At 72.7% G+C, this 56,633-nt stretch carries 51 protein-coding genes and 1 pseudogene (1 of these 52 running past the window's edge); 26 read left to right on the forward strand and 26 right to left on the reverse strand.

The genetic code is table 11. The annotated features are described in order from the left end of the window. Nucleotides 1–371: 371 nt before the first annotated feature. Both AB0K80_RS04840 and AB0K80_RS04845 read right to left on the reverse strand, forming a co-directional pair. A complete protein-coding gene (locus AB0K80_RS04840; protein ID WP_365665873.1) occupies nt 372–2,093 on the reverse strand; it encodes a SpoIIE family protein phosphatase in 1,722 nt (573 codons plus the stop codon). Between the two features lie 106 nt (nt 2,094–2,199). Beyond that, on the reverse strand, nt 2,200–3,294 hold the full coding sequence (locus tag AB0K80_RS04845) for a glutamate--cysteine ligase (protein ID WP_365665875.1): 1,095 nt from the start codon (nt 3,292–3,294) through the stop codon (nt 2,200–2,202). Nucleotides 3,295–3,469: 175 nt separating this feature from the next. Here AB0K80_RS04845 and AB0K80_RS04850 point away from each other — a divergent pair, with 175 nt between their 5' ends. Further along, a complete protein-coding gene (locus tag AB0K80_RS04850; RefSeq protein ID WP_365665877.1) occupies nt 3,470–4,249 on the forward strand; it encodes a phosphodiesterase in 780 nt (259 codons plus the stop codon). A gap of 284 nt (nt 4,250–4,533) precedes the next feature. Here AB0K80_RS04850 and AB0K80_RS04855 read toward each other — a convergent pair whose 3' ends face one another. The 6 genes from AB0K80_RS04855 to AB0K80_RS04880 form a co-directional block, all read right to left on the reverse strand. Next, the gene (locus AB0K80_RS04855) at nt 4,534–5,082 is read right to left on the reverse strand and encodes a DUF1360 domain-containing protein (RefSeq protein ID WP_365665878.1); all 549 of its coding nucleotides are present in this window, start codon (nt 5,080–5,082) and stop codon (nt 4,534–4,536) included. Beyond that, nucleotides 5,060–6,040: a Rieske 2Fe-2S domain-containing protein gene (locus AB0K80_RS04860; protein WP_365665879.1), complete on the reverse strand. Its 981-nt coding sequence runs from the start codon at nt 6,038–6,040 to the stop codon at nt 5,060–5,062. The genes AB0K80_RS04855 and AB0K80_RS04860 overlap by 23 nt, the downstream gene beginning before the upstream one ends. A 350-nt stretch (nt 6,041–6,390) precedes the next feature. Further along, nucleotides 6,391–7,566, reverse strand: coding sequence for a zinc-dependent alcohol dehydrogenase (locus AB0K80_RS04865; protein ID WP_365665880.1), 1,176 nt, complete (start codon nt 7,564–7,566; stop codon nt 6,391–6,393). Continuing rightward, the gene (locus AB0K80_RS04870) at nt 7,563–8,033 is read right to left on the reverse strand and encodes a hypothetical protein (RefSeq protein ID WP_365665882.1); all 471 of its coding nucleotides are present in this window, start codon (nt 8,031–8,033) and stop codon (nt 7,563–7,565) included. The genes AB0K80_RS04865 and AB0K80_RS04870 overlap by 4 nt, the downstream gene beginning before the upstream one ends. Nucleotides 8,034–8,040: 7 nt before the next feature. Beyond that, complete coding sequence (locus tag AB0K80_RS04875) at nt 8,041–8,499, reverse strand: DUF4383 domain-containing protein (RefSeq protein ID WP_365665884.1); 459 nt, start codon at nt 8,497–8,499, stop codon at nt 8,041–8,043. A 264-nt stretch (nt 8,500–8,763) separates the two neighbouring features. Beyond that, complete coding sequence (locus AB0K80_RS04880; RefSeq protein WP_365665885.1) at nt 8,764–8,937, reverse strand: hypothetical protein; 174 nt, start codon at nt 8,935–8,937, stop codon at nt 8,764–8,766. Nucleotides 8,938–9,133: 196 nt separating this feature from the next. Here AB0K80_RS04880 and AB0K80_RS04885 point away from each other — a divergent pair, with 196 nt between their 5' ends. Further along, a complete protein-coding gene (locus AB0K80_RS04885) occupies nt 9,134–9,847 on the forward strand; it encodes a GAF domain-containing protein (protein ID WP_365665887.1) in 714 nt (237 codons plus the stop codon). 30 nt (nt 9,848–9,877) lie between these two features. On the opposite strand, the gene AB0K80_RS04890 is transcribed toward AB0K80_RS04885, so the two are convergent. The 3 genes from AB0K80_RS04890 to AB0K80_RS04900 all read right to left on the reverse strand — a co-directional run bounded on the left by AB0K80_RS04890 (nt 9,878) and on the right by AB0K80_RS04900 (nt 13,039). Beyond that, complete coding sequence (locus tag AB0K80_RS04890) at nt 9,878–10,735, reverse strand: MBL fold metallo-hydrolase (RefSeq protein WP_365665889.1); 858 nt, start codon at nt 10,733–10,735, stop codon at nt 9,878–9,880. 431 nt (nt 10,736–11,166) lie between these two features. After that, nucleotides 11,167–11,898, reverse strand: coding sequence for a hypothetical protein (locus AB0K80_RS04895; RefSeq protein WP_365665890.1), 732 nt, complete (start codon nt 11,896–11,898; stop codon nt 11,167–11,169). A gap of 82 nt (nt 11,899–11,980) precedes the next feature. Next, nucleotides 11,981–13,039 carry a Ku protein gene (locus AB0K80_RS04900; protein WP_365665892.1) on the reverse strand — a complete coding sequence of 353 codons (1,059 nt, stop codon included), beginning with the start codon at nt 13,037–13,039 and terminating at the stop codon, nt 11,981–11,983. A gap of 73 nt (nt 13,040–13,112) precedes the next feature. On the opposite strand from AB0K80_RS04900, the gene ligD reads away from it, so the two are divergent. After that, a complete protein-coding gene (ligD, locus tag AB0K80_RS04905; protein WP_365665894.1) occupies nt 13,113–13,994 on the forward strand; it encodes a non-homologous end-joining DNA ligase in 882 nt (293 codons plus the stop codon). 838 nt (nt 13,995–14,832) lie between these two features. On the opposite strand, the gene AB0K80_RS04910 is transcribed toward ligD, so the two are convergent. Continuing rightward, complete coding sequence (locus AB0K80_RS04910) at nt 14,833–15,639, reverse strand: nuclease-related domain-containing protein (protein WP_365665896.1); 807 nt, start codon at nt 15,637–15,639, stop codon at nt 14,833–14,835. Between the two features lie 124 nt (nt 15,640–15,763). Between AB0K80_RS04910 and AB0K80_RS04915 the strand changes: the two genes are divergently transcribed. The 6 genes from AB0K80_RS04915 to AB0K80_RS04940 all read left to right on the forward strand — a co-directional run bounded on the left by AB0K80_RS04915 (nt 15,764) and on the right by AB0K80_RS04940 (nt 22,001). Next, nucleotides 15,764–16,270, forward strand: coding sequence for a dual specificity protein phosphatase family protein (locus AB0K80_RS04915; protein ID WP_365665898.1), 507 nt, complete (start codon nt 15,764–15,766; stop codon nt 16,268–16,270). A 169-nt stretch (nt 16,271–16,439) separates the two neighbouring features. Further along, entirely contained in the window at nt 16,440–17,192 is a 753-nt protein-coding gene (locus AB0K80_RS04920; RefSeq protein ID WP_365665900.1) for a hypothetical protein, read from the forward strand. Next, complete coding sequence (locus tag AB0K80_RS04925) at nt 17,189–18,529, forward strand: ATP-binding protein (protein WP_365665902.1); 1,341 nt, start codon at nt 17,189–17,191, stop codon at nt 18,527–18,529. The genes AB0K80_RS04920 and AB0K80_RS04925 overlap by 4 nt, the downstream gene beginning before the upstream one ends. A 73-nt stretch (nt 18,530–18,602) precedes the next feature. Further along, a complete protein-coding gene (locus AB0K80_RS04930; RefSeq protein WP_365665903.1) occupies nt 18,603–19,964 on the forward strand; it encodes an FtsW/RodA/SpoVE family cell cycle protein in 1,362 nt (453 codons plus the stop codon). Between the two features lie 25 nt (nt 19,965–19,989). Further along, nucleotides 19,990–21,447 carry a penicillin-binding transpeptidase domain-containing protein gene (locus AB0K80_RS04935; RefSeq protein ID WP_365665904.1) on the forward strand — a complete coding sequence of 486 codons (1,458 nt, stop codon included), beginning with the start codon at nt 19,990–19,992 and terminating at the stop codon, nt 21,445–21,447. A 44-nt stretch (nt 21,448–21,491) separates the two neighbouring features. Continuing rightward, a complete protein-coding gene (locus tag AB0K80_RS04940) occupies nt 21,492–22,001 on the forward strand; it encodes a DUF3291 domain-containing protein (RefSeq protein WP_365665906.1) in 510 nt (169 codons plus the stop codon). A 79-nt stretch (nt 22,002–22,080) separates the two neighbouring features. Here AB0K80_RS04940 and AB0K80_RS04945 read toward each other — a convergent pair whose 3' ends face one another. Continuing rightward, the gene (locus tag AB0K80_RS04945) at nt 22,081–23,193 is read right to left on the reverse strand and encodes a ferritin-like domain-containing protein (RefSeq protein WP_365665908.1); all 1,113 of its coding nucleotides are present in this window, start codon (nt 23,191–23,193) and stop codon (nt 22,081–22,083) included. A 110-nt stretch (nt 23,194–23,303) separates the two neighbouring features. On the opposite strand from AB0K80_RS04945, the gene AB0K80_RS04950 reads away from it, so the two are divergent. The 4 genes from AB0K80_RS04950 to AB0K80_RS04965 all read left to right on the forward strand — a co-directional run bounded on the left by AB0K80_RS04950 (nt 23,304) and on the right by AB0K80_RS04965 (nt 26,603). Continuing rightward, on the forward strand, nt 23,304–24,242 hold the full coding sequence (locus AB0K80_RS04950) for a diiron oxygenase (RefSeq protein ID WP_365665910.1): 939 nt from the start codon (nt 23,304–23,306) through the stop codon (nt 24,240–24,242). A 107-nt stretch (nt 24,243–24,349) separates the two neighbouring features. Beyond that, a complete protein-coding gene (locus AB0K80_RS04955) occupies nt 24,350–25,000 on the forward strand; it encodes a TetR/AcrR family transcriptional regulator (RefSeq protein ID WP_365665911.1) in 651 nt (216 codons plus the stop codon). A gap of 10 nt (nt 25,001–25,010) precedes the next feature. Beyond that, the gene (locus AB0K80_RS04960) at nt 25,011–25,322 is read left to right on the forward strand and encodes a hypothetical protein (protein WP_365665912.1); all 312 of its coding nucleotides are present in this window, start codon (nt 25,011–25,013) and stop codon (nt 25,320–25,322) included. Nucleotides 25,323–25,421: 99 nt separating this feature from the next. Continuing rightward, complete coding sequence (locus AB0K80_RS04965; RefSeq protein WP_365665914.1) at nt 25,422–26,603, forward strand: C40 family peptidase; 1,182 nt, start codon at nt 25,422–25,424, stop codon at nt 26,601–26,603. On the opposite strand, the gene AB0K80_RS04970 is transcribed toward AB0K80_RS04965, so the two are convergent. From AB0K80_RS04970 to AB0K80_RS04990, 5 genes are all read right to left on the reverse strand, one after another. Further along, entirely contained in the window at nt 26,567–27,829 is a 1,263-nt protein-coding gene (locus AB0K80_RS04970) for a styrene monooxygenase/indole monooxygenase family protein (RefSeq protein ID WP_365665916.1), read from the reverse strand. The two genes, AB0K80_RS04965 and AB0K80_RS04970, sit on opposite strands and share 37 nt — an antisense overlap. A 30-nt stretch (nt 27,830–27,859) precedes the next feature. After that, nucleotides 27,860–28,486 (reverse strand): ATP/GTP-binding protein, encoded by a 627-nt coding sequence (locus tag AB0K80_RS04975; RefSeq protein WP_365666583.1) that lies wholly within the window; start codon nt 28,484–28,486, stop codon nt 27,860–27,862. Nucleotides 28,487–28,889: 403 nt separating this feature from the next. Continuing rightward, nucleotides 28,890–29,306, reverse strand: a complete 417-nt coding sequence (locus AB0K80_RS04980) for a DUF742 domain-containing protein (protein WP_365665918.1) — start codon at nt 29,304–29,306, stop codon at nt 28,890–28,892. Then, on the reverse strand, nt 29,303–29,803 hold the full coding sequence (locus AB0K80_RS04985) for a roadblock/LC7 domain-containing protein (RefSeq protein ID WP_365665920.1): 501 nt from the start codon (nt 29,801–29,803) through the stop codon (nt 29,303–29,305). The genes AB0K80_RS04980 and AB0K80_RS04985 overlap by 4 nt, the downstream gene beginning before the upstream one ends. Beyond that, the gene (locus AB0K80_RS04990) at nt 29,800–32,625 is read right to left on the reverse strand and encodes a nitrate- and nitrite sensing domain-containing protein (RefSeq protein ID WP_365665922.1); all 2,826 of its coding nucleotides are present in this window, start codon (nt 32,623–32,625) and stop codon (nt 29,800–29,802) included. Before AB0K80_RS04990 ends, AB0K80_RS04985 begins: the two co-directional genes overlap by 4 nt. 368 nt (nt 32,626–32,993) lie before the next feature. Here AB0K80_RS04990 and AB0K80_RS04995 point away from each other — a divergent pair, with 368 nt between their 5' ends. Then, complete coding sequence (locus AB0K80_RS04995) at nt 32,994–33,779, forward strand: protein phosphatase 2C domain-containing protein (RefSeq protein ID WP_365665924.1); 786 nt, start codon at nt 32,994–32,996, stop codon at nt 33,777–33,779. A gap of 35 nt (nt 33,780–33,814) precedes the next feature. Here the strand turns inward: AB0K80_RS04995 and AB0K80_RS05000 are convergent, their stop codons facing one another. Both AB0K80_RS05000 and lon read right to left on the reverse strand, forming a co-directional pair. Next, entirely contained in the window at nt 33,815–34,309 is a 495-nt protein-coding gene (locus AB0K80_RS05000; protein ID WP_365665926.1) for a MarR family transcriptional regulator, read from the reverse strand. 175 nt (nt 34,310–34,484) lie between these two features. Then, nucleotides 34,485–36,908, reverse strand: a complete 2,424-nt coding sequence (gene lon, locus AB0K80_RS05005; protein WP_365665928.1) for an endopeptidase La — start codon at nt 36,906–36,908, stop codon at nt 34,485–34,487. Between the two features lie 186 nt (nt 36,909–37,094). On the opposite strand from lon, the gene AB0K80_RS05010 reads away from it, so the two are divergent. Then, nucleotides 37,095–37,769, forward strand: a complete 675-nt coding sequence (locus AB0K80_RS05010; protein WP_365665930.1) for a GNAT family N-acetyltransferase — start codon at nt 37,095–37,097, stop codon at nt 37,767–37,769. Here AB0K80_RS05010 and AB0K80_RS05015 read toward each other — a convergent pair. Beyond that, the gene (locus AB0K80_RS05015) at nt 37,726–38,430 is read right to left on the reverse strand and encodes a rhomboid-like protein (RefSeq protein WP_365666586.1); all 705 of its coding nucleotides are present in this window, start codon (nt 38,428–38,430) and stop codon (nt 37,726–37,728) included. The genes AB0K80_RS05010 and AB0K80_RS05015 overlap by 44 nt on opposite strands. A gap of 953 nt (nt 38,431–39,383) precedes the next feature. Between AB0K80_RS05015 and AB0K80_RS05020 the strand changes: the two genes are divergently transcribed. The 8 genes and pseudogenes from AB0K80_RS05020 to AB0K80_RS05055 all read left to right on the forward strand — a co-directional run bounded on the left by AB0K80_RS05020 (nt 39,384) and on the right by AB0K80_RS05055 (nt 49,123). Further along, the gene (locus AB0K80_RS05020; protein ID WP_365665932.1) at nt 39,384–40,061 is read left to right on the forward strand and encodes a spermidine synthase; all 678 of its coding nucleotides are present in this window, start codon (nt 39,384–39,386) and stop codon (nt 40,059–40,061) included. 124 nt (nt 40,062–40,185) lie between these two features. Further along, nucleotides 40,186–40,926, forward strand: coding sequence for a response regulator transcription factor (locus AB0K80_RS05025; RefSeq protein ID WP_365665933.1), 741 nt, complete (start codon nt 40,186–40,188; stop codon nt 40,924–40,926). Beyond that, a complete protein-coding gene (locus AB0K80_RS05030) occupies nt 40,923–42,035 on the forward strand; it encodes a HAMP domain-containing sensor histidine kinase (RefSeq protein WP_365665935.1) in 1,113 nt (370 codons plus the stop codon). Before AB0K80_RS05025 ends, AB0K80_RS05030 begins: the two co-directional genes overlap by 4 nt. Nucleotides 42,036–42,316: 281 nt before the next feature. Beyond that, nucleotides 42,317–46,150, forward strand: coding sequence for a multifunctional oxoglutarate decarboxylase/oxoglutarate dehydrogenase thiamine pyrophosphate-binding subunit/dihydrolipoyllysine-residue succinyltransferase subunit (locus AB0K80_RS05035; RefSeq protein WP_365665937.1), 3,834 nt, complete (start codon nt 42,317–42,319; stop codon nt 46,148–46,150). Nucleotides 46,151–46,236: 86 nt separating this feature from the next. Then, entirely contained in the window at nt 46,237–46,413 is a 177-nt protein-coding gene (locus AB0K80_RS05040; RefSeq protein WP_168131569.1) for a DUF6104 family protein, read from the forward strand. A 239-nt stretch (nt 46,414–46,652) separates the two neighbouring features. Beyond that, a pseudogene (locus tag AB0K80_RS05045) lies at nt 46,653–46,834 on the forward strand (hypothetical protein); the annotation flags it as partial. Nucleotides 46,835–47,100: 266 nt separating this feature from the next. Next, nucleotides 47,101–48,066: a DUF4097 family beta strand repeat-containing protein gene (locus AB0K80_RS05050; RefSeq protein ID WP_365665939.1), complete on the forward strand. Its 966-nt coding sequence runs from the start codon at nt 47,101–47,103 to the stop codon at nt 48,064–48,066. A 1-nt stretch (nt 48,067) separates the two neighbouring features. Continuing rightward, entirely contained in the window at nt 48,068–49,123 is a 1,056-nt protein-coding gene (locus AB0K80_RS05055; protein ID WP_365665941.1) for a helix-turn-helix transcriptional regulator, read from the forward strand. A gap of 206 nt (nt 49,124–49,329) precedes the next feature. Here the strand turns inward: AB0K80_RS05055 and AB0K80_RS05060 are convergent, their stop codons facing one another. The 4 genes from AB0K80_RS05060 to AB0K80_RS05075 all read right to left on the reverse strand — a co-directional run bounded on the left by AB0K80_RS05060 (nt 49,330) and on the right by AB0K80_RS05075 (nt 52,653). Next, the gene (locus tag AB0K80_RS05060) at nt 49,330–49,896 is read right to left on the reverse strand and encodes a Clp protease N-terminal domain-containing protein (protein WP_365665943.1); all 567 of its coding nucleotides are present in this window, start codon (nt 49,894–49,896) and stop codon (nt 49,330–49,332) included. Continuing rightward, on the reverse strand, nt 49,896–50,105 hold the full coding sequence (locus AB0K80_RS05065; protein WP_055417899.1) for an HTH domain-containing protein: 210 nt from the start codon (nt 50,103–50,105) through the stop codon (nt 49,896–49,898). The genes AB0K80_RS05060 and AB0K80_RS05065 overlap by 1 nt, the downstream gene beginning before the upstream one ends. A gap of 168 nt (nt 50,106–50,273) precedes the next feature. Continuing rightward, a complete protein-coding gene (locus AB0K80_RS05070; RefSeq protein WP_365665945.1) occupies nt 50,274–51,239 on the reverse strand; it encodes a zinc-binding dehydrogenase in 966 nt (321 codons plus the stop codon). 184 nt (nt 51,240–51,423) lie between these two features. Beyond that, nucleotides 51,424–52,653 (reverse strand): NADP-dependent malic enzyme, encoded by a 1,230-nt coding sequence (locus AB0K80_RS05075; RefSeq protein ID WP_365665947.1) that lies wholly within the window; start codon nt 52,651–52,653, stop codon nt 51,424–51,426. Nucleotides 52,654–53,428: 775 nt separating this feature from the next. Here AB0K80_RS05075 and AB0K80_RS05080 point away from each other — a divergent pair. Genes AB0K80_RS05080 through AB0K80_RS05090 form a run of 3 tightly spaced genes read left to right on the forward strand, consistent with a single transcriptional unit; the run spans nt 53,429 to nt 56,162 of the window. Continuing rightward, nucleotides 53,429–54,388, forward strand: coding sequence for an ABC transporter substrate-binding protein (locus AB0K80_RS05080; protein ID WP_365665949.1), 960 nt, complete (start codon nt 53,429–53,431; stop codon nt 54,386–54,388). Between the two features lie 32 nt (nt 54,389–54,420). Further along, complete coding sequence (locus tag AB0K80_RS05085; RefSeq protein WP_365665951.1) at nt 54,421–55,359, forward strand: amino acid ABC transporter permease; 939 nt, start codon at nt 54,421–54,423, stop codon at nt 55,357–55,359. Beyond that, complete coding sequence (locus AB0K80_RS05090) at nt 55,356–56,162, forward strand: amino acid ABC transporter ATP-binding protein (protein WP_365665953.1); 807 nt, start codon at nt 55,356–55,358, stop codon at nt 56,160–56,162. Before AB0K80_RS05085 ends, AB0K80_RS05090 begins: the two co-directional genes overlap by 4 nt. A gap of 55 nt (nt 56,163–56,217) precedes the next feature. Here the strand turns inward: AB0K80_RS05090 and AB0K80_RS05095 are convergent, their stop codons facing one another. Then, a protein-coding gene (locus AB0K80_RS05095) for a class I SAM-dependent methyltransferase (protein ID WP_365665955.1) crosses the window boundary here: on the reverse strand, nt 56,218–56,633 show its 3' portion. Its footprint extends 355 nt past the window's final position; only the last 416 of its 771 coding nucleotides appear in the window; its start codon lies off the right edge, out of view — the gene reads right to left on this strand; the stop codon is at nt 56,218–56,220.

Consider the following 56,633-nt stretch of genomic DNA (forward strand, 5'->3'; position numbering starts at 1 on the left):
GCGGCACGGGAGGCGGCACGGTCACCCGGCGGGCGCGCCCGGTGGGCGTCGGCCGTACGCCGGTCGGGCGCCTGGGCCGTGCGGCTGCGCGTGGCCTGGCTGCCCGGGCTGTCCCACGGGTCGCTCATCTCCACTCCCACCAACGGTCGGGCCCATCAGACCGGGCCGTCGGGGATACGGCCGGGCGTGCACGGCGGTGTCCAGCGGGCGAGGCCCGGCCTCACTCGGTTGCGTAGTTGCGCAATCTAACAAACCCGCGGCCTGCGCAGCACGGATCCGGCGGCGATTTCACGGGTGAGAGATCTCATGGAACCGACCGCGCCCGACCGGCATCACGCCTGCTGGTGACGGGGGCCCAGGCCCGGGGCGCGTCAGTCGCCGGCCGGGGTGCGCAGGGCCAGGACGGCGACGTCGTCGTCGTTGCCGGGCGGGCGGACACGGCGCAGGAGCTGGTCCGTGAAGGCCGCGAGGGGACGGTGGACCAGGGCCGCGGCGTGGCGGCGCAGGCGGTCCAGGCCCGTGTCGAGGCTCTGGCCGGGCTGCTCGATGAGGCCGTCGGTGTACAGCACGAGGGTGGAGCCGGGCGGGAGGATGGCGGTGGCGTCGGGGCGGGGCGTGCCGACGCCGGTGCCCAGCAGGATGCCGTGGCCGTCGGTGAGGTAGTCGGCCACGCCGTCGTGGCTGATCAGCAACGGCGGGGGGTGGCCCGCGTTGGTCCAGGACAGCCGTGAGTGACCGTCGCCGGCCGGCTCGATCCGGGCGAAGATCATGGTGGCCATGGTGACGTCGGTGATGTGCTGGATCGCCTGGTCGAGCCGTTCGACGATCCGGCTGGGCGGTTCCTCCTGGGCCCAGGCGTAGGCGCGCAGCATGTTGCGTACCTGCGCCATGCCGGCCGCGGCCTCCAGGTCGTGGCCGACGACGTCCCCGATGGCCAGGGCGGTGGAGCCGTCGGACAGCGGGAAGGCGTCGTACCAGTCGCCGCCGACCTGGGAGGCGTGGGGCGCGGGCAGGTAGCGGACGGTCATCCGCAGGCCCGGCACGCCGGGCATCTGGGGCAGCAGATGGTTCTGCATGGTCTCGGCGACCTTGCGCTGCCGCTGGTAGAGGCGGGCGTTGTCCAGGGCCAGGCCGGCGCGGCGCGCGATGTCCTCGATCAGGGGCAGGTCGGCGGGGGTGAAGGCCACCGGGTTCTCGGCGCGGCCCAGGGTCAGGGCGCCCAGGACCTCGCGGGTGCTGCGGATGGGGGCGATGGCGGCGGAGTGCATGCCGGTGGCGTCGAACAGGCGGCGCTGTTCCACGGCGATGCCGGAGTCGGGTGTCCCCTGGTAGGTCTGCGGCCCGGCCAGCGTGGAGGCGACCCCGCGCAGGGCCTTGGACAGCGGCATCGTGGAGTGCTCGGGGACCGGCGGCATCGGGCCCTGGAGGTCGTCGTGGTGGGTCAGGGTGTCGCCCTCGGCGTGCACCACGACACTGCGCCACACCTCGTCGCGCTCGGAGAGCAGGTCGACGACCACCCAGTCCGCCAGCCGGGGCACGACCAGGGCCACCAGGCGGTTCAGTGCCTCGTCGACGTCCAGGGTGGAGGTCAGCTGCGCGGTGGTCTCGGCCAGCAGGGCGAGCCGTTCCAGCTCCGGCAGCGGCTTGGCGGCCGGTTCCGGGCCGGAGCCGGTTCTTCGCGCGTGGTCGGCGGGATGGAAGACCACGAGTGTGCCGGTGTGGCCGCCGCCGAGGTCGTACGGGGTGATCAGCCAGGAGATGCGCAGCACGGAGCCGTCCGCGCGGCCGAAGTAGTCCTCCGCGACCTGGGCGGGCTGCCCGGCGTGGAACGCCTGCCGCATGGCGCAGCGCGTCCTCGGCAGCGGCTGGCCGGTGGGTCCGCGGTGCAGCAGGTCGTGGGCGTCGTGGCCGAGGAGGTCCTCGGCGGACCGGGCCAGCAGCTGTGCGGCCCGGGCGTTGACGGCGACGATGCGGCCCTGCTCGTCCACGATGTACGCCCCCGCGCCGATCGCGTCCAGCGCCGCGGCCAGCTCGGCGGAGGTCGTGGGCCCGGGTCGCGTCGGGACGGTCTCCGTATGCTCAGGCCCCGCCATCTTGCGACCTCCTTGGGGTCCTGCCCCGCTCGCTGCCGACCTGTCCCCCCGTGTGCCCCGCGGGCTGTTGTTCCCGCATACCCCCGTGTCGGGGAAGTCCACGTCGTCACGGTGCGGTGCTCTGCACGCCGACCAGGTCGGTGACCGCCCGCAGGCCGCCTTCGGCGAGGGCCGCCCGCTGCCGGTCGGCGCCGGTGCCGTTCTGCAGGAGCCGGTGGACCAGGGCCGTCACCTGCCGGGTGTCGCCGGAGGCGTCCAGGGCGGGAGCGACGTACCGCAGGAGCTCGTACAGCACGTCGCCGGCGCGCTGCGAGGTGCCGCCGGGGTCGACGAGGGTGTCGCCGAGGCCGTGGCGGGCGGCGTGCCACATGGCGGCCTGGAGCAGTTCGGGGGCGCACTCGATCGCGGGCGCCCCGGCGGTCGTCTCTGCGAGGGCGGTGTCCACCAGGGCCCGGATGATCCCGGCGAGCATGACGGCCTCGTCCGCGCCGAGCTGGACGTCCGGGCACCGCACCTCGACGGTGGGGTAGCGCGGCGACAGGCGGGCCTGCCAGTACAGCTGGCCGGTGTCGGCGATCATCCCGGCGTCCAGCAGGCGCCGCACCCGCCGGTCGTAGTCGGCGACGTCCTGGAAGGACGGGGGCATGCCGCTGACCGGCCAGCGGCTGAAGATGACCGTGCGCCAGCTCGCGAAGCCGGTGTCGTGGCCGTCCCACAGCGGGGAGTTCGCCGCCATCGCGGTCAGTGTGGGCAGCCAGGCCCGGATGCGGTTCAGGACCTGTACGCCCGCCTCGCGGCTGGGTACGGCGACATGTACGTGCATGCCGTTGACCAGCTGTTCCGCGACCAGCTGCGGGGCCTGCGCCACCATGGCCCGGTACCGGGCCTGGTCGGTGACGGCCACCGGACGGCCGTGCCGCAGCGGCGGTGTCCCGCAGGCCGCGATCCGGCACCCGAACTCCTCCGCGGCCACGCCGACGGCGTGCCGCAGCCGCAGCAGATGTCCCCCGACCTCCTCCAGCGTGGCGCACACCGGGGTGGCCACCTCGACCTGTGCCTGGAGCAGCTCGTACTGCACCTCCTGGTCGGCCACCAGACGTCCCAGGCCCGCCGCCGCCCGCACCTTGGGCGCGTGCGGCACGGGCAGGCCCGTGACCTGGTCGAGCAGCAGGTACTCCTCTTCCACGCCGATCGTCGTCATCGACCGCCCTTTGTTCCGCCCGACGGACGTCACCTCGGAAAGGGGGCACGCTCGCGGTCCCCCGAGTGCCGCAGCCACTTATGGACAAACCATGACACAGCCGAGCGGTATCGGGGAGCCGAGTGGCGGCATCCGGCCGGGGGGTACCCGGGCGTTGTCCGAAAGGGAGACGCCCATGACGTTCACAGCGCGCAGACAGCCGACGGCCCGGCACCCCGCCGTCGAGGCCGGCTTCCGGCTGCTGGCCCGGCTCCGCAGGGCGCCGGCGCTGCATCCCCGGGGGCTGACGTGCAGGGCCGAGCTGGAGGTCGTGGCCGACGGGGGCGGCCCGTGGGGGGTCGCCTGGCTGGACACACCAGGACGGTACGACGCCGTGGTCCGTCTGTCCCGCGCGGCCGGGCTGCCCCGGCGGCTGCCCGACGGGCTGGGCCTGGCGGTGCGGGTGGCGCACGCCGACGGCCCGGACGGCGCCCTCGACCTGCTCCTGACCAGCAGCGGCCGGGGCCGGGTCACCCGGCATCTGCCGCTTCCCCGTGTCCATGCGACGGGTGGCCCGTACTCGAGCCTGCTTCCCTACCGGGTGGCCGGCCACAAAGGGGTCCTGGCCGCCTTTCCGCGCCGGGCTGGGCAGGGTCGCCGGGCTGGGCAGGGTGCGGTGCTCGGCGACCCGGAGAGCCTGGCGGGCGCCCTCGGGGCCGGGCCGCTGGTGTTCGACCTGTGCGCCGAGAGGGCCGACCGGTCCTGGCGCCGGTTCGCCGTGCTCTCGGTGTGGGCCGTGCTGCCCGTGGGGCGGGAGGAGAGCCTCGACTTCGACATCTACGGCCACCGGCTGCCCGGCTTCGGTCCGGGCAGCGCGCTGGCCGCGCTGCGCCGCGCCGCCTACCGCGGCTCACGGGCGGGCCGCAAGGAGGAGCGACCGGGCGCCCTGACGGGGAGGTCCCGGGGCAGCGCCTGACGGCAGGCCACGCGGCAGCGCCTCACCGGGAGGTCAGCGGCGCCCGACGGCAGGCCACGCGGCAGCGTCTCGCCGGAAGGTCACGGCAGCGCCTCGCGGACAGGTCGGCCGACTGCCCCTGCCCCCGCAGGTGCCCCGGCGGCGCGCATCACGAGCAGGCCCGGCAGCACCTCGCCCGCAGGCCGGCCGACTGCACCTGCCCAGCGGCGCATCACGAGCAGGCCCGGCAGCACCTCGCCACCAGGGTCCGGCTGTCTCTCACCCCAGGGCAGGAACCCCGACCCTCACTCGCCGGTCGTTTTTCCTACCAGCGCGCCGTACGCCAACTGCAGCGTGTCCGCCCCGGCCAGGGCGGTCAGCGCGCCCATGGCGGTGCGGGTCGCGCGGGGCCACAGCAGCTGGCCCGCGGTCAGTGTGGAGGCCACCCAGACGCTCATGCAGAACGGGCAGGTCGCCAGTTCGCCGACGGTGTGCCTGGCGCTGTCGGGCTGGGCCTCCTCGTGCAGTTCGGCCGGGCCCTGCGGGCCGACGTACCGCGTGAAGGGGGCCCGCAGCGGGCTGGTCACGGAGGCCTTGCTGAGCAGGCGGCTGAGCCGGAACGTGGCGACCGCCGTCAGCGCCACGTCCCACGGCTCGGGCCGCTCCGGCAGCGGGCGGCCGCGCAGCCGTACGGCCGTGGCCCACGCCGTGGTGTACGTGGCGAAGCCCGCCAGGGCCGCGAGGTAGCCGCCGAGCGGCCGGTCGTGCCCGGCCGAGTAGCCGCGTCCGGTGCGCTGGAGGAACCCGTGCAGACGCCCTGCGCGGCGGCTGTCAGGTGCTGGTGCTGTGCCCATGCGGCGCACCCGCTCCCGTGCCGGTGGTCTGCCGGTCGGCGTCCTGGCCGTCCGCCGGGTGCCCGTCGTGGTCGTACCGGCGCAGGCGGATCTCGACATGGCCGTCGGTGATCCGGGTGTCGAAGGCGGGCTGGGGCGCGGTGGCGGGGCCGCGTACGTTCCAGCCGTCCGAGAGGCGGAAGACGCTGCCGTGCCAGGGGCACTGGACGCAGCCGTCGGCGACGGTGCCCTCGGAGAGCGGTCCGGCCAGGTGGCTGCACCGTTCGGCCAGCGCGTGGATCTGCCCGCCGGTCTCCCGGACGACGAGGACCGGTACGTCGTCCACGGTGCGGCGCACCGGACGGCCGGCCGGGAACTCGGCCACGCCGCCGACCCGGTGCCAGCCCTCCGTGATCACGTGCGGGACCTCTTCGGCGTGGTTGGCGCCGGAAGCCTGCCGGTAGGCGAGGTGGCCGCCCAGCATGCCGCCGAGGCCGACCGCCGTCAGGCCTGCGAAGCCGTAGGCCCGGCCCGCCCGCTCCCGTCCCTTGAGGCGGCAGGCGAGCGAGGCTGCGTACAGGCCGACGGCGGTCACGTTGCTCAGGGCGTGCACGAGTCCGACCCGCTGCTGCTGGCGGTGCAGCTCCGCCCAGTCGGTCCAGCCCGCCAGCGCCGAGGGACCGGCGGCGGCCAGCCCGACGCCGACCAGCAGGCCAGCCTCCCGGGAACGCCCGGGCCGCAGGTCCAGCACGGCGGCCGACAGCCAGCTCCCGATGGGCACCTGCACCATCAACGGGTGCACCGGGTGCCCCAGCCACCTGCCGTGCAGCAGGTCCCGGCCGCGCCCCAGCGGCAGGGCGCGTACGCCCTTGCGCACCGCGTCGATCACCGGGTCGAGGCGGGATTCCCGCTCCAGGCGGTCCAGCAGCTCCAGAACCCGGTTCTGCCGCGCCCGGCGGCGAGGGGTTGTGCGTTTCATGGGCAGCCGGGTCCCCACCTGGCCGGACGGCAAACGGCACGGCCCGCCGGACCGGGGGGCAATCACCCGACCGGACGAACCCGCAACAAGCCACCCGCCGGACGGACCGGAATCAGCCGCCCGCCGGACGAACCGCAACGAGCCACCCGGCCGGACGGACCGGAACCACCCGCCCGGCCGGGCGACCCGCAACAAGCCACCCGCCGGACGAACCGGAACCAGCCGTCCGGCCGGGCTTCAGGCGTCAGCCACCCAGCCGGACGGACCGCAACAAGCCACCCGGCTGGACGGACCGCAACAAACCGCCTGCCGGACGAACCGGAACCAGCCGTCCCGCCGATCTTCCGGTGTCAGCCGCCCGGCCGGATGACCGCGCGGACGCAGCCGTCCGTCTTCTCCTTGAACATCTCGTACGCCCGCGGCGCCTCCTCCAGCGGCACGGTGTGGGTGGCCAGGTGGGCGGTGCTCAGATCTCCGGCCGCCAGGCGGTCCAGCAGCATCGGGATGTAGCGCTGGCCGTGCTGCTGGGCGCCCCGTACGGTCAGGCCCTTGTTGATGACCGCGCCGAGGGGGAACTTGTCGACGGCCCCGGCGAAGACCCCGAGGATGAACACCGTGCCGCCCTTGCGGCAGGCGTGGATGGCCTGGCGTACGGCGGTGGGGCGGTCCGTCTGGAGCCGCAGCTGCTGTTTGACCTGGTCGTACAGGTGGACGGGGCTGTCGCTGTGCGCCTCCATGCCGACGGCCTCGATGCACACGTCGGGACCCCGGCCGCCGGTGCGTTCGCGCAGTTCCGCGCCGACGTCGGTGGCCGTGTAGTCGATGACCTCGCTGCCGATGTACCGCTCGGTCATCTCGAGCCGTTCCGGGATGCGGTCGATGGAGATGACGCGCTCGGCGCCCAGCAGGATCGCGGCCCGGGCCGCCATCTGCCCGACCGCACCGCAGCCCCACACGGTGACCACGTCCCCGGGCTTGACCCCGGCCAGGTCGGCGCCCATCCAGCCGGTCGGCACCGAGTCGGACACGAACAGGGCGCTGGTGTCGTCGACGCCCTCGGGGACGCGGAAGGCGCCGTGGTCGGCGAAGGGCACGCGCACGTACTCGGCGTGGCTGCCGCGCAGTCCGCCCATCGCGTGCGAGTAGCCGAAGATCCCGCCGGTGTCGGCGCCGAACAGGGCCTGCCCGATGCCGGGGTTGGTGTTGGTGTTGTCGCACAGGGACCACAGGTCGTGGGTGCAGTACCAGCAGCGGCCGCAGCCGACGAACGAGCAGACCACCACCCGGTCGCCCACCCGGTGCCGGCGCACCGCCGGGCCCGTCTCGACGACCTCGCCGAGGAACTCGTGGCCGATGACGTCCCCGGACCGCATGAAGGGGATGTAGCCGCCGATCAGATGCAGGTCGGAGCCGCAGGTGGTGCCGGCGACGAGGCGGACGATGATGTCCTGGTCGTTGCGCAGGACAGGGTCGGGCACCTCCTCGACGGCGAGGTCGTTGACGCCTTCCCAGCACAGGGCCTTCACAGCACTCCCTCCTCGCCGGCGCGGCGGCTGAGCAGCCCGATGAGCCTGCCGCCCGGGGTGTCGTGGGTGGTGGGCGGTGTGTCGGGTTCGAGTACCTCTCCGGCCTCCAGCAGTGCCTTGGCGTCGCGCAGGGCACGGCGCAGGTCCTGCCGGGGGTCGGCACCGGCGAGCCGCGCCGGCAGGGAGTGGGCGGCCTGCGGCGGCGGTGGTGTCAGCCGGACGGCGAGTTCGGTGCCCCGGTCGCCGGGCGCGGGGCGGATCCGCGTCTCGATGCGGTCGCCGTACTCCGCCAGGGGCGCCGGCAGCTTGCCGGGCTCGATCTCCCCGGGCTGCACGTTGACCGTCACGGTCAGCCACCTCTCGGCGGCGGCCGGGGCGGCCGGGCGGGCCAGAGCGCGCCGCCCGGCGAGCAGCGCACCGGCGGCGACGCCCGCGGCGGCCACCCACAGCGTCTTTCCGTAGGCCATCAGGCAGTCACATCCTCCGGGAGGCGGTGGCCGGACGGCGGGTCAGCAGCGTGCCGAGGGCGATCATGGCGATGCCGAGCACGAAGTGCAGCCAGTCGTCGGCCGTGTCGAGGGGGACGAAGTTGGCGTCGCTGTCGTGGCCGACGATCAGGCCGTACAGCCACAGCACGAGGTAGATCGCGCCGCCGGCCAGCAGGAACGTACGGGCGCCGGAGGCGGTGCGGGACATGCTCAGGCCCGCGATGCCGAAGAGCAGGTGGACGAGGTTGTGCAGGATGGAGACCTGGAAGATCCCCAGCAGCTGGGCCCCGGAGTCGTGGGTGGCGAACTCCATGGTGTCGTAGTCCGTGGTGATCCCCGGGATGAACCCCAGGATCCCCACCAGCAGAAACACCGCTCCGACCAGCAACGCGGCCTGCTGGACCGGGGTGCGGGCGCCTCTTGTCGCGTGCGTACGTGTGGTCATGGCGGTGGCCTTCCCGCTCGGGGCACTCGTGGTGAGCGCCCGGTGCGCGGCGAGTACCCCACTTGCGTGGCCTTTGTCCGGTGGCGGGTGTCCGTTCTGAATGGGAATGCAAGGAACCGGACGAAACGTACACAGGTGAACACATCAGGTTTGCCGGACGGGCATGGCGCCCAGACTGCTGGTCGAGGCGGCGTCACCGCCCAGCCGGGGACGGACGGGCCGGTACGCACCACCTCTGTGGCGCTACCGGCCCGCCGCACGGCCTCAGGGAGCCTCCCCCGCCTCCTCGGACGCGGGAGTGCCGGCCTCAGGTGCGTCGCCGCCGTGCGCTGTCTCCTGGTTCTCCGGCCTGCCGCTGTCCTCCTCCGGGGGGACGTCGCGCTCACCGGTGGTCTGTTCCAGCGGGTGGCTCATGTCCTGGTCGTTCTGGTCAGACATGTCGGGCTCCTCAACACGAGGGAACCGTCGCCGAGTACCCGCCGCCCAGGCTGCCTACCGGTGCCCGGGCCGGGTACTCCGCCGGCATGGCCCCACATCAGCCCACGACGCGCCACCCCTCGGTGCACCACCCCCCGGCGCACCCGCCTGCGGCCCGGTCACCGCACCGGCCCGTCCCCGGGCGGCGGAGGCCCGGATGACCACCGACGTCACGAAGGCGGCGCGGCTGGTCGCGGAGGCCGCGGAGCACGCACCCCTCGAGGAGGTGCCGCGGCGGGTGTGCGAGGCGGTGTGCGAGGGGCTGGGCATGGACGGCGCCACCCTGGCGCTGCTCACCGACACCCCGTCCCGGCAGCTGCTGGCCGCGTCGAACGACGCCGCGCTGCTGCTGGAGGAGATCCAGTTCACGGTGCTGGAGGGGCCCTGCATCACCGCCGCGCACACCGGGGAACCGGTGGCGGTGGACGACCTGCGCGGAGCGCTGACGCCCTGGCCCCTGTTCGGGGCGACCCTGCGCGAGCGACTGCCGCAGGCCGGGTCGGTGTACGCGCTTCCCGTCTACTTCGGCGACTACGTCCTCGGCACGATCGACCTGCTGGCGTGGCGCTCCCACGCGCTGAGCGAGGAGGCTCTGGAACAGGCGTCCCAGGTGGCCGACGCGGTGGCGGCGGCCCTGCTGCCGGCCCGGGCGATGCTGCTGACCGGGGCGGAGCCACCGGCGTGGGAGCCGGAGGAGGTCGTGCGGGCCCACTGGTTCGACACCGCCCGTGCCGTCGGGGCCCTGGTGGCCCGCCGGGGACTGGTCCCACAGGACGCGCTGGCCGTGATGCGCGCCGAGGCGTTCCGCACCGGCCGGTCGCTGGCGGACATCACCGCGGACGTCCTGCGCGACCCGCCGGCCCTGCCGTAGGACTCGCCGCGCCCGGGTCGGGCGCGGCGCTCAGGAGACGACCGGGACCGCCCCGGGCTCGCCGGTCAGCCGCGCCCGCCGGCCGAGGGCGCAGTGCACCACCCGCTCGCCGAGCCCGATCCGGTCGGCCTCGGCGAGGAACGCCGACAGCGGCGACCGCATGACGGTGTAGTCGCCGTAGTGCACCGGCAGCACCAGCCGGGGCTGGAGACGCCGGGCCAGTTCCGCGCCCTGCTTGCCGTCCATGGTGACCACGAACCCTCCGGGGAGCCGGGTGCCACCCAGGTGCAGGACGGCCAGATCGGCCGCCGGGAAGCGCCGGGTGATCTCGTCGAGGCCGTCGTACACCAGCGTGTCGCCCGACAGGTACAGCCGCAGCCGTACCGGCCCCGCAACGGGGCCGAACTCCAGCATGCCGCCCATCACCGGCGGCAGCAGTCCGCGCAGCACCGGGTGTCCGGCGTGCCGGCCGGGCAGGGCCGTGACCGTGACCTGCGCCCCGCCGCGCCGGAGCGTGAGCCCGTGCCAGGTGCGCAGTCCGGCGGTGCGGGGGAAGCGGTGCACCACTCTGAGCCGGCGGGCCGCGTGCGGAGTGGTCAGGACCGGCACCGCCCGGTCCAGGTGCCGGCGGGTCCTGCGGTCCCAGTGGTCCCCGTGCAGATGCGACAGCACCACCGCGTCGAGGCGGGGCAACTCGATCACGTCCAGCGCGGGTTCGGTCAGGCGCCGGCTCAGCAGCCCGTACCCGAGGTAGGCGTACTGCCCGCGGTGCAGGAAGTTGGGGTCGGTGAGCAGGGTGAGCGGCCCGTAGGACAGCAGGACGGTCGCGTTGCCGATGAAACGGACGTCCAGCGCGTCGTCGGCGAGGTGGTCGGTGGTCCGCGACATGGCGCCTCCTCGGATCCTTGAGTACCCGGATCCGGGGCAGCCATCGGCGGGGCCCGGGAGTCGTATCCAGCTCCCGGGCCCCTGGGGATGCCACCCACTTGCGCACGCCGGCGGCGTTTAAGAGGACGGATCAGTCGTCAGGCCGTCGCGCTCTTCCTTTGAGCTACCGCACCAGGTGAGAGGTGCAGGCGAGAGTCGAACTCGCATCCGGCGGCGCCCGTCCGTCCTCGGTCGGGCCGGCGAGGGCGGCGATGCTGAAGCTGGAGCGAGAGTCTGAGATTGAGCGCGGCCGTTTCGTACCGCTTCATCAGGCTGACCTTCAGTTTCAGCTTGCGCTCCGCGCGCGGGCCGGTCCTCGTCCCGGTCCGCGCCCCTCGCGCACCCCCGCGCTCGCACGCGGGGGCGATCGGGGATGCCACCCGTGCCCGGCGTCAGCCGAACAGGTAGCCGAACACGGCGTCGCCGACGCGCTGGTCGGTGACCTCGGTGCCGTTGGCCTCCTCGCGGGCGAACTTCACCGCCTGCTGGAGTTTCTCGACCCGCTCCACGAGCTCGTTCACCCGCCGGGCGGGCAGCGCGCCGGAGAACCTCACGGTCGTCCAGTACCCGATGGGCACGTCCTCGTAGTACACCTCGACCTGGGCCGGGTGCTTGTCGGTCGCCTCCGCCTTGACGTGGTTGCGCGGGACCTTCTTGGTACGGATCGTGCGGACCGGGTCCGTCTTCCACCAGTCGGTCGACGGGTCGAGGGTCCAGGACTCGGCGGCGTCGAGCACCGGCAGCTTCTTCACGAAGGTGTGCAGCTCGGTGAGCTGCTTCTCCAGGAACAGCAGGTAGCTGACCGGGACCTCGGCGAGGAGGGTCCGGCCGTCCACGGTCACGTCCGCGCGGGCCGTGCAGTTGGCCCAGTCCTTGGTGGCGGTCACGTCGAACAGACGGGTCAGCGACGCCGCCGTCTCGCGCAGCACGTCCTCGGCCTTGACCTGCACGCGGGTGGACTCGGGCGGCAGCTGCTCGCCCTCCTCGTCCTTCGGCTGGTACGTGCGCGAGATCCCGGACAGCAGGGCCGGCTTCTGCACCCTGGTGCCGGCCGCGGTGATGTCCTGGATCGACTTGCTCTTGACGCCCTTTTCGACAGCGATGATCTGGTTGAGCTTCGCCACTGCGTCCCCCCTTCGAACACCGGGACGGTAGCGTGCGAGAGCGCCGGGGCGCGCCTGGTTTTCCGCGCGGGGCCCGGGGTGCTCAGGCGCTGCGCTTGCGGGACGCCGTCTTCTTCGCCGTGGTCTTCTTCGCCGCGGTCTTCGCGGTGCTCTTGGACGCGGTCTTCTTGGTGCCCTCCCCCGACTTCGCCGTCGACTTCCGCGCCGAGGGCGAGGCCGCGGTCTTCTTGGCCGCCGTCTTCTTGGCGGTCGACTTCTTGCCCCCGGCCTGCTTCGGCGCCGCCCGGGCCGTCTCGCGCGGCGGAAGCGGCTTGACCTCGGCCGGCTCCTCGGCGGGCGCCTCGGCGGGCGCCTCGCCCCGCGACTCCCTGGCCGCCCGTACGCTCTTCTCCAGGGCCGCCATCAGGTCCAGGACCTTGCCGCCACGGGCCGGCTCGGGGGCCTCCGGGGGTGCCTCGCCGGCGGCCTTCGCGGCGATGACCTCCTCCAGGGCCTCGCGGTACTCGTCGTGGAGGTCCTCCAGGTCGACCTCGCCGAGGGTGTCCATCAGGGCGTCCGCCAGGTCCAGTTCCTTGTCGCGGACCGTGACGTCGGCGTCGGGGGCGACGCCCTCCGGGGCGCGGACCTCGTCGGGCCACAGCAGGGCGTGCATGGCGATCGCGTCACCGACCACGCGGAGCATGCCCAGGCGTTCCCGGCCGCGCAGGGCGAACTTGGCGATGGCCACCTTGTGGCTGCGCTTGAGCGCCTCCCGCAGCAGGGTGTACGGCTTGGCCGCCGGGGCGCCGCTGGCCGCCAGGTAGTACGCCGCGTCCATCTGCAGCGGGTCGATCCGGTCCGCCGGGACGAAGGCCACGATCTCGATCGTCCTGGCCGTGGGGATCGGCAGGTGGGACAGGTCCTCGTCCGTGATCGGGATGATCGAGCCGTCCGCGTCCTCGTACCCCTTGCCGATCTCCGCGCTGGTGACCTCGCGGTCCTCCAGTTCGCAGACCTTGCGGTAGCGGATGCGGCCGCCGTCCTCCGTGTGGATCTGGCGGAAGGAGATCGAGTGGCTCTCGGTGGCGTTCACCAGCTTGATCGGGATGCTGACCAGGCCGAACGAGATGGCGCCGTTCCAGATGGATCGCACGTGCAGCACCCTTCCGGTCGTCTCGCTGCCCCTTTTGTCAGGGTTGCCATAGTTTGCGTGGTTTGCGTGAGATTCTCATCGTATGGCTCCCATCACAGAGGTGGAGGGGCGGCGGGTCGCGCTCAGCAATCTGGACAAGGTGCTGTATCCCGCCACCGGCTTCACCAAGGGCGAGGTGCTGCACTACTACGCGACTGTCGCCGAGGTGCTGCTGCCCCACCTGCGCGACCGGGCGGTGTCCTTCCTGCGGTATCCGGACGGGCCGGGCGGGCAGCTGTTCTTCACCAAGAACGTGCCGCCGGGTACGCCCGAGTGGGTCACCACCGCCGAGGTGCCGAGGGTGGAGGGGCCGTCGCGGATGGTGGTGGTGCAGGACCTGCCGAGTCTGATGTGGGCGGCCAACCTCGTCACCGAGTTCCACACCCACCAGTGGCTGGTGGACACGCCCGAGCAGGCCGACCGGATCGTGTTCGACCTCGACCCCGGGGCGCCCGCGAGCATCGTGCACTGCTGCGAGGTCGCGCTGTGGCTGCGGGAGCGGCTGGCCGAGGACGGGCTGGAGGCGTACGCCAAGACGTCCGGGTCGAAGGGGCTGCACCTGCTGGCCGCCGTGCGCGGGGCCTCGTCCGAGCAGACCTCCGAGTACGCCAAGGGGCTGGCGGTGGAGGCCGAGAAGGCCATGCCGCGCCTGGTGGTGCACCGGATGACCCGCAGCCTGCGGCCCGGCAAGGTGTTCGTCGACTGGAGCCAGAACGCCGCCCGCAAGACCACGGCCACGCCCTACACCCTGCGGGCCCGGCCGGAGCCGACGGTGTCGGCGCCGGTGACCTGGGGGGAGGTCGAGGACTGCCGCTCGCCGGGCCGCCTGGCCTTCCACGCCCCGGACCTCGCACCCCGAGTCCAGGACTACGGCGACCTGCTCGCCCCTCTCCTGGACCCCGACCGGGCGGCACCCCTGCCGTGAGACGGGCGCGGCCCACCCGGAGCACTACGCGGTCGGCGAAGCCGCTGCCTGACACCGGCCGCGGCGCACCAGCCCCTCGTGCACGCGGAACCCCCGGCAAGCCGCGCACCGGGTCGGCCCCCGCGCTGGAGCCCACGCACCCCCGTGGAGCCGCTGCCTGAGACCGCCCGCCGCGCGCCCCGCGCCACAGAAGCGCGGGGAACCACCGGCGCCGGCCCCGCACCGTGCGGGCCGGTGCCGTACGACCGCCGCGGAGCGCGGAACAGGACTACGGCGACCCGCTCGCCCCTCTCCTGGACCCCGACCGGGCGGCACCCCTGCCGTGAGACGGGCGCGGCCCGCCCGGAGCACTACGGGGTCGGCGAAGCCGCTGCCTGAGACCGGCCGCGGCGCACCAGCCCCTCGGGCACGCGGAACCGCCGGCAAGCCGCGCACCGGGTCGGCCCCCGCGCTGGAGCACACACCCCGTGGAGCCGCTGCCTGAGACCGGCCGCCACACGCCCCGCGCCACAGAAGCGCGGGGAAACCACCGGCGCCGGCCCCGCACCGTGCGGAGCCGGTGCCGTACGACCGCCGCGGAGCGCGGAACAGGACTACGGCGACCCGCTCGCCCCTCTGGGCACGCGGAACCGCAGACAACCCGCGCACCGGGCCGGCCCCCGCGCTGGAGCACACACCCCGTGGAGCCGCTGCCTGAGACCGCCCGCCGCGCGCCCAGCGCCACAGAAGCGCGCGGAACCACCGGCGCCGGCCCCGCACCGCGGGAGCCAGTGCCGTAAGACCGCCGCGGCGGGGACCGCGCACCGGGTCGGCCCCGCCCGCCCCGCCGCGAAGTCCCTCACACCCGCGACCAGGTGTTCCGGTCCCGGGCCATCGCGTGCAGTGCCTCCACGTCCGCCGGCTTGAGGACGCCGCCCAGGCGGGCCAGGCCCGGCAGGTCGGTGTCCGTCAGGACGCGGACCTCGCGCGGCGGGACGGTGACCGTCACCTCGGCCGCGCCGGCCAGGACCAGGACGGGGCGCACCTCTGCGGTCAGGGCGTAGGACGCGCGGTCGGCGTCGGCGCGGACGCGGCGCAGCAGGGGGTGCGGTTCGCGGCGGCCGAGGGTGACCAGCGGGTCGGCGACGGCCACCCGCTGCCTGCGGGCGTACAGCGTGTGCACGGCGAACAGGCCGCCGGGGCCGATCACCAGGTGGTGGACGCGGTCGCCGCCGGGCAGCGGAACGGAGTGCAGGGTGTGCCAGCCGGCGCCGTCCAGCGCGTCCAGCGCGTCACCGACCGTCTGTTCCGCCGCCAGGGCCCGGCGGCGCGGGTCGGGCGGCCACAGGCGGTGGGCGGGGCCGGGGTCGCGGTCGAGGGCGACGAGCAGGGCCTCGCCGGGGCGGTTGGGGGCGAGGTCGTCGTCCGGGTGCAGGGTCAGGCGGGCCAGTTCGGCCGGGGTGGGCACGGGGGGCGGGCCGACGGTCACCTCGCCGGTGAGGAAGGGCCGCAGGGCCGTCAGGACCTCGTCCTCGCGGTCCTCGCGGATCAGGCTCACCCGGGCCGCCTCACGGTCGTACCAGGCGATGTTGCGGCCGTCCGGGAGGCAGACGTAGAGCCGTTCCTGGCCGTGCCGCCAGGTCGGTATGACGCGCAGTCCACTCATGCACCATCACCCCATGACCATGGGAACAGGCGGGGTGCTGCGCGGGCAAGAACCCGGTTACCTTTGGAGGAGTCGGGCCTGGTCCACCGGGCAGGCCCTCAGGGGGTGAGGGTGGGAGGCGCCGTTGCGGACCCGCGGTGGGCGACCCGACGTACCGGCCCCGGACAGCCCGTGGAACGAGATCGTGCCGGGGCTGTGGATGGGCGGGCACGAGTACCGGGGTGAGGCGGGGCGGCTGGAGTTCGCCGTGGTGCGGGACGAGTTCGACCTGGTGCAGACGCTGCTGCGGCTGCCGGGGCACGGGCCGGACCCGGGCGTCGCGCACCAGGTGTGGCCCATCCCGGACGGGCCGCTGGACGGCACCCAGCTCGCGGGCGTGATCCGGCTGGCGGAGGCCGCGTGCGAGGCGCTGGACGCGGGCCGCCGGGTCCTCGTCCGCTGCTACCACGGGTACAACCGCTCGGGCCTGGTCGTCGCGCACACGCTGGTGCGGCAGGGCTGCTCCGCCGACGCGGCGATCCGGCTGATCCGGGCCCGCCGCTCGCCCTGGGCGCTGCACAACGCGCTGTTCGTCGAGTACCTGCAGGCGGGTCTGAGCACGGCCCGGCTGCTGGAGGAGCTCACCGAGTAACCGTTTCGCCCGTGGGCCGGACCCCTGGATGCCTCCGCATGACCCACCCGGCACGCAAATAGGACTTCCGCGCGAATAAGGTGTACGGGCCCGGCCCACCCCACGCGCCCCGGCCTCCCGGCCGGCCACGCACCCCGGCCTCCCGGCCGCACCGAACCGCAGGAGAGCAGTGTCCGCCAGCCGCCGTAGCCGCCGTACGCGCGCGGCCCGCCGTGCCGCCGTCGCCGCCCTGTTGCTGACGGCCGCCGCCGGCTGCGGTGACGCGGGCGGGCTCCAGGGCGCCGGGGCGACGCCGACCGCGGTGGGCCCGGCCCGGCTGTGGCCGGAGCTGACGCCGGCGTCGAGCCCGGCGTTCGTCATCGGCGAGGTGGACACCCAGGCCGTCAAGGGCGTGCGGGTCCCCGGGGACGACATCCGCGAGGTGGACCCGGTCGCGGTCGTGCGGGCCGAGATCGCCGCGGCCCCCGGCGACTACGCCCTGGCCAAGGGCCCGTACCGGGAGACCGCCCGCCGTATGGCCGACTGCGGCAAGGGCGCCGGGCAGGGCCGCTGCCCGGTGCTCCGGCCGTACTACCGGGACCTGACCGGCGACGGACGCGACGATCTGACGCTGGGCTTCCGGCTGCTGCCCGGCTCCACCACCGCCGTGCGCGTCTACACCGTCGACAAGCACCGGCTCGTCCAGGTGATGGCCTGGGAGGACGCCCTCAGCGGTGTCGAGCTGGCCCGGCGGTCGCTGATCATCCGCTCGCCGTCCGAGGTGGCGGGCTACGAGTACCGGCTCACCTGGACCTGGGACCCGCAGCAGCGCGCGATGCTGCTCACCCACGACGAGATGCTGCGCACCGGGAACCGGCACCACCCCTCCCGCCGCCCGTCCCCGGGGGCCTCCTCCCCCTCCCCGTCGGCGGGCACCCGGTGAGAGCCCCGCTGCCCAGGCCCGCCCTGCCGTCGTGGGCGGCGACGCTCACCACGAAGGCCGCGGTGTTCATCACCGTGATGTGCTGCGCCCTGGCCGCGCTGCTCGGCGTCCTCGTGCACGTCCAGGTGACGAACCAGACCGTCGGCCAGGCCCGCGCGCTCGCGCTGCAGCGGCTGACGGAGGCGGCGAAGGCGTACGAGGCCGGCGACTCGCTGCGGTGGGACGCGCGCCTGGACCCGCCGGGGCTGCCCGCCCCGCTGCGGGCACTGGCCGTGGCCGGGGACCGGGGCACGATGGTCGCCGAGTACCGCGGGCGCCCGGCCATGTGGGCGGCGGGACCCGCGGACGGCGGCCGTGCGCTGGCCGTGGAGGTCGACTACTCGCAGCAGGCCCGCACGATCAGCGCACTGGACCGGGCGATCCTGTGGTCGTCGGGGCTGGCCATCGGCGCGACGCTGCTGGTGGGGGCGTTCGCGGTGACCCGGGTGACCCGGCGGCTGCACGCCACGGCCCGGGTGGCCCGCCGGATCAGCGCGGGCGACTTGGACGCGCGCGTGAACGACCCCCGCGCCGCCCCGCGCCCCCGCGCGGCCCCGCGGCTGCGGGCCACCCCGCGCGCGGCACCCCGTACGACGGATCCGGTGGGTCCGCAGCGTCCGCAGGACGAGGTGGCCGCGGTCGCCGCCGCGCTGGACACCATGGCGGCGTCGCTGCAGGGCAAGCTGCTCGCCGAGCAGCGCTTCACCGCCGACGTGGCGCACGAGCTGCGCACCCCGCTGACCGGGCTGCACGCGGCGGCCGAGCTGCTGCCGCCGGGCCGGCCCACCGAGCTGGTGCGGGACCGGGTGGCCGCGCTGCGCACCCTCACCGAGGACCTGCTGGAGATCTCCCGCCTGGACACCGGCCGGGAGCGGCTGGAGCTGGACACCGAACGGCTCGGGCCGGTGGCCGAGCGGGTGGTACGGGCCTCGGGGACCGGCACGCGGGTGCGGATCGTACGGGACGTGGCCGTGGAGACCGACCGGCGGCGGCTGGAGCGCGTACTCGGCAACCTCGTCGCCAACGCGCACCGGCACGGGCGGCCCCCGGTGGTGCTGACGGTCGACGGGCCGGTGGTCACCGTACGGGACCACGGCGACGGCTATCCGGAGTACCTCCTGGCCCACGGCCCGCAGCGGTTCCGCACCGAGGGCGGCGCGAAGGGCCACGGGCTCGGGCTCACCATCGCGCTCGGCCAGGCGGAAGTGCTGGGCGCCCGGCTGGAGTTCGCGAACGCCCCGGACGGCGGCGCGGTGGCGACCCTGACCCTGCCCGGCACTGCGCACGACGGCGGCTGACACCCGTTCGGCCGCGCGCCACGCGGGCGCGGCCGAGAGCACACAAAGCCTGCCATGTGGGTAGGTTCCGGACATGAGCAAGGCCGGAATCACCCTGGCGACGGCGGACCCTCCCGCGCGCGCCGTGCGCCTCCCCCGGCGCCGGGGCGTCGAACTCGCCCTCATCGTGCTGGCCGTCGTGCTGTCCGTGTACGGCTACTGCGCCGTCGGCCTGGCCAGGACCGGCTCCGTCCCGCCCGGCGCGGCCGGCTACGGCGCCGGACTCGGCGTCCTCGCCCTGCTGGCGCATCTCGCGGTACGTCTGCGCGCCCCCCACGCCGATCCCCTGCACCTGCCGATCGGCGTGCTGCTCAACGGCCTCGGGCTCGTCCTCATCTACCGGCTCGACCTGCAGACGCCGGGCGACCGCGCGGCCCCGGCCCAGCTGGTGTGGTCGACGCTGGGCGTGGCGCTGTTCATCGTCATCGTCCTGCTGCTGCGCGACCACCGGGTGCTCCAGCGCTACGCGTACGTCTGTGTGGCCGCCGCCCTCGTCCTGCTGACACTGCCGATCCTCTTCCCGGCGGTGAACGGCGCCCGCATCTGGATCCGGATCGCCGGGTTCTCCATCCAGCCGGGCGAGTTCGCCAAGGTGCTGCTCGCGGTGTTCTTCGCCGCCTACCTGGCCGCGAACCGCAGCGCCCTGGCGTACACCGGCCGGCGCGTCTGGAAGCTCCAGCTGCCCACCGGCCGCGTCCTCGGCCCGATCGTCGCGGTGTGGCTGGTCAGCGTCGGCGTCCTGGTCCTGGAGCGGGACCTCGGCACCTCGCTGCTCTTCTTCGGGCTGTTCGTGGTGCTGCTGTACGTCGCCACCGGCCGCACCGGCTGGATCGCCGTCGGCCTGCTGCTGGCGGCGCTCGGCGCGGTCGCGGTGGGCCGGCTGGAACCGCACGTGCACAGCCGGATCGACACCTGGCTGCACCCGTTCGCGTCGATCGCGGCCGGCGAGGGCCCCGGACAGCTCGCGCAGTCGCTGTTCGCCTTCGCGGAGGGCGGGATCCTCGGCACCGGCCTCGGCCTCGGCCACTCCGTCCTGATCGGCTTCGCCGTCAAGTCGGACTTCATCCTGGCCACGGCCGGCGAGGAGCTGGGCCTGGCCGGGCTGTCGGCGATCTTCCTGCTCTACGGGCTGCTGGTGGAGCGCGGCTACCGGGCGGGCCTGGCCCTGCGCGACCCGTTCGGGCGGCTGCTCGCCGTCGGGCTCGCCTCGATCGTGGCGCTGCAGGTGTTCGTCATCGCGGGCGGGGTGACGGGCCTGATCCCGCTGACCGGCATGGCGATGCCGTTCCTCGCGCAGGGCGGCTCGTCGCTGGTGACCAACTGGGCGATCGTGGCGCTGCTGGTGCGGGTGAGCGACTCGGCCCGGCGGCAGTACGACGGACGGGCCGTGGCATGACCGCCGACCGCGACCGGGAGGCCCGGTGACCCGCCACATCCGTCACGCCGCCGTCTTCTGCGGCCTGCTGCTGGTGGCCCTCCTGCTCAACGCCACCCGCGTCCAGGTCCTCCAGGCCGGGTCCCTCACCGGCAACACGGCCAACCGGCGCCCCGACATCGCCCGGTACGCCCAGCCGCGCGGCGACATCCTGGTCGGCGACCGGCCGGTCACCGGCTCCAAGGACAGCGGCGAGCAGCTCCGCTACGAACGGACGTACACCGACGGCCCGTTGTACGCGCCCGTCACCGGCTTCTCCTCGCAGCTGTACGGCACGACCCTGCTGGAGCACACCGAGGACGCCGTGCTGTCCGGCGCGGACCCGCTGCTCGCGCCGCTGCCGCTGTGGACCGACTTCACGCGCTCACGCACCCGGGGCGGGGACGTCGTCACCACCCTCCACCCGGCCGCGCAGCGGGCCGCGTTCAAGGGCCTGGCCGGCCGCAAGGGCGCGGTGGCGGCCCTGGAACCGTCCACCGGCCGCATCCTGGCCCTGGTCTCCGCGCCCTCCTACGACCCGGAGGAACTGTCCGGCAACGGGCCGGCCGAGGCCCGCTCCTGGAAGCGCCTGACCACCGACCCCGACAAGCCGATGCTCAACCGGGCGGTCCGGCAGACCTATCCCCCCGGTTCCACCTTCAAGGTCGTCACCACCGCGGCGGCCCTGGACGCGGGCGTGGTCAGGGACCTGGACGCACCGACCCGCTCCCCCGACCGCTACACGCTGCCGGGGACCAGGACGACGCTGACCAACGAGTCGCGGGGCTGCGCGGACGCCTCCGTGCGGGACGCCTTCACCTTCTCCTGCAACACGGTGTTCGCCAAGCTCGGCGTGGAGACGGGCGTCGCGGAGATGACGGCCACGGCGCACGCCCTGGGCTTCAACGACGGCCGTCTGCGCATCCCCTTCCGGGTGGCCCGCTCCACCTTCGACACCTCGGTCGACCGGGCGCAGCTCGCGCTGTCGTCGATCGGGCAGTACAACACGCGGGCGACGCCGCTGCAGATGGCGATGGTCGCCGCGGCCGTCGCCAACGGCGGGCAGCTGCGGCAGCCGTACCTGGTGGAGCGGACGCTGCGCTCGAGCGGGGTCACGCTGACGACGACCGGGCCGCTGCCGGTACGGCAGGCGATGTACCCCTCGACCGCGGCGCGGCTGCGCCGGCTGATGCGGGACGTGGTGGAGCGCGGCACCGGCACCCGCGCCGCGATCCGGGGCGCGATCGTCGGCGGCAAGACCGGCACGGCCCAGCACGGCCTGGGCAACTCCGGTGTCCCCTACGCCTGGTTCGTCTCCTGGGCGCAGGCCCGCGGTGAGCTGGAGCCGAGGGTCGCGGTCGCCGTGGTGGTGGAGGACGCGGAGGCGGACCGGGGGGAGATCAGCGGCGGCGGTGACGCGGCCCCCATCGCCCGGGCCGTCATGCGAGCGGTTCTCACCCCCTGAGACAGGGCTACCGGGCGCCGGGAACACCGACCTAACGTTCGGTCATGACTGAAGCAGCGGCCGCCTTCGAACTCGCCCAGGTCAACATCGCCCGCCTCAAGTTCCCGCTGGACTCCCCTCAGTTGAAGGACTTCGTCGACAACCTTGACCCCGTGAACGCCGACGCGGACGGGGCCGACGGCTTCGTCTGGCGCCTGCAGAGCGAGTCGGGCAACGCCACGGACGTCCCGGTCTTCGGCGACTCCTGGCTGATCGTCAACCTGACGGTGTGGCAGGACATCGACGCCCTGACGGCGTTCATGTACCAGGGCCGGCACCGGGAGATGCTGGCCCGCCGCCGCGAGTGGTTCGAGAAGATCCAGGAGGCGGTGACGGCCCTGTGGTGGGTCCCGGCCGGGCACCGCCCGACGGTGGCGGAGGCGGAGTCCCGCCTGCTCCACCTGCGCACCCACGGCCCCACACCGCACGCCTTCACCCTGCGCACCTCGTTCCCGCCCGGGGCGCCGGAGCCGGTGCCCGGCCAGGTGCCGGAGGGGCTGGGCTGCTCGGTCTAGCGGCGGCGGTTGATCGCACCGGCGGACGGACCCACTGCGCCCCCAGGGGAATGTGCCGTTCCGCCCGACGATCGGGGGATCAGCCCGTGAGGCGTTGGCCCTCCTCGATCGCCTCCGTCACCTCCGCCACCCGCTCCCGTTCCTCCGCCGCGAAGCGCTCCGCGTCCAGCTTCTCGGCGATCTCCTCGTCCTGGTGCATCAGCAGGTCCAGGTTGGAGTCGCCGAGCTCCAGGACGCCCATGTCGACGTAGGCCTGCTGGAGGCGCTTGCCCCACAGGCCGATGTCCTTCACGCACGGGACGATGCGGCTGAAGAGCAGCTTGCGGAAGAGGGCGAGGAACTCCGACTGCTCGCTGTAGGACTCGGCCTCGGCCTTCGGGATGCCGAAGTTCTCCAGCACCTCGACCCCGCGCAGCCGGTCCCGCATCAGGTAGCAGCCCTCGATGACGAACTCCTCGCGCTCGCGCAGCTCGGCGTCGGTGAGCTGGCGGTAGTAGTCGCGCAGGGCCATCCGGCCGAAGGCCACGTGCCGGGCCTCGTCCTGCATGACGTAGGCGAGGATCTGCTTGGGCAGGGGCTTGTCGGTGGTGTCCCTGATCATGCCGAAGGCGGCCAGGGCCAGTCCCTCGATGAGCACCTGCATGCCGAGGTAGGGCATGTCCCAGCGGCTGTCCCGCAGGGTGTCCGCCAGCAGGGACTGGAGGTTGTCGTTGATCGGGTACAGCATCCCGATCTTCTCGTGCAGGAAACGGCCGTAGATCTCGGCGTGCCGGGCCTCGTCCATGGTCTGGGTCGCCGAGTAGAACTTGGCGTCCAGGTCGGGCACCGACTCCACGATCCGCGCCGCGCAGATCATCGCGCCCTGCTCGCCGTGCAGGAACTGGCTGAACTGCCAGGAGGCGTAGTGCCGGCGCAGCTCCCCCTTGTCCTTCTCGGTCAGCTTCGCCCAGTGCGCCGTGCCGTACAGGGACATCGCCTCGTCCGGGGTGCCCAGCGGGTCGTACGGGTCGACCTCCAGGTCCCAGTCGATGCGCCGCTGCCCGTCCCACTGCTTGTCCTTGCCCTTCTGGTACAGGGCCAGCAGCCGGTCGCGGCCGTCGTCGTACTCCCAGCTGAAGCGGGCCGCACCGGAAGCGGGCACCTGCCACTGGGGGTCGTCCGGGGCGTCGGTGTACAGGTCGAAGGTCGGCATGCCTGGCAGGCTCACACGCGGTAGACGCCGGGTCAACAAGTCGCGCACAGCCGGGTCGAAGTCGTGCGCGGGGGATTGACGAGCTTGCTGACAAGCAGTCTCATAAGGCCATGACGACCCTCTCGGAAGCCGACGCGCTGGACGGACTGCGGGACGCGCTCGGCCTGCTCAAGGACCGCGAGCAGGTGGCCCAGCGGCTGCTCGACGCCTCCGCCCGGCACTCCTTCGACCCCGACAAGGAACTGGACTGGGACGCGCCCTTCGAGGAGGGCAAGTGGTTCTGGCCGCCGGAGCTGGTGTCGCTGTACGACACACCGCTGTGGCGGCGGATGGGTGAGGAGCAGCGTCTCCTGCTGTCCCGGCACGAGGCGGCGGCGCTGGCGTCCCTCGGCATCTGGTTCGAGATCATCCTGATGCAGCTGCTGGTGCGGCACATCTACGACAAGGCGGCGACCAGCGCCCACGTGCGCTACGCGCTGACCGAGATCGAGGACGAGTGCCGGCACTCGAAGATGTTCGCGCGGCTGATCTCGCACGGGGGTACGCCCTGGTACCCGGTCAGCCGGGTCCACCAGCAGCTCGGCCGTCTGTTCAAGACCATCTCCACCACGCCCGGTTCCTTCACCGCCACGCTGCTCGGCGAGGAGGTGCTGGACTGGATGCAGCGGCTGACCTTCCCGGACGAGCGGGTGCAGCCGCTGATCCGCGGGGTCACGCGGATCCACGTGGTGGAGGAGGCCCGGCACGTGCGCTACGCCCGTGAGGAGCTGCGGCGCCAGATGGTGACGGCTCCGCGCTGGTCCCAGGAGTTCACGCGGATCACCTCCGGGGAGTTCGCGCGGGTCTTCTCGGTCGCCTTCGTGAATCCGGAGGTGTACACGAACGTGGGGCTCGACCGGCGGGAGGCCCTCGCCCAGGTGCGGGCGAGCGGGCACCGGCGGGAGGTCATGCGCAACGGGGCGAAGCGGCTGACCGACTTCCTGGACGACATCGGGGTGTTGCGGGGGGTGGGGCGGCGGTTGTGGAGGTCGTCGGGGCTGCTGGCGTAGCGGTGGCGCGCGGCGGGCGGCCCGGGGGAAAGCCCGGGTGCCGGCGGTGGCGAGCTGCCCGGGCCGGGGGCGCCCGCCCTGCCCGCGGAGCGATTACGCTGCCTGGCATGACCCCCTCCGCCACCCCCGCCTACCGGCGTCTGAGCGTCGAGGAGCGCCGCAGCCAGCTGCTCGCCGCCGCGCTGTCGCTGTTCGCGCACCGGGCGCCCGAGGACGTGTCCCTGGACGACGTGGCGGAGGCCGCCGGGGTGTCGCGGCCGCTGGTCTACCGGTACTTCCCGGGCGGCAAGCAGCAGCTGTACGAGGCCGCCCTGCGCTCCGCCGCCGACGACCTGCGGCACTGCTTCGACGAGCCGCGCGAGGGCCCGCTCCTGCCCCGTCTGTCGCGGGCCCTGGACCGCTACCTCGCCTTCGTCGACCAGCACGACACCGGCTTCAGCGCCCTGCTGCAGGGCGGCAGCGTCGTGGAGACCTCCCGGACGACGGCCATCGTCGACGGCGTGCGCCGGGCCGCCGCCGACCACATCCTCAGCCACCTCGGCGTCGCCCGCCCCGGCCCCCGGCTGCGGATGACCATCCGGATGTGGATCACCGCCGTGGAGGCGGCCTCCCTCATCTGGCTCGACGAGGGCAAGCAGCCGCCCGCCGGCGAACTGCGGGACTGGCTCGTCGAGCAGTTCGTGGCCCTCCTGACGGTCACCGCGCGCCGCGACCCGCAGACCGGGGCGCTGGTGCAGGCCCTCGCCGAGGATGTCTGACACTGGTGCCGTGAAGAGCGAAGACACCCCCTTCGAGGGCGGCCCCATGGACGGCCGGGTGCTGCCCGTGCTGCTGGGGATGACCGGGCATCCGCCCAAGACGTACCGCATCCCGGTGCCGGACCCGCAGGGCGGGCCGCCCACCGTGCTCGTCTACCGGCGGGTGGCGAGGGGACAGAACAGACTCGGGCTCACGCAGGGCTGGAAGTACACGTACGACCCCGAAGGGGACACCGGCAGCCGCCTGCGGTGGCCGTGGTCCAGGCCCCAGGGCGGGCCAGGCGCCACGCCGGGCGGCAAGCCGGACGACGCGGACGGGTGACCCCGTTGCGCCGGACGCGCCCGCCCGGCGCGCGGGCCCGGCCCACCCGACTCATGCTCACGGTGCGCACACAGCGGCAGTCGCACCGGAGGTGATGGGGTGTCAGGAAGGCTCGCACGTCTGGCTCTGGCCTGCGCGGCGGTGGCGGCGGTGACCGGGACGGTGCTCGCGCCCGGGCCCGCCACCGCCGCCCCCGAGCCCGTCGACCGGCCCGTGGCCGAGCTGCTGACGGACCTTCAGCGGCTGTACCGCGAGGCCGAGAAGGCGACCGAGGCCTACAACGCCACCGAGGAGAAGCTGAACAAGCAGCGCGCGGCGACCCAGCGGCTGGACCGGGCCCTGGCCCGGGCCCGGCTCTCCCTGCACGACAGCCGGGGCGCCGCCGGCCGGCTCGCCCGCCAGCAGTACCAGAGCAGCACCGCCATCTCCCCGTACGTCCGTCTGCTGCTCGCCCGCGACCCGCAGCGCGCGCTCGACCAGGGGCATGTGATCGGGCAGGTGGCGCGGCGGCGGGCCGAGACGGTCGGCCGGCTCCAGGCCGGGGAGCGCAGGACCGCCGAGCTGGCCCGCGCCGCCCGCAGGGCACTCGACACCCAGCTCGCTCTCGCCGAGCGGCACCGCAAGCAGCGGGACGCCGTGCGCGAGCGGCTGCGGGACGTCGAGGAGCTGCTCGCCTCCCTCAGCCCCGACCAGCTCACCGCCCTCGCCGACCTCGAGAGGAACGGGACGGCCAGGGCGCAGCGGGCCTTGATGGCCTCCGGAGCGCTCGGCAGCCCGGCCACGCCACGCCATCCCTCCCGGCAGGGCGACCTCGCCGTGCGCTACGCCGTCGCCCAGCTCGGCAAGCCCTACGAGTGGGGCGCCGAGGGCCCGCAGGCCTACGACTGCTCGGGGCTGACCTTTGGGGCGTGGGCGCACGCCGGGACGCCGATCCCGCGCACCAGCCAGGAGCAGTGGAGGCGGCTGGAGCGCATCCCGCTGGACGAGCTCAGGCCCGGTGACCTGGTGGTGTACTTCCCGGAGGCCACGCATGTGGCGCTGTACCTCGGCGACGGCATGGTGGTCCAGGCGCCGCGGCCCGGCGCGCGGATCAAGGTGTCCCCGATCGCGGCCAACCCGGTGCTGGGCGCCGTACGCCCCGACCCCGGCGGGGAGCCCGTGCGGCAGTACGCGCCGCCGGAGCTCCCCGAGGGGGCGAGGGACGGATCCGACGTGGGACACGGCGGATCGGGACCTCAGGCGGACTACGCGGCGCCCGCGCCGGAGACCTCGGCGAGGTAGGCCTGGGTCTTGGCCGGGTCGTAGAAGTAGTTCTCGAAGTCGGCCGGGTCGTTGAAGCCGTTGGCGAAGCGGTCGGCGACCGGCTGGATCTCGCCGGCGGCGCCGATCAGGTTCAGCACGTGCTCGGGCGGCGGGGCGAGCATGGTGTTCGTCCACTTGGTGACGTGCCGGGCCGTCTGCCAGTAGCGGTCGAAGGTCGCCCGCATCCACTCCTCGTCGAACGGCTTGTCACCGTGCTCCAGGATCGAGGCGAGGTAGGCGGCGGCGCACTTGGACGCCGAGTTGGAGCCCTGGCCGGTGATCGGGTCGTTGGCGACGACCACGTCGGCGACGCCGAGCACCAGCCCGCCGCTGGGCAGCCGGCCGATCGGGTTGCGCACGGTCGGGGCGTAGCGGCCCGACAGGGTGCCGCCCGCGTCGGTCAGCTCGACCTTGGTGGCCCGCGCGTACTCCCAGGGCGTGTACCGCTCCATGAGTTCCAGGGTCAGGGAGAGGTGCTCGGCCGGGTCCTTGACGCCGTTGAAGACGTCGAGCGGGCCGCCGGGTATGCCCTCCCAGAACAGGATGTCGGCCCGGCCGGAGGTGGTCAGGCACGGCATCACGAACAGCTCGCCGACCCCGGGTACGAGGTTGCAGCGGACCGCCTCCCTGTCCGGGTGCTCGGGGCGCGGGCCCAGGCCGTGGACGTACGACACCGCCAGCGCCCGCTGCGGCTCGCTGTACGGGGAGCGCTCCGGGTCGCGGGCGAACATCTGCACCAGCTCGCCCTTGCCGGCGGACACCAGCACGAGGTCGTACGTACGGGAGAAGTAGTCCAGGTCGCCGACGGCCGCGCCGTGGATGACCAGCTGGCCGCCGCGCTGGGCGAAGGTCTCCATCCAGCCGGCCATCTTCACGCGCTGGTCGACGGACTGGGCGTACCCGTCGAGCGTGCCCACCCAGTCGATCGCGCGGGCCGCCGGGCCCTCGGCCCAGGAGCCGGGGGCGGCGACCGAGACGCCGAGTCCCTCGATCTTCGGGGCCTGGGACTCCCAGAAGTTCAGCTGGAGATCGCGCTCGTGCTGGAGGGCCGTGTGGAACATGCACTGCGTCGACATCACCCGGCCGGTGCGGATCTCGTCCGCGGTCCGGTTGGACATCAGGGTGACCTCGTACCCGTGCGACTGGAGGCCGAGGGCGAGCTGGAGGCCGGACTGGCCGGCTCCGACGACGAGTATCTTCCGCATGCGGGGTTTCTCCTAGGGGGACGGGGGTGCCTACTCGGGGGTCTCCTCGAGCGCGTGGGCCACCAGGGCCAGCAGGGTCTCGATGACCGAGATCCGGCGCCGCGCGTCCATGATCATGACAGGTATGTGTGACGGAATGGTGAGGGCCTCGCGCACGTCCTCGGGCTCGAACAGCTCGCTGCCGTCGAAGTGGTTGACGGCGACGACGTACGGCAGTCCGCAGCTCTCGAAGTAGTCCAGCGCCGGGAAGCAGTCCTTCAGCCGACGGGTGTCGGCCAGCACGACCGCACCGATCGCGCCGCGCACCAGGTCGTCCCACATGAACCAGAACCGCTGCTGGCCCGGCGTGCCGAACAGGTAGAGCACCAGGTCGTCGTCGAGCGTGATGCGGCCGAAGTCCATGGCCACGGTGGTGGTGAGCTTGCCGGGCGTGGCGGAGAGGTCGTCGGTCCCCTCGCTGGCCTCGGTCATCAGCGCCTCGGTCTCCAGCGGCGTGATCTCCGAGACGGCGCCGACCAGCGTGGTCTTGCCGACGCCGAACCCGCCCGCCACGACGATCTTCGTGGCGATCGGGGCCCGGGTGGTGTCCGTCTGCCAGGGCTGGAGGGTCTCCTCGGGCTCCACGGGCGCAACCAGCGGCGACCGCTGCGCCGGCACGGACTGCCTGACCGGCGGGGCGTGCGACCCGGCGGAACGCTGAGCCGGCGCGGCCGGCACGGCCCGGCCGGCCGACGGCCCGTGCCCGGACGGCCGCGCCTCGGTCGACCGCTGGGCCTGCACAGACCCCTGCGCCTCCGCCGAGCGCTGGGCCGGCGCGGACGGCTGCGCCTCGGTCAGCCGCTGGGCCTGCACGGACCCCTGCGACTCGTGCGACCGCTCGGCCGGCGCGGGCGAATGCGCCTGCCCCGAGCGCTCGGCCTGCACGGGCCGCTGCGGCTCCGTCGACCGGGAGGTCGGCGCAGACCGCTGCGGCTCCGTCAGCCGCTCGGCCCGCCGGGGTTGTGTGGGCGGTGCGGACTGTGGGGACCGCGGGGAGACACCAGAGACACCGTGAGCGGCGTCAGAGACGACGGAGTCCACTCAGCACCCTTTCCAGCAGCGCGCGGTCCGGCCGGCCCGTGCCATGGCCGGTTCCCGTTCCGTACACACGGATCTTTCCCTGGTCCGCGAGGTCGCTGAGGAGGACGCGGACCACGCCGAGCGGCATCTTCAGCAGCGCGGCGATCTCGGCCACCGTACGCATACGGCGGCACAGTTCGACGATGGCCCGCATCTCCGGCATGACCGCGTGGAGCGGCCCGCTCGTCAGTTCCTTGCGCTCCTCCGGGGCCTCCAGGGCCGCCGTGCTCGCCACGAACGTCTCCACGAGCAGGACGTGGCCGAAACGGGTCCGGCCGCCGGTGAGCGAGTAGGGGCGCACGCGGGCGGGCTTGCGGTCGCCGCCGCGGACCGGCAGCTTCTTCGGGGTACCGCTCATCGCGTGCTCCCCGTCGGCTCGGACTCCAGGGATTTCCGCAGCTCGTTGCGGAGTTCCGGCGTCAGGACGTGTCCGGCGCGGCCGACGAACAGGGCCATGTGGTACGCCACCACGCTCATGTCGCAGTCCGCGGAGCCGTGTACGCCGAGCAGCGAGCCGTCGCTGATCGACATCACGAACAGGCTGCCCTCGTCCATCGCGACCATCGTGTGCTTGACGCCGCCGAAGTCCATGAGCTTGGCGGCGCCGACGGTCAGGCTGCCGATGCCGGAGACGATGGTCGCCAGGTCGGCGGCGGAGCCCCGGGGGCCCCGTCGCGCTCCGCGGGCCTGGCGTGCCTCGTCGATGCGGCCGGGGTCCGAGGAGAGCAGCAGCAGGCCGTCGGAGGAGACCACCGCGACCGAGAGGATGCCGGGCACCTCCTCCACGAGGTTCGTCAGCAGCCAGTGCAGATTGCGGGCTTCACTGCTCAGTCCGAAGGTACTGGGCGCGGTCAACTGCTTGCCTCCTCGACTGTGCCCCCCGTGGCTTCTTCGGATTCTGCGGGTCCTGCGTACGGTGACTTGTTCTGGCCGGTCTTCTCGGCGATCTCCGCCTCTACGTCGCGGTAGCCGGCCTCCGCCCCCCGGCGGAAGCCGCCAAGGCGGCGGCGGAGGGCCTCAGCGTCGACGGACGCGGTCCGCTGGCGCGGGGCCTGGGTGGGGGTGCTGATCTTGGGGGTGCGCTTGGGGAGGCCCTTGTCGGTGACGCGTTCTTCCTCGTCGGGCGTGCGCGCGTGCTCCGCCTCGGCTTCTCCCCCGCTGGCACCGCCGGACGGGGCGGCCTCTTCCTGCTGCTGGGCAGGGATGAGGAGCTCCATCGTGGTCTCGGCCGGGGTCTGAGGCCGTTCTCCGGTCCGAGGCTGCTCTGCAGCCTCTGGCTCCCCGGTCTTCGGGCCCTCCTCGGTCTCGGGCCGCTGTCCCGCCTCGGGCCCTTCCCCGGACTCCGGCCCTTCTGCGGTCACAGGGCTTTCTCCGGCCTGCGGACCTGCTGCGTTCGCCGGGCCTTCGTCGTGCTCCCGTTCCTCCGCGGACTCCGACCGCAGGACCGCCTTCTCCGCCAGTGCCACCAGCGGATCCCCCTGCCCCGAACGACCGTGCAGGACGTTGGAGTTGGCCTCGGCGTCGGCGCCCGGCAGGGAGAAGGAGTGGGTGGTGCCGGAGACGGGGCCGGAGGACGGGACCGCCGCGGGCGGGGCGGGGGCCAGCAGGGACTGGGGCAGGACCACGACGGCCGCGACGCCGCCCTGCTTCTGCTCGCGCAGCTGGACGCGGATGCCGTGCCGGTGGGCGAGCCGGGCCACCACGTACAGGCCGAGACCGAGCCCGTCCTCGCCCTCCTGGTCGTAGGGGGACTCGGGGTCGAAGGCGGCGAGGCGGGCGTTGAGGCGCTCCAGCCGGTCCTCGGCCATGCCGATGCCCTCGTCCTGGACGGAGAGCATGACCTCGCCGTTCTCCAGCAGCCAGCCAGAGACCTCCACGGGCAGGTCGGGCGGGGAGAACGAGGTGGCGTTCTCCATGAGTTCGGCCAGCAGGTGCGAGAGGTCGTCCGCGGCGAACCCGGCGATGTGCGCGTGGGGCGGCAGCGCGGCGATACGGACCCGCTCGTAGCGCTCGATCTCGCTGACCGCGGCCCGGACGACGTCCACCAGCGGCACCGGCCCGGCGGCGTGCTGGACGTGGTCGTGGCCGGCGAGGACGAGGAGGTTCTCGCTGTGCCGGCGCATGACGGTGGCGAAGTGGTCGAGCTTGAAGAGGGTGGCGAGGCGGTCCGGGTCGTGCTCGCGTTCCTCCAGGCCCTCGATGACGGTCAGCTGCCGCTCCACCAGGCCGAGGGTGCGCAGCGCCAGGTTGACGAAGGTGCCGCCGATGGCCGCGCGCAGCCGCTCCATCTGCTCGGCGGCCTCGGCGAGTTCGGCGCGCAGCTCCTCGCGGGCGTCGGCCATCTTCTGCCGCTGGCCGACCAGGTGCTTGCGGTCGGCCTCCAGGGTGGTGACCCGCTCGGCGAGGGCGGCGGCGTGCGCGTGCAGCGCGTTGACGGACCGGACGACCTGGGCGAACTCGTCGTTGCGGCCGGTGAAGGTGACCGGCTCCTGCGCCGCCGGGTTCTCCGCCTCGGCGAGGCGGGCCGTGCCGCGGCGCAGGACGGACAGCGGCCGGGTGAGGGAGCGGGCCATGCCGGTGGCGACGCCGACGGCCAGCAGCATCAGGGCGCCCAGGATCGCGACGCGGATCTCCAGGGCGGTGACGTCGTCGTCGCGCAGCTGGGCGAGTTCCTTGGTGCGCTTGTCGTAGAGGGCGGACTCCACGCCGCGCATCAGGTCGACGCGGGCGGACAGCGCGGCCTCCAGCTTCTTGGGGCTGGTGGACAGGTCGCTGTCGGACAGCGTCGGCTGGTCGGTGAGGCGGGCCAGGTACTTCTCGGCCGAGTTGACCTCGGGGCCGGTGACGGTCGAGTCGTACGAGGTCCGGGCCGGCTTGGGCGCGGTGTCGCGGAAGTCGGCGAGGGCGGCGTCCGAGCGCAGCCGGGCCTGCTGGGCGGCCGCGGTCAGGGCGTCGCGCGTCCGGGCGTCGGCGGCCGAGGCGGTGGAGGTGGTGGCCGGCAGGCCGGTGACCGGGTCGATGACGGTCCGGGTGGCGCTCGGCACGTTGAGCGCCGCGAGCAGCAGTCCGCGGGCGGCTGCGGCCTGCTGGACGGCGGAGTCCAGTTCGGCCAGGGCGTACCCGCCGGAGCCCGCGCGCGGCGGCAGCTGCCGGGCCAGTTGCTCGGCGAGGCGGTGGAGTTCGGTGATGGCGGCCGAGTACGCCTGGTGGGCTTCCAGGGCGCTGGACTTGCCGGTGAGCGCCGCCCGGCGCACGGTGGCGATGTCGTCCAGGTCGGAACGGAGCGCGGCAGGGGTGTCGGAGTCGGCGCGCAGCTCCTCGACCTGCCGGTCCACGCGGGCGCTGTGCTGCTCCGAGGGTGCCTTGGCCTTCGGGCGGCCGGCCGCGATGTAGGAGGTGACCTCGTCGCGTTCGTCGGCGAGGGAGTGGGCCAGCGCGAGGGCGTCCTGGGTCTGCTCGGCGAGCGTCACCAGGTCCTGGCTGTCCTTGAGCTGCCCGGAGGCGGCGAGGACGGAGGGCGCGCCGGCTCCGGCGATCGCGGCGGCCACCACGGCCACGGCGACGATCAGCCGGTTGCGCACGTGGGTCGGGCGGCCCGTTCCGGTGAGGGGCGTCTGCTCGGCGCCCTGAGCGGGGGCCGTCTGCTTGCCTGTGCGACGAGGCCGCGTCTTCTGCACCGGTGCTCGCATTCCTGACTCGTGTACCCATGGGCCCGGGTGACGCACCGTCAACTGGCGTGCACTCCAGGTACTGTTCCCGACCCTCCCAGTACCGGTGGGCAGTGAGCGTGCATCACCTGACCCGCCACCCGAAGGAGTGAACATCGGAGGGGAGTTGAGGGGCAAGTTCCCCTGGCTTGTGCGAAGGCCTTGTGCGACAGGCCGGTTGGACGTCGGCGGCGGCCGGTGGCAGTATTCGCCGTCACGCTTTCCCGGAAGACGCCATTCCCTCCCAAACCAGGCGTCTGACCTGCGAGGCTGCACCCGTCCGGCGACCGATGCGGGCCTTTTGCGGACCGTGTGAAGGGCTCGTGCAGACTGGCCGGATGCGTACTGAGCTTGTTTCGGACCCCGGCGCGCCGGACCGGCCCAACGAGGACTTCGCGAGTGTCGGGGTACCGGCCTGCGGACAGGGCGGTTCGCTGGTCGTGCTGGACGGTGTGACGCCGCCGAAGGGCGATACGGGCTGTCTGCATTCGGTCCCCTGGTTCACCTCACGGCTCGGCGGGGCGCTGACCGAACTGACCGTTTCACTCCTGGATGTTCCGCTGGCCGAGGCCTTGTCCCGTGCCCTCGCGCGTACCGCCGAGACACATGCCGCAACCTGTGACCTTTCTCACCCCCGAACACCGCAGGCGACGGTGGTCCTGGCCCGCTGGTCCGCGGACCTGCTGGAGTACCTCGTCCTGTCCGACTCGGCCCTGCTGATCGAGTCACCCGGCGGCGCGGTCACGCCCGTCCTGGACGACCGCCTGGCCCGTCTGCCCCGCGCGGCCCTGGCCACGGACGCCCTGGTGGACGCCACGGTCCGCAACAAGGAGGGCGGCTTCTTCACCGCTGCGGCCGATCCCTCGGTGGCGGCCCGGGCGGTGACGGGCGTCGTGCCACGTGCCGAGGTCCGTGCCCTGGCGGCCCTGACGGACGGCGCCGCCCGCTGGGTGGAGACCTTCGGCGAGGGCGACTGGACCGACTGCTTCACCCTCCTGCGCAAGGAGGGCGCGCGGGCCCTGGTGGACCGGGTCCGGGCGCTGGAGCGGGCGGACGCGGACCGGGTGCGCCTGGGCAGGAGAAAGCGGCACGACGACGCGACGGTGGTGTACGTCGAGCCGTAGGGGGCGCTCCGGGACCACGTCCGTGGCCGCGGAGGCTACTTCTCCGTCCCCCGGTTCAGCTGGTGCAGCAGCCGGGCCAGCTCGACCACCTCGCGGGGATCCCAGTCGGCCAGCCGGCGGGCGTAACGGGCCCGGCGCGCCTCACGCACCCTGCGTACCCGCTCCTGCCCCTCCGGGGTGAGGGCGATCAGCCAGGCCCGCCCGTCGGCGGGGTCCGGCTCGCGGGCGACCAGGCCGAGCTCCTCCAGCGCCCGCAGCTGCCGCGACATCGTGGCCTTGCCGACGCCGATGTAGGCGGCCAGCCCGGTGGCCCGCTGCGGTCCGCCCTCGTCCAGCCGTACCAGAAGCCCGTACGCGGACGGCTCCAGGTCCGGGTGGACCTCGCGGGCCATCTCGCCCTGGTTGGCGCGGGCGCGGCGCAGCAGCACGGTCAGCTCGCGCTCCAGCGCGAGGAAGCCGGGCTGCTCCACGTCGCTGGTGGACACGCCGGACTCGACTCGCGCTCCCCCGCCGTTTGCGTCCTGGTGCACGTCAGCCCCTGCCTCGGTTCTTCCCGGTCATGAAGAATTCTCCGCCACGCGCCCTCACCGCCGCAGCTCGGCAAGTATTCCGCAGGTCACGCCCCGCCCCCGAGGGGGGCGCCGCACGGCGAAGGCCCGGGCCTCCCTCACGGGACCCGGGCCTTGCCTCATCCGGAGGCCACCGTCACGCCGCCACCGGAACCTCCGGCGCCGCGCCGTTCGTGGCCGGCGCGAGGGCCAGCTCCAGGACCTGGCGGACGTCGGTGACGGTGTGGACGTCGAGCTTGTCCAGCACCTCGCCCGGGACGTCGTCCAGGTCGGGCTCGTTGCGCTTGGGGATGATCACGGTCGTGACGCCCGCCCGGTGGGCGGCGAGCAGCTTCTGCTTCACGCCGCCGATGGGCAGCACCCGCCCGGTCAGCGAGACCTCGCCCGTCATCGCCACGTCCGTGCGGACCAGCCGGCCGGACAGCAGCGAGGCGAGGGCCGTCGTCATCGTGATGCCCGCGCTCGGGCCGTCCTTGGGCACGGCGCCCGCCGGGAAGTGGATGTGCACGCCCCGATCCTTCAGGTCGCCCACCGGCAGCTCCAGCTCGGCGCCGTGCGAGCGCAGGAAGCTGAGCGCGATCTGCGCCGACTCCTTCATCACGTCACCCAGCTGCCCCGTCAGGGTCAGCCCGGCCGCGCCCGTCTCGGGGTCGGCCAGCGAGGCCTCGACGTAGAGCACGTCGCCGCCCGCGCCGGTGACCGCGAGGCCGGTCGCCACGCCCGGGACGGACGTCCGCCGCTCGGCCGGGTCCTGGGCGGACTCGGGCACGTGGTGCGGCCGGCCGATCAGCCCGCGCAGGTCGCCCGCGGTGACGGTGAACGGCAGGTCCCGCTCGCCCAGTTCGTGCTGGGCGGCGACCTTGCGCAGCAGCCGCGCGATGGACCGCTCCAGGTTGCGCACCCCCGCCTCGCGTGTGTACTCGCCGGCGAGCTTGCGCAGCGCGCCCTCGTCGATGGTGACCTCGTCCTTCGCGAGTCCGGCCCGCTCCAGCTGGCGCGGCAGCAGGTGGTCGCGGGCGATGACGATCTTCTCGTCCTCGGTGTAGCCGTCCAGGCGGACGATCTCCATCCGGTCGGCCAGCGCCTCCGGGATGGCCTCCAGGACGTTGGCGGTGGCGAGGAAGACGACGTCCGACAGGTCGAGCTCGACCTCCAGGTAGTGGTCCCGGAAGGTGTGGTTCTGCGCCGGGTCCAGGACCTCCAGCAGGGCGGCGGCCGGGTCGCCCCGGAAGTCCGAGCCCACCTTGTCGATCTCGTCGAGCAGCACGACCGGGTTCATCGACCCGGCCTCCTTGACGGCCCGGACGATCCGGCCGGGCAGCGCGCCGACGTACGTACGCCGGTGTCCGCGGATCTCCGCCTCGTCCCGGACACCGCCGAGCGCGACCCGGACGAACTTGCGGCCCATGGCGTGGGCGACGGACTCGCCCAGGCTGGTCTTGCCGACACCGGGCGGGCCGACCAGCGCGAGCACCGCGCCGCCGCGCCGCCCGCCGACGACCCCCAGCCCCCGCTCGGCACGCCGCTTGCGCACCGCCAGGTACTCGGTGATCCGCTCCTTGACGTCCTGAAGGCCGGAGTGCTCGGCGTCGAGGACCGCCTTGGCGCCCTGGATGTCGTAGGCGTCCTCGGTGCGCTCGTTCCACGGCATCTCCAGGACCGTGTCGAGCCAGGTGCGGATCCACGAGCCCTCGGGCGACTGGTCGGAGGCGCGCTCCAGCTTGTCGACCTCCTTCAGGGCCGCCTCGCGGACCTTCTCGGGCAGGTCGGCGGCCTCCACGCGGGCGCGGTAGTCGTCGGACTCCTCGCCCTCCTTCTCGCCGTTGAGCTCGCGCAGCTCCTTGCGTACGGCCTCCAGCTGACGGCGCAGCAGGAACTCGCGCTGCTGCTTGTCGACGCCCTCCTGGACGTCCTTGGCGATGGACTCGGCGACGTCCTGCTCGGCCAGGTGGTCGCGCAGCTGCTGGGTGGCCAGCTTCAGGCGGGCGACCGGGTCGGTGGTCTCCAGCAGCTGGACCTTCTGCTCGGTGGTCAGGAACGGCGAGTAGCCGGAGTTGTCGGCGAGCGCGGAGACGTCGTCGATGGCCTGGACGCGGTCGACGACCTGCCAGGCGCCGCGCTTGCGCAGCCATGCCGTGGCCAGGGCCTTGTACTCCTTGACCAGCTCGGTGACATGTCCCGGCAGCGGGTCCGGCACGCGCTCGTCGATGGCCGTGCCCTCGACCCACAGCGCCGCACCCGGGCCGGTCGTACCGGCCCCGATCCTCACCCGGCCACGGCCGCGGATCAGCGCGCCGGGGTCGCCGTCGGCCAGCCGGCCGACCTGCTCCACCGTGCCCAGGACGCCGGTGCCGGCGTACGTCCCGTCGATGCGCGGCACCAGCAGCACCCGGGGCTTGCCCGCAGCGGCCTTGGCGGCGGCCTGCGCGGCCTCCACCGCCGCACGCACCTCGGAGTCGCTCAGGTCCAGCGGAACCACCATCCCGGGCAGCACGACCTCGTCGTCGAGCGGCAGCACAGGCAGGGTGAGCGGTGTGTTGGCCGAGGACTCAGTAGCCATGATCTCCCCTTCGGCAGTCAAGTTGAGTTATGCCGACTCAATGCCCCTGAGCCACCGATTGTTCCCCTGACCGCGGCCTGGTGGTGTTCGCCGTGAGCGATCAGAGGAACGACAGGGGCGATCCAGCCCATAAGGTCACACCAGGTAATGACTGCATCTGTTCTGAGGCTATTACAAGGGGTGGCTGTGGAGGGCATCGTGCGGGCGTGGGTGGACGGGTGGGTCGTCTCGCGTGGGGCGGCTCCGCCCGTGGTCCAGCCCTGGGGTTGGACGATCGACGTCGGCACCGAGAGCCAGGTCACCCGGCATGTCTGGGGCTCGGTCGGCGGGGACGTCGACGAGGCGGCCGTAGGTGAGGTCGCGCGTGCGGTGACCGGGACCGGGGTGTGGCTGAAGGTGTGCCACGATCCGGCGGTGGTCGGCGGGTGGCTCGGTGCCGGCTGGTGGGTCGATCCGGAACCCGGCCATCTGATGACGGTGCCGCTGACGGGGGCCGGCGAGGCGCCGGACGAGCGGCCCTCTCTCCCCGCGGGTTACCGGTTGCGCACCTGGTCGCGGGGCGGCGTCGTCCGGGTGATGATCGCCGCGCCCGACGGCTCCTGGGCCGCGCGCGGCCAGATCGCCCCGACCGGGGCGACTGCGGTCGCCGACCAGGTCGAGACCTCTCAGGCGCACCGCCGCCGCGGGCTCGGCAGCGTGGTCATGCGGACGTTGCAGCGGGCGGCGGCCGAGCAGGGCGCGCAGACGGGGGTGCTGGCGGGCACCGAGGCGGGCCGCGCGCTGTACGAGACGCTGGGGTGGCGGGTCGTGGCGCCACTCACCAGCGCGAAGTTCGTGGGAGCGGAGCGGGCCGGCGCCTGAGCAGCGGCCAGGTCGCGACGCCGATGGCCAGGGCGATGAGGTGGCCCCAGTCCGTCATCGGGTCGGTGAAGGCGATCAGGTCCCGGACCAGCATCCCGGCGACGACGGCCAGCAGCGGCCACCGCAGCCACGGTGTGAGCAGCCCGGCCAGGGCGCCGGTGCCGGCGGCGACGCCGAAGCTGATGCCGAAGTCCATGCGGTGCAGGGAGCTTTCGGGGAGGTGCCCGGCCAGCACCGCGAGCCCGACGGGGACCTCGGTGGCGAGGGTGGCCAGGACGTGCCCCAGCAGGAACACGGCCGCCGTGTACCGTCCCCCGATCCGCCGCTCCAGCGCGGTCAGCACGAACAGGAAGCCGATCGCGTACGGCGAGAGGAGCCCGCCCGCGATCCACAGCGCGCTGGCCGGCAGGACCAGCAGGGGCGTCCGCACCAGGTGCGCCACGTCGGTACTGGAGGCCTGCTGGAGCGCGTGCACGAGGGCCGGGTGGGCCTGCGCGGCGACCAGGGAGGTCACCGCCAGGACGGCCGCGTAGGCGAAGGTGAACGGCGTCCCGGTGGGACTGGGCAGCACAAGCCACAGACGCGGCACGCGAACGCGGGCTGTACGGGCCCGGCCCCCGCACCGGTCGGTTCTCCCGGCGAGGCCCGGCGGAAGGACCACGGACTGCGCCCCGGCGGCCGACCGCGGCCTGACCGCCGACTCCGCCCCAGCGGCCGACTGCAGCCTGGCCGCCGACTCCAGCCCGGGTACGGACTCCGCCCCGGCCACCGATCCGGCCCCGGCCGCCGACGCCAGCCCGAGGCTCGACCGCGACCCGCCCACCTGCTCGGCCCCGACCACTGGCTTCCACCCCAGGGTCGACCGCGGCCCGACCATCGGCTTCCATCCGGCCACCGACTCCGCCCCAGCGGCCGCCTGCGGCTTGGCCGCCGACTCCATGGACTCCGCCCCGGCCTCCGGCACCGAGCCCGCCCCGGCCACCGCCTCCAGCCCGAGGGCCGACCGCGGCCCGCCCACCAGGCCCGCCCCCGCCACCGCCTCCAGCCCGGCCACCGTCCCAGCCCCGGCGTCCGACTCCCGCCCGGCCACCGGCTCCGACTCTGACCCGGCCCCCGACTCAGCCCCAGCGGCCGATGGCGTCCCGGCCCCCGACTTCACCCCGGGTACCGACTCCGCCCCAGCCACCGGCACCGAGCCCGCCCCCGCCTCCAGCCCGGCCACCGTCCCAGCCCCGGCGGCCCACTCCCGCCCGGCCACCGGCTCCGACTCTGACCCGGCCACCCGCCCCGGCCCGCTGTCCACTGGCTCCCGGCCGGCCCCTGCCGGCTCCCTCTGGCGGGGCACCCCGTCCAGCAGCCCTGTGGTGTCCGGAAGGGGCGTGGCCGCAGCCCCGGGTGTGGTCGACTCCTCGGCCGGCACGGTCCGTTCCACGCTGCGGCGCTCCTTCCGTCCCGCCCCACCCTTCGCTCCCTTTACCCCCCTGTCTGTGACCGACGCCACGCGAGGGTCGATTCTCAGCAACCTCTCAACTTCCCGGGCGGCACGCCCGGGCCGGACGATCAGGCGCGGAATATTCCGTGAAGCTTCCTTGGAGGTTCTGCCAGGATGCGCGTATGCCCACCTCGTACGAGCTTCCCGAAGTCCTGGACCGTCGCGAGGGCCCGCACGGCGAGGTCGTGCTGCGGCGGCACCGCGGTCTGCTGCAGATCATCGCGAACGGCTGCTTCCTGATGGACACCTCCGACGGCCGCTCCGAGCGCCGGCTCGTCGACGCCGCGCTCGATGCGCTGGACGGGCGCGCCAGGCCCGAGCTGCTGCTCGGCGGCCTGGGCGTCGGCTTCTCGCTCGCACACGCCGCCGCGAACCCCCGCTGGGGACGCATCACGGTCGTGGAACGCGAACGGGCCGTCATCGACTGGCACCTGGGCGGACCGCTGGCCGCCGTGACCTCTCGCGCCCTCGCCGACCCCCGCACCGACATCGCCGAAGCCGATCTCCTGACGTACGTCAATGAGAGATCCGCCACGTACGACGCGCTGTGCCTCGACATCGACAACGGCCCCGGCTGGACCGTCACCGAGAGCAACGGGCACCTCTACTCCTCCGCCGGACTGGCAAGCTGCGCAAGGGTGTTGAGGCCCGGCGGCGTGCTGGCGGTGTGGTCGGCCGAGCCGTCTCCGGAATTCGAGGAATGTTTGCGGAATGCCGGGTTCCAGCAGGTGCGTACCGAAGAGATCCCGGTTGCCCGGGGCGTTCCCGACGTGGTGCATCTCGGCGTCCGACCTGGATAGCAAAGGCGTACTGACTGCCCGTACGCTGCTGCCCTGACGCCGATCATTCAAGCGTCAATCGCAACCATGCGCAGACCGAGGAATCACCCCACTGGTTCCGGATACAGCACCTCAGGGGCGGGCGATGGAGCAGACACACACCTCCCACAACGCAACGGCGGCGGCTACCCCGGGCGCACAGCGCCGGGTCCTGGTGGTCGAGGACGACGCCACGATCGTGGACGCCATCGCGACCCGCCTGCGCGCCGAGGGATTCCTGGTGCAAACGGCGGGCGACGGCCCGTCCGCCGTCGACACGGCAGAGGCCTGGCAGCCCGACCTGCTGATCCTGGACATCATGCTGCCGGGCTTCGACGGCCTGGAGGTGTGCCGGCGTGTGCAGGCCCAGCGGCCCGTGCCGGTGCTGATGCTGACCGCGCGCGACGACGAGACCGACATGCTGGTCGGCCTCGGTGTCGGCGCCGACGACTACATGACCAAGCCGTTCTCGATGCGGGAGCTGGCCGCCCGGGTGCACGTGCTGCTGCGCCGCGTGGAGCGGGCGGCCCTGGCCGCCGCGACCCCGCGCAGCGGCATCCTGCGCCTGGGCGAACTGGAGATCGACCACGCCCAGCGCCGGGTGCGGGTGAAGTCCGAGGACGTCCACCTGACGCCCACCGAGTTCGACCTGCTGGTGTGCCTGGCCAACACCCCGCGCGCGGTGCTCTCCCGCGAGCAGCTGCTGGCCGAGGTGTGGGACTGGGCGGACGCCTCCGGCACCCGGACCGTCGACAGCCACATCAAGGCGCTGCGCCGCAAGATCGGCGCCGAGCGGATCCGTACCGTGCACGGCGTCGGCTACGCCCTGGAGACGCCGACGCCATGAGCCCCGGGCCGGCCGGACGGAGAAGCCCCGGGGAGCCGGAACCCTGGGGCGGCGTACGCCCGTTCTCGATCAAGACCAAGCTGACCGTCCTCGTGGTGATCTCGGTGCTGATCACCACCGGGCTGTCGATGATCGCGGTGCACACCAAGACGGAGCTGCGCTTCATCACGGTGTTCTCCATGATCGCCACCCTGCTCATCACGCAGTTCGTGGCGCACTCGCTCACCTCGCCGCTGGACGAGATGAACACCGTGGCCCGGTCCATCTCGCAGGGCGACTACACCCGCCGGGTCAGCGAGAACCGCCGTGACGAACTGGGCGACCTGGCCCAGACGATCAACGTCATGGCCGACGAGCTGGAGGCCCAGGACCAGCAGCGCAAGGAGCTGGTGGCCAACGTCTCGCACGAGCTGCGCACGCCCATCGCGGGCCTGCGGGCGGTGCTGGAGAACATCGTCGACGGGGTCACCGAGGCCGACCCGGAGACCATGCGGACGGCCCTGAAGCAGACCGAGCGGCTGGGCCGGCTGGTGGAGACGCTGCTGGACCTGTCCCGCCTCGACAACGGCGTCGTGCCGTTGAAGAAGCGGCGGTTCGAGGTCTGGCCGTACCTGTCGGGGGTGCTCAAGGAGGCCAACATGGTCGCCTCCGTGCGGGCCGGCATCGCGACCGGCTCGGGCAGTCACACCCGTACGGACGTCCATCTGCACCTGGACGTCTCCCCGCCCGAACTGACCGCGCACGCCGACCCGGAGCGCATCCACCAGGTCGTGGCCAACCTCATCGACAACGCGGTCAAGCACAGCCCGCCGCACGGCCGGGTGACGGTCAAGGCGCGGCGTGGACCGCAGCCGGAGTCGCTGGAGCTGGAGGTCCTGGACGAGGGCCCCGGCATTCCCAAGTCCGAGTGGCACAAGGTCTTCGAGCGGTTCAACCGGGGCAGCAACGGCCGGCCGCAGGGGCCCGGCAGCGACGGCGGCACGGGTCTGGGCCTGGCCATCGCCCGCTGGGCGGTGGATCTGCACGGCGGCCGGATCGGAGTGGCCGAATCCGAGCGGGGTTGCCGGATTCTTGTCACTCTTCCGGGACTGCCTTCCGTGCCAAGTTGACGTAAAGTTCGAAGCGGAGCCACAAGATCCATGTGCGTCCGCGCCGGCGGACACGTGTGATCAGGGAGAGGCCCGCGCAGTCCAGGCGCCGGGTCGGGACCGGCCCTTCCCATCTGAAGCGGAACCACGCTTGTTTCCCGCCATTTCAAGCCCCGAAACACGCTGTGAGATGTGACTTACGCGACGATGAACGGGCCCGACCTGACCTTCCCCGGCTGGGAGGCGTAGCCTTTATTCCCGCTGTCCATCACCTTGTGAAGCGGAAGAGGGCGGTTGCCGCCGTGTCGCCACAGTCCCCCAGTAACTCGAGCATCTCGACCGAGACCGAGACGGACCGAGCGGGCAAGAACCCCGCTGCCGCGTTCGGTGCCAACGAGTGGCTCGTCGACGAGATCTATCAGCAGTACCTCCAGGACCCGAATTCGGTAGACCGCGCCTGGTGGGACTTCTTCGCCGACTACAAGCCGGGGGCGCCTGCCGCCCCGGCCCCGGCGGGTACCGCGGCCGCGGGGGCCGCGGGGACCACCAGCACGGCCCAGCAGTCGGCCCCGGCCGCCTCCGCGGCCCCCGCCCCGGCGGCCCCGAAGCCCGCGCAGGCCGCTCCGGCTCCCGCGCAGGCCAAGCCCGCCGCGCAGGCTCCCGCTCCCGCGCAGGCCGCCGCGCCCGCGAAGGCCGCCGCCCCGGCCCCGGCCGCCAAGCCGGCCGCCGCCGCGACACCGAAGGCCGAGCCGGCCGCCGAGGCCCCCGCGGGCCCCGAGCAGGTCGTGCTGCGCGGCCCCGCCGCCGCCGTCGCGAAGAACATGGACGCCTCCCTGGAGCTGCCCACGGCCACGTCCGTGCGCGCGGTCCCGGTGAAGCTGCTGTTCGACAACCGCATCGTCATCAACAACCACCTCAAGCGGGCCCGTGGCGGGAAGATCTCCTTCACGCACATCATCGGCTACGCGATGGTCCAGGCCATCAAGGCGATGCCGTCGATGAACTGGCACTACGCGAAGGTGGACGGCAAGCCCACCCTCGTCAAGCCGGAGCACGTCAACCTCGGCCTCGCCATCGACCTGGTCAAGCCCAGCGGCGACCGCCAGCTGGTCGTCGCGGCGATCAAGAAGGCCGAGACGCTGAACTTCTTCGAGTTCTGGCAGGCCTACGAGGACATCGTCCGCCGCGCCCGCGACGGCAAGCTGACGATGGACGACTTCACCGGCGTCACGGTCTCCCTGACCAACCCCGGCGGCCTCGGCACCGTCCACTCGGTCCCGCGCCTGATGCCCGGCCAGTCCGTGATCATGGGCGTCGGCTCCATGGACTACCCGGCGGAGTTCCAGGGCACCAGCCAGGACACCCTGAACAAGCTCGGCATCTCGAAGGTCATGACGCTCACGTCGACCTACGACCACCGGGTGATCCAGGGCGCCGCCTCCGGCGAGTTCCTCCGCCAGGTCGCCAACCTGCTGCTCGGCGAGAACGGCTTCTACGACGACATCTTCGAGGCGCTGCGCATCCCCTACGAGCCGGTCCGCTGGCTGAAGGACATCGACGCGTCGCACGACGACGACGTCACGAAGGCCGCGCGCGTCTTCGAGCTGATCCACTCCTACCGGGTCCGCGGCCACGTGATGGCCGACACCGACCCGCTGGAGTACCGCCAGCGCAAGCACCCCGACCTGGACATCGTCGAGCACGGCCTCACTCTGTGGGACCTGGAGCGCGAGTTCGCCGTCGGCGGCTTCGCCGGCAAGTCGATGATGAAGCTGCGCGACATCCTCGGCGTGCTGCGCGACTCGTACTGCCGCACCACCGGCATCGAGTTCATGCACATCCAGGACCCCAAGCAGCGCAAGTGGATCCAGGACCGGGTGGAGCGCCCGCACTCCAAGCCGGAGCGCGAGGAGCAGCTGCGCATCCTGCGCCGCCTGAACGCCGCCGAGGCCTTCGAGACCTTCCTGCAGACCAAGTACGTCGGCCAGAAGCGCTTCTCCCTCGAGGGCGGCGAGTCGGTCATCCCGCTGCTGGACGCGGTCCTGGACAGCGCGGCGGAGTCCCGGCTCGACGAGGTCGTCATCGGCATGGCCCACCGCGGCCGCCTGAACGTCCTGGCGAACATCGTCGGCAAGTCGTACGCGCAGATCTTCCGCGAGTTCGAGGGCAACCTCGACCCGAAGTCGATGCACGGCTCCGGCGACGTGAAGTACCACCTGGGCGCCGAGGGCACCTTCACCGGCCTCGACGGCGAGCAGATCAAGGTCAGCCTGGTCGCCAACCCCTCCCACCTGGAGGCGGTGGACCCGGTCCTGGAGGGCGTCTCGCGCGCCAAGCAGGACATCATCAACAAGGGCGGTACGGACTTCACGGTCCTGCCGATCGCGATCCACGGCGACGCGGCCTTCGCGGGCCAGGGCGTGGTGGCCGAGACCCTGAACATGTCGCAGCTGCGCGGCTACCGCACCGGCGGCACGGTCCACATCGTCATCAACAACCAGGTCGGCTTCACCGCCGCCCCCGAGTCCTCGCGTTCCTCCATGTACGCGACGGACGTGGCCCGCATGATCGAGGCCCCGATCTTCCACGTGAACGGTGACGACCCGGAGGCCTGCGTCCGCGTGGCGCGCCTGGCCTTCGAGTTCCGCCAGGCCTTCAACAAGGACGTGGTGATCGACCTCATCTGCTACCGCCGCCGCGGTCACAACGAGTCGGACAACCCGGCCTTCACGCAGCCGCTGATGTACGACCTGATCGACAAGAAGCGCTCGGTGCGCAAGCTGTACACCGAGTCCCTGATCGGTCGCGGCGACATCACCCTGGAAGAGGCCGAGCAGGCGCTGCAGGACTACCAGGGCCAGCTGGAGAAGGTCTTCACCGAGGTCCGCGAGGCCACCGCGCAGCCGGCCATCGTGGAGACCTCCGACCCGCAGGCCGAGTTCCCGGTCGCCGTGAACACCGCGGTGACCACGGAGGTCGTCAAGCGGATCGCCGAGTCCCAGGTCAACATCCCCGACCACATCACCGTCCACCCGCGTCTGCTGCCGCAGCTGCAGCGCCGGGCGGCGATGGTCGAGGACGGCACGATCGACTGGGGCATGGGCGAGACCCTCGCCTTCGGCTCCCTGCTGCTGGAGGGCGTCCCGGTCCGCCTGGCGGGCCAGGACTCGCAGCGCGGTACGTTCGGCCAGCGCCACGCGGTGATCATCGACCGGAACACCGGCGAGGAGTACACGCCGCTGCAGTACCTCTCCGAGGACCAGGCGCGGCTCAACGTCTACAACTCCCTGCTGTCCGAGTACGCGGCGATGGGCTTCGAGTACGGCTACTCGCTGGCCCGCCCCGACGCGCTCGTGCTGTGGGAGGCCCAGTTCGGCGACTTCACCAACGGCGCGCAGACCGTCGTGGACGAGTTCATCTCGTCGGCGGAGCAGAAGTGGGGCCAGACCTCCGGCGTCGTCCTGCTGCTGCCGCACGGCTACGAGGGCCAGGGCCCGGACCACTCCTCGGCCCGCCCGGAGCGCTTCCTGCAGCTGTGCGCCCAGAACAACATGACGGTGGCCATGCCCACCCTGCCGTCGAACTACTTCCACCTCCTGCGGTGGCAGGTGCACAACCCGCACCACAAGCCGCTGGTCGTCTTCACCCCGAAGTCGATGCTGCGCCTGAAGGCCGCCGCGTCGAAGGCGGAGGAGTTCACCACGGGCCAGTTCCGCCCGGTCATCGGCGACAGCTCGGTCGACCCGGCCGCGGTCCGCAAGGTCGTCTTCTGCTCCGGCAAGGTCTACTACGACCTCGACGCCGAGCGGCAGAAGCGCGGCGTGACCGACACCGCGATCATCCGCCTCGAGCGGCTGTACCCGCTGCCGGGTGCCGAGCTCCAGGCGGAGATCAAGAAGTACGCCAACGCCGAGAAGTACCTGTGGGCCCAGGAGGAGCCGGCGAACCAGGGTGCCTGGCCGTTCATCGCGCTCAACCTGATCGACCACCTCGACCTGGCGGTCGGCGCGGACATCCCGGCCGGCGAGCGCCTGCGCCGTATCTCCCGCCCGCACTCGTCGTCCCCGGCGGTGGGGTCGGCGAAGCGGCACCAGGCCGAGCAGGAGCAGCTGGTGCGCGAGGTGTTCGAGGCGTAGCCGCCCTCGCGGGTCGTACCCGGCCGGGCCGCACTCCCTCCACGGGGGTGCGGCCCGGCCGTTTTCCCGGACCTATCCTTGTGCCCATGTACTTCACCGACCGAGGCATCGAGGAACTGGAGAAGCGGCGCGGCGAGGAGGAGATCACCTTCGAGTGGCTCGCCGAGCAGCTGCGGACGTTCGTCGATCTGAACCCCGACTTCGAGGTGCCGGTGGAACGACTGGCGACCTGGCTGGCGCGGCTGGACGACGAGGACGAGTAGCGGCCCGCCCGCTGCCCGGCAGCAACGAACGACGGGGCGCCTTCGGGCGCCCCTTGGTGCAGGGGGCGACTCCGCCCCGTGGGGCGCTGCCCCCTGCAGGGCGCTGACTCCGCGCCCCCCCCATCCGGCCCCCACAAGCGCGGGACGCCTCGCCCGGTGACGCCGCCCGAGTGGTCCCAGACCCCGTTCCACGGCCAGAGCCGGGTCAGTCGCGTGGGTGAGCAGGCTCGTACGCCAGCCTCCACGCCCTCGAACGGCTCACGGAGCCGGACCCCAGGTCCGATGCGCGCGCCGGATGCGCGGCTTGCTCGCGGTCCTCACGCACGTGGGGGTCACCCTGCCCGAGGGACTCACCCCCGGCGAACCCGCCGACCGGCTGCACCACTCGGCCCGGCACCACCCGGGCGCCCGCCCGGTCGAGCCCTCCGACGGACAGCGGCCGGCCCCCGGAACCCACCCCGGCCACCACCGCCCGCCTCGCCGCCCGGCTGCCGGTGACGCGGTCGACCGGTTCGCCGCCGTGCGCCCAGAGCCCGCCCTCGGGCACGAGCACATGCTAGGGCAATTCCGCCGGTTCGACGGATGCGTGATCACCAGAACGAGTGCCTTGACTTTCCAGGGCCGCGATATATCGTGAATCACGTAAGACGCGATATGGCGTGTGCGGTGCGTCGAGGAGGTCTGTCCATGTCCGAGTGGTCCGTCGCGGAGCCGAAGAAGCTCACCTTCGAGGAGCCGGTGAGCGCGCTCCACGTGCGCATCGTCAACGGAACGGTGAACGTCGTGGGCACGGACGAAGGTTCCGCGCGCCTGGAGGTGTCGGAGATCGAGGGACCACCGCTCGTCGTCACCCTGCGGGACGGCACACTGACGGTGGCCTACGAGGACCTGCCCTGGAAGGGCTTCCTGAAGTGGCTCGACCGCAAGGGCTGGCGGCGCAGCGCCGTGGTCTCCCTCGCGGTCCCCGCGCAGACCCGGGTCGAGGTGGGCGTGGTCAGCGCCGCGGCCTTCGTCTCCGGCATCGACGGCGGTACGGACGTCAAGGGCGTCTCCGGCGACACGACGCTGGTCGGACTCGGCGGGCCGGTCCGCGCGGACACCGTGTCGGGCAACCTGGAGGCGCAGGCCCTCGGCGGCGAGCTGCGCTTCAACTCCGTCTCCGGGGACCTGACCGTGGTGGACGGTTCCGGTTCCTCGGTGAAGGCGGATTCCGTCAGCGGCTCGATGATCGTTGACCTCGACCCGGCGGACCGCCCCACCGACGTCGGCCTCACCAGCGTCTCCGGCGAGATCGCCATCCGGCTGCCGCATCCCGCGGACGCGGAGGTGGAGGCGAACACCGCGAGCGGCTCGGTCTCCAACGCCTTCGAGGACCTGCGGGTCACCGGCCAGTGGGGCGCCAAACGGATCACCGGCCGGCTCGGCGCGGGCCACGGCAGACTGCGGGCCACCACCGTCTCCGGCTCCATAGCGCTGCTGCGCCGCCCGCCGCGGGAGGACGAGCCCTGGGAGGCGGAACCCGCGGCCGGAGGCTCACCGGCCGCCCCGGCGGACGGCCCGCGAGGCGGTTCGGGAGACAATTCCGTTTCCGGCCAGGGCGAGGGAGCCACCAGCGCCCCGGCCGACGGCACGACCGACAAGAAGGTGCTCTGACATGCCCCCCGTCTTCGCCCACGGCCGCCTGCGCCTGTACCTCCTGAAGCTGCTGGACGAGGCCCCGCGCCACGGCTACGAGGTGATCCGCCTCCTCGAGGAGCGCTTCCAGGGCCTGTACGCCCCCTCGGCGGGCACCGTCTACCCGCGCCTGGCCAAGCTGGAGGCCGAGGGCCTGGTCACCCACACCACCGAGGGCGGCCGCAAGGTGTACTCGATCACCGACGCCGGCCGCGCCGAGCTGGCCGACCGCAGCGGTGAGCTGGCCGACCTGGAGCTGGAGATCCGGGAGTCGGTCGCCGAGCTCGCCGCGGAGATCCGGGCCGATGTGCGCGGGGCGGCGGGCGACCTGCGCCGGGAGATGCGGGCCGCGGCCAGCGAGGCCCGCCGGGGCACCGCCGGCCGCGGCACGGACCCCGGCCCCTTCGGCGACTTCGCGGACTACGGCGACAAGGAGGCCTGGCGCGCCGCCAAGGAGGAGATGCGGCGCGCCAAGCAGGAGTGGAAGGAGCAGGCCCGGCGCGCCAAGGACGAGAGCCGCCGGGCCCGCGAGGAGGCCCAGCGGGCCCGCCGCCAGGCCCAGGAGGCACAGGAACGGGCCCGCGCCCAGGCGCAGGAACAGGTGCAGCGCATCGCCCGTCGGGTCCAGGAGCAGATGCAGACCCACTTCGCGCGCGGTGACTGGCCGACCGGGCTGCGGGAGGGCCTGAGCGAGCTCGTCAAGGAGGTCGGCGACTTCGGCAGGGAGTTCGGCAAGGACACCAGGAAGGAGAACGGCTCGGGTCACACCGGGGGACCCGCAGGACAACCGCAGTACTCGGACACCCCCGAGGACTTCCCGGCCGGCTACGTGCCCACCTGGGCCCACGAGGGCCGCCTGGACTCCACCGGCGACCCGGCCCGGGACCTGGACCGCCTGCTCGACCGCTTCCGGGACGACATCCGGGACGCGGCACGGGACCACGGCGTCACGGCGGAGCAGCTCCGCGAGGCCCGCCGCCACCTGTCCATGGCGGCGGCCCACATAGGGGCACTGCTGCGAGCCCCCAAGCCCTGAGCCGGCCGGCCAGGCCGTGGGGCACGCGCTCCCACGGCCGGGCCCGTCCCGGCTCGCACACCCAGGCGACACCTCCGCCCAGCTGCCCTCCACGCCCTGCCTCGGCAGCTCGGGACCTACCAGCCCAAGCCCGCAGCCGACCCGCCCCGCTCCCGACGTCCAAGCCCCCGGGATCTCCACGCCCCGGCCCCGAACCGGCCGAGCCCTCAGCCCGCCTTCGCCTCACCACCCCCGTACAGCACACGCGTCAGGGTCTCGTACGTCACCCCGTGGTCGGCGAGGACCTCCGCGGGCACACCCGGCCGGACCGTCAGCGCCATGAGGAGGTGCTCATCGCCGATGTGCCGGTCCCGCCGGGCCAGGGCGACCCGGAGGGACTTCTCGAGCACCTCCTTGGCATCCCGGCCGAAGGCCGTCCGGCGCCCCGACCACCATCCCTTGTCCTTCCGGTCGCCGGACATGGCACCCACCCCGTGCAGCTCCTCGACCCGGGCGACGATCTCCGAGACGTCGATGCCCAGCCCGGCCAGGGCCTCGGCGTCGGCCTGCGACAGACCGGCGCGGCGCCGGGCCTCAGCGAGAGCCGCCCGTACCGACTCCCGGCGCTCGGCGAGCCCGAGGGCCGCCAGGGCGAACGATGCGCGGCTGCCCTCCCGGTCGAGCAGGGCGAGCAGCAGATGCTCCGGGTCGACGCACGACGCACCCGCCTCCTCGGCGTGCCCGAACGCCCCCTTGACCACCGCCCGTGCGTCCTTCGTGAACCGCTCGAACATCAATGCCTCCCGTACTTCTTGTGCACGGCCTGCCTGCTGACCCCGAGTTCGGTGGCGATCTCCTGCCACGACCAGCCCTGGTTGCGCGCGCTGCGCACCTGTACGGCCTCCAGCTGCTCCAGCAGCCTGCGCAGCGCGGCGACGGCCCGCAGCCCCACTCGGGGGTCGCGGTCGCCCGCGCGGGCGGCGAGATCCGTTGCTTCACTCATGACGTCAACTTACGTTGACACACCTTCCATGTCAATCACAGTTGACACCCGACGACCGGCCGCCCGGACACACCGACGGCCGGCCCGGAAACCGGACCGGCCGTCACACACCGAAAAACGACGAAAGAACGAAGGACGAAGCGACGAAGCGACGAAGCAACGAAACCGTCAGGGGTTGGTCAGCACGATCTTCCCGAACTGGTCACCCGCGGCCATCCGCTCGAAGCCCTCCCGGGCCCGGTCCATCGGCAGCACCTCGTCGATGACGGGCCGCACACCCGTGGCGGCGCAGAACGCCAGCAGATCCTCCAGCTCGTCCTTGGTGCCCATCGTCGAGCCCACGACCTTGAGCTCCAGGAAGAAGATCCGGGTCAGCTCGGCGTGCGAGGGCCGGTCACCGCTGGTGGCGCCGGAGATGACCAGCGTGCCGCCGGGCCGCAGCGACTTCACCGAGTGCGACCAGGTGGCGGCCCCGACCGTCTCGATGACGGCATCGACCCGCTGCGGCAGCCGCGCGCCCGGCTCCACCGCCTCCACGGCACCCAGCTCCAGGGCCCGCTTCCGCTTGGCCTCGTCCCGGCTGGTGGCGAAGACCCGCAGGCCCGCCGCCCTGCCCAGCACGATGGCGGCCGTGGCGACACCACCGCCGGCGCCCTGCACGAGCACGGAGTCCCCGGGCCGCACCCCGGCGTTGGTGAACAGCATGCGGTACGCCGTCAGCCAGGCGGTCGGCAGACAGGCGGCCTCCTCGAAGGAGAGCTCCTTCGGCTTGGGCAGGAGGTTCCACGTCGGGACGGCGACCTGCTCGGCGAAGGTGCCCTGGTAGCGCTCGGTGAGGATGGAGCGGGGCTCGTCCGGCCCGACCCCGTGACCGCTCTGGCCGATCACGGAGTGCAGCACGACCTCGTTGCCGTCCTCGTCGACGCCGGCGGCGTCGCAGCCGAGGATCATCGGCAGCTTGTCCTCTGCGAGGCCGACGCCGCGCAGGGACCACAGGTCGTGGTGGTTGAGGGAGGCGGCCTTGACCGTGACGGTGCTCCAGCCGGGGCGGGTCTCGGGAGCCGGGCGCTCACCCACCTCCAGACCATTCAGCGGCTGGTCGCGGTCGATTCGGGCGGCGTAGACAGCGAACATGACCTTGACGATAGGGTCCCCGCCCCGCCCGCGGAACCGCAGACACCTGTGAGACACACCCTCTTGCCAAGACGGCCACCTCGGCCACCGGCCGCCGGAGCCGCCGAGATCACCCGAGCGGCCGCGTACCCGGATGCGAAGATGGCCCCGCCCGTAAGGGCGGGGCCATCCGGTCGTGCTCAGGTCAGCGTCGTGCCACGCCGTCGGCCCGGGCCGCCGCGGCCACCGCCGCCGTGACCGCCGGAGCGACCCGCTCGTCGAACGGGGACGGAATGACGTAGTCGGCCGCGAGGTCGTCCCCGACCACCGACGCCAGCGCCTCGGCGGCCGCCAGCTTCATGCCCTCGGTGATCCGGGAGGCCCGCACCTGGAGGGCGCCCGCGAAGATCCCCGGGAACGCCAGCACGTTGTTGATCTGGTTGGGGAAGTCGGACCGCCCGGTCGCGACGACCGCCGCGTACTTGTGCGCCACCTCGGGGTGCACCTCGGGGTTCGGGTTGGCCATCGCGAAGACGAACGCGCCCTCGGCCATGGACGCCACGGCCGGCTCCGGCACCGTACCGCCGGAGACGCCGATGAAGACGTCCGCCCCGGCCAGCGCCGCCTCCAGGGATCCGGAGATCCCCGCCTTGTTCGTGAAGCCGGCCAGCTCCCGCTTCACCGGCGTCAGGTCGTCCCGGTCCGCCGAGACCACGCCCTTGCGGTCGGCCACGGCGACATCGCCGATCCCGGCCTCCACCAGCATCCTGGCGATCGCGACACCCGCGGCGCCCGCACCCGAGATCACGGCCCGCAGATCACCGAGCCCGCGCCCGCTCAGCCGCGCGGCGTTGCGCAGGGCCGCCAGCGTCACGACCGCCGTGCCGTGCTGGTCGTCGTGGAAGACCGGGATGTCGAGCCGCTCCTGGAGCTTGCGCTCGATCTCGAAGCACCGGGGCGCGGAGATGTCCTCCAGGTTCACGCCGCCGAAGGACGGTGCCAGCCGGACGACCGTCTCCACGATCTCGTCGACGTCCGTGCAGTTCAGGGCGATCGGAACGGCGTCCACGCCCCCGAACTGCTTGAACAGAATGGCCTTCCCCTCCATCACCGGAAGGGAGGCCTCGGGCCCGATGTCCCCGAGCCCCAGCACGGCCGTACCGTCCGTCACGACGGCGACCACCGACGACTTCCATGTGTAGTCGTGGACGAGGTCGGGCTGCTCGGCGATCGCGCTGCACACTTTCGCGACGCCGGGTGTGTACGCGAGGGACAGGTCGTCCTTGTCGCGGACCGGCACGGTGGCCTGCACGGCCATCTTGCCGCCGCGGTGCAGGGCGAACGCCGGATCGAACGAATCGAGGGGCTCCGCACCGCCCTCCTGACCCGTTTGGTCCGCGCTCTCGCTGCGAGGATTGACGATCTCCGCTGCCACTTGGTTCTACCCCTTAGGTCTGCATGGTTGAGGGTTGGCCACTCCTGGTTGAGAAGTGGGCGGGCACCGCGTACGGCCCAGATGGTGCTCTGTACGGGATACGTACGGGCACATACGCGACGGGCGCGCCGCACACGCGCCCTGAGCCCCGGATGAGGGGTGTAAAGAACCTTCTTACCGGACGGACGGCGCCGAGGACGAGTCGATAACGCGAAGGTCACATACCGGGGACCCGACTCATCGCCCGTTTTCAGGACAAGGCCCGGTGAAAGTCGGCGCAAGCACGCGAGCTGTGACGAATGCCGCGACCCTGGCATCCGTATCGTGAGATGCACCGAAGATATTCCGGCTGGAAGGGGGTATTTCCGCAGAAGATGCGGCCGTGATGTACCGGAGTGGTGTGGTTCGGGGGTCACCCGTTATCCGATTTTGACATGGCTGGCCCCCTGACTGGCGCAGTCCGAATGGCAAGATGCCGTAATCACACGAGGTCGCGACACTCGAAGACGTGTGTTCCTGTCGACCCACGGCATCTGTCGAACCCATCGGCAAGTGCCGGCCCCCGGCGTCCGCCGAAGCCTCGGCGGCCGTCACTCGGCAGCCGCCGCCCCCACCGGCAGCCGCCGTACCCCTGGCAGCCGCCGTCCCCCACCGGCAGCGGCCACACCGGGAGCCGCCGAACCCTCGGCAGCGACCGGTCCCACGGCAGCTGCCGAACCCTTCGGCGGCCGCCAGCCCCATCGGCAACTCCACCCATCCGCCGGAGGAACCCACCATGACCGCAAGCTCCACCCGTCGTCCGACCGCCGCGCACTCCCGGCTAGCAGCGGTCGGTGCGATCGCGGTCGCAGGCGCGCTGATGCTCACCGGATGCGGTGACCAGACGAAGGACAACGGCTCGGGCAGCAAGACCGCCACCTCGAAGGACGCCCCGCTCGCCGACAAGCTGCCCCAGGCGATCCGCGACAAGGGCGTCATCAAGGTCGGTTCCGACATCGCGTACGCCCCGGTCGAGTTCAAGGACGGCTCCGGCAAGACGGTCGGTATCGACCCGGACCTGGCCGCCGCCATGGGCAAGCAGCTCGGCGTGACGTTCGACTTCGAGAACGGCACCTTCGACACCCTGATCACGGGTCTGCGCTCCAAGCGGTACGACATCGCGATGTCCGCGATGACCGACACCAAGGACCGCCAGGAGGGCATCGACTCCGACACCGGCAAGAAGGTCGGCGAGGGCGTCGACTTCGTCGACTACTTCACGGCCGGTGTCTCGATCTACACCAAGAAGGGCGACGACCAGGGCATCAAGAACTGGTCGGACCTGTGCGGCAAGAAGATCGTGGTCCAGCGTGGCACGGTCTCGGAGGACCTGGCCAAGGCCGAGTCGAAGAAGTGCTCGGGCGGCAAGAAGATCGCCATCGAGTCCTTCGACAACGACCAGCAGGCCCAGACCCGCCTGCGCGCGGGCGGCGCCGACGCCGGCTCCTCCGACTTCCCGGTCGCCGCCTACGCCGTGAAGACCTCCGGCGGCGGCAAGGACTTCCAGATCGTCGGCGAGCAGGTCGAGGCCGCCCCGTACGGCATCGCGGTCGCCAAGGGCAACACGCAGCTTCGCGACGCCCTCAAGGCCGCGCTGGACGCGATCATCAAGAACGGCGAGTACGAGAAGATCCTCACCAAGTGGGGCGTGACGGACGGCGCCGTGAAGGAAGCCTCCATCAACGGCGGCAAGTGACCGCGACGAAGCGGCACTGAAAGGCAACATCCGTGACTGTTGACATCGACAAGACGGCGGGCCCGGCCGGCACGCCCCCGGCCGGGCCGGAGGCCATCAGGGCCATCCCGGTCCGGCACTACGGGCGGTACGTCTCCGCCGTCATCGCGATCGGCCTGCTGGTCGCGATCATCTACGCGTTCGGCCAGGGCAAGATCAACTGGCACGCTGTCCCCGACTACTTCTTCGACGACCGCATCATGAAGGGCGTCGGCCAGACGATGCTCCTGACGGTGCTGTCGATGCTGATCGGCATCGTGGGCGGCATCGTCCTCGCCGTCATGCGGCTGTCGAGGAACCCGGTGACCTCGTCCATCGCCTGGTTCTACATCTGGTTCTTCCGGGGCACCCCGGTCCTGGTCCAGCTGTTCGTCTGGTTCAACCTGGGTCTGGTCTTCGAGTACATCAACCTCGGCCCGATCTACAAGAACTACTGGTCGGACTTCATGACGCCGTTCCTGACGGCGCTGCTGGGCCTCGGCCTGAACGAGGCCGCGTACATGGCGGAGATCTGCCGCGCCGGTCTGCTCTCGGTCGACGAGGGGCAGACGGAGGCGGCCCACGCCCTCGGCATGAGCCACGGCAAGACGCTGCGGCGGATCGTCATCCCGCAGGCGATGCGCGTGATCGTGCCGCCGACGGGCAACGAGGTCATCAACATGCTGAAGACCACCTCGCTGGTCTCGGCGGTGCAGTACTACGAGCTCCTGCGGTACGCGCAGGACATCGGCCAGACCTCCGGCGCCCCGGTGGAGATGCTGTTCCTGGCGGCCGCCTGGTACCTGATCCTCACCTCGGTACTGAGCGTGGGCCAGTACTACATCGAGCGGTACTACGCGCGTGGCTCCAGCCGCAGCCTCCCCGCCACGCCGTTCCAGAAGCTCAAGGCCACGATGCTGTCGCTCAGCCGTCCCAGGGGAGGCGTGGCATGACCGAGAAGATCACCAAGACGGACAGCCCCGTGCGGGACTCCGGCGTCCCCATGGTCAAGGCCGAGGGCGTCCACAAGTCCTTCGGCCCCGTCGAGGTCCTCAAGGGCATCGACCTGGAGGTGAGGTCCGGCGAGGTGTTCTGCCTCATCGGCCCCTCCGGCTCCGGCAAGTCGACCTTCCTCAGGTGCATCAACCACCTGGAGAAGATCAACGCGGGCCGGCTGTACGTCGACGGCGAGCTCGTCGGCTACCGCCAGAAGGGCGACAAGCTGTACGAGCTCAAGGACAGCGAGGTCGCGCTCAAGCGCCGGGACATCGGCATGGTCTTCCAGCGCTTCAACCTGTTCCCGCACATGACCGCGCTGGAGAACATCATCGAGGCGCCGGTCCAGGTCAAGGGCGTGAACAAGGCCCAGGCCCGGGAGCGCGCACTGCAGCTGCTGGAGCGCGTGGGCCTGGCCGACAAGGCCGGGAACTACCCCTCGCAGCTCTCCGGCGGCCAGCAGCAGCGCGTGGCGATCGCCCGGGCCCTGGCGATGGACCCGAAGCTGATGCTGTTCGACGAGCCGACCTCGGCGCTCGACCCGGAGCTGGTCGGTGACGTCCTGGACGTCATGCGCGACCTGGCCGAGTCCGGCATGACGATGATCGTCGTCACCCACGAGATGGGCTTCGCCCGCGAGGTGGGCGACAGCCTGGTCTTCATGGACGGCGGTGTGGTGGTCGAATCCGGCCACCCGCGCGAGGTGCTGACCAACCCGCAGCACGAGCGGACGAAGTCGTTCCTGTCCAAGGTGCTCTGACGGCACGCACGGCGAAGGGGCGGTACGGATTGTCCGTGCCGCCCCTTCGCGCGTGCTACTTCAGGGCCAGGAGCAGGGTGTCCGACGGCGAGCACCACACCGGGCGGACCTCGCCGAACCCCTTCTCGCGCAGCACCCGGGTGTGCCACGCCACCGACGGGGTGTCGCCCTCGGCGTGTTCGCCGTAGATCGCGAAACGGCGCGCGGTGGGCTCGGCGAGCACCGGGTCCTGTGCGGCGAGCTGCCACCACTCGGTCCAGTCGAGGGCGCCGTCGCGCTTGGCCTGTTCCATGCGGGCGTGCCGCTGGGCCCGTTCGGCCGCGTTGATCCGGGGCGTCGTCTCGTCGATCATGTGGTCCGCGTTCAGGAAGACACCGCCGTCGCGGAGCAGCTCCGCGAGCCGGCCGTAGAGAGCCGCGAGGGGTTCCCGGTGCAGCCAGTGCAGGGCGGTGGCGGTGAGCACGGCGTCGT

Origin of the sequence: Streptomyces sp. NPDC052682 (assembly GCF_040678435.1) — a bacterium.
Taxonomy (GTDB): domain Bacteria; phylum Actinomycetota; class Actinomycetes; order Streptomycetales; family Streptomycetaceae; genus Streptomyces.

Coding starts and splice junctions, on each gene's coding strand:
- AB0K80_RS04860 (WP_365665879.1), bottom strand. CDS start 6,040: ATGAAACGCACAACCCCTCGCCGCCGGGCGCGGCAGAACCGGGTTCTG.
- AB0K80_RS05060 (WP_365665943.1), bottom strand. CDS start 49,896: ATGTTCGAGCGGTTCACGAAGGACGCACGGGCGGTGGTCAAGGGGGCG.
- AB0K80_RS04995 (WP_365665924.1), top strand. CDS start 32,994: ATGCGTACTGAGCTTGTTTCGGACCCCGGCGCGCCGGACCGGCCCAAC.
- AB0K80_RS04880 (WP_365665885.1), bottom strand. CDS start 8,937: ATGTCTGACCAGAACGACCAGGACATGAGCCACCCGCTGGAACAGACC.
- AB0K80_RS05090 (WP_365665953.1), top strand. CDS start 55,356: ATGACCGAGAAGATCACCAAGACGGACAGCCCCGTGCGGGACTCCGGC.
- AB0K80_RS05025 (WP_365665933.1), top strand. CDS start 40,186: ATGGAGCAGACACACACCTCCCACAACGCAACGGCGGCGGCTACCCCG.
- AB0K80_RS05020 (WP_365665932.1), top strand. CDS start 39,384: ATGCCCACCTCGTACGAGCTTCCCGAAGTCCTGGACCGTCGCGAGGGC.
- AB0K80_RS04870 (WP_365665882.1), bottom strand. CDS start 8,033: ATGGCCTACGGAAAGACGCTGTGGGTGGCCGCCGCGGGCGTCGCCGCC.
- AB0K80_RS04850 (WP_365665877.1), top strand. CDS start 3,470: ATGACGTTCACAGCGCGCAGACAGCCGACGGCCCGGCACCCCGCCGTC.
- AB0K80_RS04945 (WP_365665908.1), bottom strand. CDS start 23,193: ATGCCGACCTTCGACCTGTACACCGACGCCCCGGACGACCCCCAGTGG.
- AB0K80_RS05080 (WP_365665949.1), top strand. CDS start 53,429: ATGACCGCAAGCTCCACCCGTCGTCCGACCGCCGCGCACTCCCGGCTA.
- AB0K80_RS04980 (WP_365665918.1), bottom strand. CDS start 29,306: ATGAGCGGTACCCCGAAGAAGCTGCCGGTCCGCGGCGGCGACCGCAAG.
- AB0K80_RS05040 (WP_168131569.1), top strand. CDS start 46,237: ATGTACTTCACCGACCGAGGCATCGAGGAACTGGAGAAGCGGCGCGGC.
- AB0K80_RS05065 (WP_055417899.1), bottom strand. CDS start 50,105: ATGAGTGAAGCAACGGATCTCGCCGCCCGCGCGGGCGACCGCGACCCC.
- AB0K80_RS04930 (WP_365665903.1), top strand. CDS start 18,603: ATGAGCAAGGCCGGAATCACCCTGGCGACGGCGGACCCTCCCGCGCGC.
- AB0K80_RS05030 (WP_365665935.1), top strand. CDS start 40,923: ATGAGCCCCGGGCCGGCCGGACGGAGAAGCCCCGGGGAGCCGGAACCC.
- AB0K80_RS04950 (WP_365665910.1), top strand. CDS start 23,304: ATGACGACCCTCTCGGAAGCCGACGCGCTGGACGGACTGCGGGACGCG.
- AB0K80_RS05055 (WP_365665941.1), top strand. CDS start 48,068: ATGCCCCCCGTCTTCGCCCACGGCCGCCTGCGCCTGTACCTCCTGAAG.
- AB0K80_RS04875 (WP_365665884.1), bottom strand. CDS start 8,499: ATGACCACACGTACGCACGCGACAAGAGGCGCCCGCACCCCGGTCCAG.
- AB0K80_RS04855 (WP_365665878.1), bottom strand. CDS start 5,082: ATGGGCACAGCACCAGCACCTGACAGCCGCCGCGCAGGGCGTCTGCAC.
- AB0K80_RS04890 (WP_365665889.1), bottom strand. CDS start 10,735: ATGTCGCGGACCACCGACCACCTCGCCGACGACGCGCTGGACGTCCGT.
- AB0K80_RS04840 (WP_365665873.1), bottom strand. CDS start 2,093: ATGGCGGGGCCTGAGCATACGGAGACCGTCCCGACGCGACCCGGGCCC.
- AB0K80_RS04845 (WP_365665875.1), bottom strand. CDS start 3,294: ATGACGACGATCGGCGTGGAAGAGGAGTACCTGCTGCTCGACCAGGTC.
- AB0K80_RS05070 (WP_365665945.1), bottom strand. CDS start 51,239: ATGTTCGCTGTCTACGCCGCCCGAATCGACCGCGACCAGCCGCTGAAT.
- AB0K80_RS05050 (WP_365665939.1), top strand. CDS start 47,101: ATGTCCGAGTGGTCCGTCGCGGAGCCGAAGAAGCTCACCTTCGAGGAG.
- AB0K80_RS04885 (WP_365665887.1), top strand. CDS start 9,134: ATGACCACCGACGTCACGAAGGCGGCGCGGCTGGTCGCGGAGGCCGCG.
- AB0K80_RS04970 (WP_365665916.1), bottom strand. CDS start 27,829: ATGCGGAAGATACTCGTCGTCGGAGCCGGCCAGTCCGGCCTCCAGCTC.
- AB0K80_RS04910 (WP_365665896.1), bottom strand. CDS start 15,639: ATGAGTGGACTGCGCGTCATACCGACCTGGCGGCACGGCCAGGAACGG.
- AB0K80_RS04955 (WP_365665911.1), top strand. CDS start 24,350: ATGACCCCCTCCGCCACCCCCGCCTACCGGCGTCTGAGCGTCGAGGAG.
- AB0K80_RS04940 (WP_365665906.1), top strand. CDS start 21,492: ATGACTGAAGCAGCGGCCGCCTTCGAACTCGCCCAGGTCAACATCGCC.
- ligD (WP_365665894.1), top strand. CDS start 13,113: ATGGCTCCCATCACAGAGGTGGAGGGGCGGCGGGTCGCGCTCAGCAAT.
- lon (WP_365665928.1), bottom strand. CDS start 36,908: ATGGCTACTGAGTCCTCGGCCAACACACCGCTCACCCTGCCTGTGCTG.